Source organism: Cytobacillus gottheilii, assembly GCF_001636345.1.
Classification (GTDB): Bacteria; Bacillota; Bacilli; order Bacillales; family Cytobacillaceae; genus Cytobacillus; species Cytobacillus gottheilii.
In genome coordinates this window covers 412,026-469,696 of sequence record NZ_KV440945.1, presented here as the reverse complement: position 1 = coordinate 469,696, position 57,671 = coordinate 412,026, and the positions used below count along the sequence as shown (strand labels likewise).

Genomic DNA, 57,671 nt, shown 5'->3' with positions numbered 1-57,671 from the left:
CGATCGGTATATTCCTTTTGTTGCGATTTGTGCTAATAGCCAAGATGATGCAGGAGAAACGCTTGAGGCTCTTGCAGATGTCTGCATATCGCTAAAGCTGACAAAAGGACTTCTGCCGGATGATGTTGGGAACCGTTTTGGTTATCCATCCGCTATTGCTGCTTTATTTGCCTATCATGGCATTAAATTTACTTTAGATGAAATCATGGCGGATTATTAATTTATTCCTTTTATTAGAGAAAAAAGCGGAGAAAACACAATGTTTTCTCCGCTTTTTAATATTATTCACCTTGTTTAAGTGACGCACCTATAAAGTCGCGGAATAGCGGCTGCGGGCGTGTTGGTCTTGAAATGAATTCTGGGTGGAATTGTGAAGCAACAAACCAAGGGTGATCTTTTACTTCAATGATTTCTACAAGTCTTCCGTCTGGACTAGTACCAGAGAAGACAAATCCTGCCTTTTCCATATCTTGACGATAATGATTGTTAAATTCATAACGGTGGCGATGACGCTCATAAACAACTTCATCCTGATATGCATCAAAAGCAAGCGTATCTTCCACAAGCTTACATGCCTGCAGACCAAGACGCAGTGTACCGCCAAGATCTTCAATATCTTTCTGTTCTGGCAATAAATCAATAATTGGGTGTTTCGTATCTGGGTTAATCTCAGCAGAATGAGCTCCATCAAGTCCTAAGACGTTACGGGCAAACTCAATAGATGCCAGCTGCATGCCAAGACAAATGCCTAAGAATGGTTTCTTTTGTTCACGGGCATATTGAATCGCAAGAATCTTCCCTTCAATTCCCCGATCTCCAAATCCGCCTGGCACCAAAATACCGTCAGCATCACTTAAAAGCTCAGAAACATTTTCAGCTGTTACATTCTCTGAGTTAATCCACTTTACATCAATATCTGCATCATGAGCGTAACCTGCATGCTTTAATGCTTCAACAACGGAAATATACGCATCCTGCAGTTCAACATACTTTCCAACAAGTGCAATCTTTGTTTTCTTCGATAAATGCAGAACTTTATCAACCAATTGCTTCCATTCAGTCATATCTGCTTCCTTGCAGTCAAGCTTAAGGTGCTGACAGGCGATTTGGTCAAGATTTTGTTCTTGCAATGCCAGCGGTACTGAATATAATGTTTCCGCATCCTGGCACTCAATAACTGCCTCTTTATCAATATCACAGAATAATGCAAGCTTGTCCTTCATTTCTTGGGAAATTGGCATTTCTGTTCTGACAACTACTACATTCGGCTGAATGCCAAGGCTTCTTAGTTCCTTAACACTATGCTGTGTAGGTTTTGTTTTCATTTCACCAGCAGCTTTAATATAAGGAACAAGCGTACAGTGAATATACATCACGTTATCACGGCCGATATCGCTCTTAATTTGGCGAATCGCTTCAAGGAAAGGAAGAGACTCAATATCTCCTACCGTTCCGCCGATTTCAGTGATCACTACATCTGAATTTGTTTCATGACCAGCGCGGAACACTTTATCCTTAATTTCATTTGTAATGTGCGGAATTACCTGTACAGTGCCGCCATTGTAATCTCCACGTCTCTCTTTTCTTATTACAGTGGAATAAATTTTCCCTGTAGTAACAGAGCTGTACTTTGTTAAATTGATATCTACAAAACGCTCATAGTGTCCTAAATCCAGATCTGTTTCCGCTCCATCACCTGTTACATATACTTCTCCGTGCTGATATGGACTCATCGTTCCCGGGTCAACATTAATGTATGGATCAAACTTTTGAATGGTAACGCTCATGCCCCTATTTTTTAATAGACGGCCAAGTGAAGCAGCTACAATTCCCTTTCCTAATGACGATACAACACCGCCTGTAACAAAAATATATTTTGTCATTTACTATTCCCCCTTCAATACAGTTTGTGCAATTTTTTCTTTCTTTAAGGCTGTTTTTGTAAACTTTGTTGCTTTTAGAGGGAGATGACTTTTATAGATTTTACTGCCCCGATCTGCATGTGTTTACGCGTGGTCATGTACCTCACTCATCTCCAGCCATACCTTAAAAATGAATTGGACACTTCCGCAGAAAAAACAAAAAGCGCTCCACTTACTATTTTTCAAGTAAGGGAGCGCTGTAAGCGTATCATTTATCGTTCCTTTTTTAAGGAGCCCAAAAATGATTCTACAAGCCTTATATAAAAAAGTCAAGATTATAAATCCTCTTCGTCCTCATCTTCATCCAGGTCTTCGTCGAGGTCATCTTCATCGTCTTCTTCATCAATATCTTCGATTAGATCGTCGTCTTCTTCTTCAAACTCATCAAGATCATCATCAAGAAGATCATCGTCTTCATCGTCATCTTCATCAATATCATCGTAATCTTCAATGTCGTCGTAATCGATTTCTTCTTCATCAAGCTCGTCATAATCTTCCAGTTCAAGATCATCATCAGCCGTTTTCTTCGCCTTTTTCTTTTTAGGCTTAATGACTGTAACAACTTCCTCTTCATACTGATCAACAGGATACCATGTACGAAGTCCCCAGCGATTATCTCCAAGGCCAATAAAGCGGCCATCGATATTCATATCCGTATAAAATTGTGAGATTTTCGCTCTCACTTGCTCATCCGTCATTTCTAAAAGATCCTTCACTTCATTCATAATATCATTGAATGCAGCAGGTTCTTTCTTTCCTTTTAAAATTTCATATGCGATTTCAATTAAAGACATTTCCTGCAAATCTTCTTTTGTGAATCCCTGTAAAGCCATCTTCGCACGTCCTTTCACTATGTAAGGCTTTATGCAAGCCGATTAATCATATCAGTAAACCCTTTTATCCACTGCATTTATAGGCAGTGAAGGCATATTCTTCATTATAAACAAATTTTAAGGGTTTATGCTAGTTATATCTTTTAGGATTATTCTTTTTTTAGACGACAAAAAAACACAAATCAGCCAAAAGCTTTACTTTAGCAGCGGCCAATTTGCATATGAAAAACAGATTCTGCAATAAGAGTACTTTCAAGTTTTGGCCTGCTGACCATTCGGCAGATTTACAGCGCATGAAAACATAAGACAGGGCAGGATAGGATTCATCTATTTCCGCCTGTCTCTTTCATTTGTTTATAGGCAAGCCGGCTAAAGTAGATCGCTAACATAAAAAATGGAATGGCGCCAAGCTGCCATCGATATAATAGATAAAAAAATATGATAAAACATGAAATCGCGCTAAACCAAATAATCCGTCTCAATTACTCACATCCTGAATATCAATATCTGTGAAGTTCAAGCCAGAATACAATCAAATTTATTATAAAGGATTTTGTATGCCATTGTATAATATTAATGTCAGAAAAGTCACTACTAAGTAGAAAAGGTCTGCGTTAGACTAGCGCAGACCTTTTGAATTTTTATAATATTTAAGTTCGTATGATACTGCCATTACTTGTGTGACTCAGGTATCTGGCTGAAACTCCACAGCCGCGGCACTTCCTTGGATCCCCTGAAAAAGCAGATCGGTCTGCAGCTGTATATATTGTTCTAAGCTATACATTTTTTGCAGTGTCCAACGGCGGAAAGCCCACATTTGTCCTTGAACGAAAATATTATGAGCGATCATTTTTACTTCTTCCATGGACAGCTCCAGTTCCCCATTCTCCACACAGAGCGTAACCACATGCTCAAACATAGCAACCATCTCAAGCTCTTTTTTCAAAACATATGGCAAGGCATCTTTAGATAAGGACTTTACTTCCTGATACATGACAAGTACTTCATCCTGCATTTCATCTACCACTTTGAAATAATCAGAAATTCCCTGCTTTAAACTTTCAATTGTCCCTTTTTTGGTATCCAGTCCTTCATACAGCCTCTCTCGCACTTGATCATATATGCTGTCGCAGACAAGATAGAGGACATCCTCTTTTGTGCGGATGTATTCATATAAAGTGCCAATGCTAAACCCAGCCGCTTTCGCAATTTCCCGTGTTGTTGTCCGATGAAATCCTTTCTGGATAAAAAGAGTAACCGCCCCTTTAATCATCTGATCACGCCGTTTTTTAACGAGACGCTCATCTTTAACAGAAGCCTGCACTTGTCTTTTTTTCATTTTATCAACACCTTTTATTTCATCCATTGCTAATTAATTGTGCAGGATAAAATCTTGGCTGTACCACTACTTTTGTTGAATCTTAATAAAACCTGTTTCATAAGTTTATCAGGATTGGGTGAGCATTCTTGAGATGACGAGTCGCTGGATCTCTTGAGTGCCTTCGTAGATTTGGGTGATTTTGGCGTCGCGCATGTAGCGTTCTGCTGGATAGTCTTTGATGTAGCCGTAGCCACCGAAGATCTGGACAGCATCTGTAGTCACTTTCATGGCCGTGTCTCCTGCAAACAGTTTGGACATCGCAGATTCTTTGCCATATGGGAGACCAGCGGATTCTAGCCATGCCGCCTGGTAGGTCAGCAGTCTAGCTGCCTCAATGCCTGTTGCCATATCAGCCAGCTTAAAGCCGATGCCTTGCTGGGACGCAATTGGCTTCCCGAATTGCTGGCGTTCCTTGGCGTAATCACTAGCCGCATCGAGCGCACCTTGAGCAATGCCAACCGCTTGTGCTGCTATGCCATTTCTTCCTCCGTCGAGGGTTTTCATCGCAATCTTAAAGCCTTCTCCCACATTTCCTAACACATTTTCAATAGGCACTTTGCAGTCCTCAAACATAATTTCAGTTGTCGGTGATGAGCGTATGCCTAATTTCTTCTCTTTTTTGCCCACAGAAAAGCCTTCAAAGCCAGCTTCTACAATGAATGCGGTTGTTCCTCTTTGTTTTTCCTCAGGGCTGGTTAGTGCAAACACCACATAAATATCAGCAATTCCGCCATTCGTAATAAAGATCTTTGAACCATTTAGAACATAATGATCGCCTTCTAAACGGGCCGTCGTTTTCATGCCGCCTGCATCTGATCCGCTGCCAGGCTCTGTTAATCCGTAGGCGCCGATTTTTTCCCCAAGCGCCATAGGCTTTAAGTACTTTTGCTTTTGTTCTTCATTTCCAAATGTATAAATTGGCCAGCCCGCAAGCGACGTGTGCGCGGACAGTGTCACGCCGGTAGAGGCACATACTCGAGATAATTCCTCGACTGCAATACAGTAGGCTAAATAATCACTGCCAATGCCGCCATACTCTTCAGGCCAAGGAATTCCTGTTAATCCAAGCTCAGCCATCTTATCGAACAGCTCGCGATCAAAGCGCTCCTCTTCATCACGCTCAGCAGCGGTAGGAGCCACTTCATTGCGGGCAAAATCACGGACCATTTTCCGAATCATCTCATGCTCTTCTGATAATTTGAAATTCATTTTCTCCCCTGCCTTCTCCATTCACTAAAGGTTTTTGCTGATCACAATCCGCTGAATCTCACTAGTACCTTCATATATTTCTGTTATCTTGGCATCCCGGAAATAACGCTCGACAGGATAGTCCTCTGTATAGCCATAGCCTCCGAAAACTTGGATGGCCTCTGTAGTCACTTCCATCGCTGTTTTTGATGAAAACAGCTTTGCCATGGACGCTTCTTTCCCGCATTTCTCTCCATGCTGGCGCATCTGTGCAGCACGATAGATTAATAGTTTAGATGCTTCAACACTCGTTGACATATCGGCGAGCTTGAAACCAATTCCCTGCTGTGCTGCAATGGTTTTGCCGAATTGCTGGCGTTCAGCGGCATATGCTATGGCAGCTTCTAAGGCTGCTTCTGCAATACCAAGCGATTGCGCAGCAATTCCAATACGGCCAGCATCGAGGTTGGCAAGAGCGATCTTAAATCCTTCTCCTTCTTGCCCGAGCAGATTTTCCACTGGCACTTTCATATCTTCAAAGCTTATTTGAACAGTCCTTGAACCATGAAGCCCCATCTTTTTCTCATCTTTGCCAATCACAAAGCCAGGAGTATTTTTTTCAACAATAAAAGCCGAAATGCCCTTACTGCCGAGTGCAGGGTTAGTAGAAGCAAAAACAATATAAACATCCGCTTCGCCGCCGTTTGTTATAAAAACTTTCGAACCATTTACGATATAATGATCTCCGTTTCTAATGGCTTTTGATTTTAATGCCGCAGCATCAGAGCCTGCGTTTGGCTCTGTCAGGCAGAACGCACCTAAATATTGTCCGGATGCAAGCTTGGTGACATATTTCTGCTTTTGCTCTTCTGTTCCAAAATAAAGGATCGGGTTCGTTCCTACAGAAGTGTGGACAGATAGAATCACTCCTACCGTTGCACTCACCTTAGAAATTTCATGAATCGCAGTAATGTATGAAACAAAATCCATTCCTGATCCGCCGTATTCTTCAGGAATAGGGATGCCCATTAGGCCTAACTCACCCATTTTATTAAGGATATCGCGAGGAAAGAAACCGCTCTCCATTTGCTCAACAAAAGGGGCGATTTCCTTTTGCGCAAAGTCACGTACCATCACCCTCATCATTTCCTGCTCTTCAGAGAATCTTAAATCCATCATTCGTTCCTCCCAGATGCTCACATTGAATTAATTGTATTCATAAAAGCCGCGGCCCGTTTTTTTGCCGAGCCAGCCTGCCTTCACATATTTTCTCAGCAGCGGACATGGCCGGTATTTGTCATCCCCAAAGCCTTCATGAAGCGTTTCCATAATATACAGGCAAGTATCTAAGCCGATAAAATCAGCAAGTGTGAGCGGTCCCATCGGATGATTCATGCCAAGCTTCATCACCTCATCAATGGCTTCTTTTTCAGCGACTCCCTCATACAGTGTAAAAATGGCTTCATTAATCATCGGCATAAGCACACGATTTGAGACGAACCCAGGAAAGTCATTGACTTCAACCGGCACTTTTTTCAGCCTGTGTGTTACAGCTTCAATCTCTTCATATACATCGTCCGCTGTCGCCAATCCGCGGATAATTTCAACCAGCTTCATGACCGGTACGGGATTCATAAAATGCATGCCAATGACCTTTTCCGGGCGATTTGTACTGGCTGCAATTTCTGTAATCGGCAAAGAGGATGTATTGCTTGCTAATATGGCATGTGATGGTGCCCATTCGTCCAGCTGTTTAAAAATTCGCGATTTAATCTCCATATTTTCAACAGCCGCTTCAATAATCAGGTCACATTCCTTGGCATCTGCAATATCCGTAGATACGGTAAGTTTGTTTAAAATGGTGTTCAATTCTTCTTCGGCCAGTTTTCCTTTGCTGACCTGACGAGATAAGTTCTTTTGTATTCCTGTCATGCCGCGGTCAAGGTGATCGTCGGTTAAATCATTTAAAATGACCTCGTAGCCAGCTGCAGCGCACACCTGTGCAATACCTGAGCCCATTTGCCCTGCACCAATGACCATAATTTTTTCAATCTTCATCATTACTCCCCCATCTTTTACGATTTTGGAACTTCAATCATGATGGCATCTCCTTGGCCGCCGCCGCTGCAAATGGCTGCGATTCCGATGCCGCCGCCCCTTCTCTGCAGTTCATGCAAAAGTGTTAAAATAATTCTCGTCCCGCTCGCACCAATCGGATGTCCAAGTGCAACTGCTCCGCCGTTAACATTGACTTTATTTTCATCCAAACCTGCGATCTTCTTGCTCGCCAAGGCTACAGCTGCAAAGGCTTCGTTAATTTCAAACAGATCAATATCTTCCAGACTATGACCTGTCTTTTGAAGCAATTGATTGATTACAAGACCTGGTGTTTGCGGAAAATCCTTTGCTTCAACAGCCAATGCTGTATGTCCAAGAATGTATGCGCCGATTTTTTTTCCTTCTTTTTGTGCTCTTTCCTCGCTCATGAGCACTAAAGCGGCTGCTCCGTCATTGACTCCCGGTGCATTTCCAGCAGTAATCGTGCCTCCGTGACCAAACGCAGATCCAAGCTTAGATAGCCGTTCAAGCGAAGTATCCTTTCGCGGCGATTCATCCTCTGACATCATAACTGGTTCGCCTTTACGCTGCGGAACCTCGACCGATATGATTTCCTCGCCAAGTTTTCCGGAAGCTATGGCTTCAATTGCCCGTTCGTGGCTTCTTAATGCCCACTGATCCTGCTCTTCACGGCTGATTTCCAATTCTTCCGCTGTACTATTTCCATACGTGCCCATATGTGCACCTGTAAAACTGCAGCTAAGTCCATCACTGATCATCGAATCCTGAACAGTTCCATCCCCCATTCGTAAACCCCATCTCGCTTTTGGCAGGAGATATGGCGCATTGCTCATGGACTCCATTCCGCCAGCTACAATGACCTCTTCATCTCCAGCACGAATGATCTGGTCGCCGAGTGTCACACTTCTCATACCTGATGCACACACCTTGTTAATCGTTTCCGTCTTTACATCCCAAGGCAATCCGGCTTTTCTGGCAGCCTGGCGGGAAGGAATCTGCCCCTGTCCTCCTTGAAGCACCGTTCCAAGAATCACCTCACCGACATCCGCTGGACTCACATCTGCCCGTATCAAAGCCTCCCTGATCGCAACGCCCCCTAAATCTGATGCTGTTAAACTGCTTAAACCTCCAGCAAACTTTCCAAAAGGTGTTCTGACTCCTGCTAAAATAACGGTTTTCCCCATGTTTGTTCGCTCCTTTTTTTATTTGATTTTGGCTGATTCATCGGAATCCACATAATGACTGAACGCTCACTCAATTTATAGCTGTAAAAAGGCTTCTGATAAAAAGGATGTTTATTGCCTTTTTGGGATGTTGATAGCCTACATTTTGAAAGCGCTTTAATTTTATTCTATTTTACCTTAAAAGTTATTAGAATTGAAATACTTTACTTAATTTTCTTGAAAATTATTAGTTTACTATCATCAGCTGATATAAAGAGTATTTTCGCTCTTGTTGTTAAAACCTCAATCTGCTAATAGCTATCATAAGTTCCTTAAAAGTTGCTTGTACCAGGCATCTAATATTATGCGTTATTGTTTTTACCTAGCTTCTCAGTTCTTTGTTAGTAAATGAAGAAAGCACGCCATGACGGCGTGCCAAGAAAACTTGCTGCTTTTGTCCAAGATTCGAAGGTTAATGCAAAAACCAAACTTTCACTACTAATTATCAAGAGCAGTTGCGTACTACTAACTGGCCGTTTCCAATATTAGTTGTGGTAGCACTAAATGAGAAGTTAGTTGCGGTAATTGTTACCGATATACTCATGTCATCTACTAGAGTCAGCGTAAAAGTTGCAGGCACAGGCTGAGTAGGGTCATTAAATGTAATTTCCCCTGTACCAGTTATTACTACACTTCCACCAGGACAACTAGGGATATCATTAAAGTTGGTTGCTTCAAATACAAATGGAACAGACAATCCTGGAGATCCACTATACGTTAAAGTAAATTCATTGTCATCCCTACATCCTTCACATGTATGACCATTATAATTGATCCTACCATGTCTATTTCTTGGTAAAGTGGTTCCATTAACCATTATCGTTGTGAAGTTGGCACCATTACCTCTTGTAATATTAAAATTCATACCCGATTGGCGAGATGTTCTACAACCGCAATCCCCTGGTGTCGGTGGCGGCGGAATTGGCACCACTTTGCTTAGTCCGCAAATGCAGTCACAGTCTAGGAAAAGCTCGTTCAATTCAAATCCTGAACCTGCCGGCAGCCAATAATAAAACAAAGCACAGCCATTTTTGTCGATAACGCCTGAGAACCAGAATTCCTGATTTAGCCCAACAGTCAGGAACTCGTCCCCTTTTAGAAGAATACGGTACCAGCCTGGTCCTGATTTTGCTAAGAGCTTGCAAGCACAGTCTTTACAATGATCTTTTGGGTTTAACCAATTGCATAAACACATAATATTCACCTCCTTGATGACATAATATTCCACCAAGAAGGTAACGATAGGGTGCTTGTACTATCAGATATAAAATAGGCTTGAATTTGTGTTCCTGTATAAAATTAAAGTTAGATCCAGCAAAGAGAAATTTATCTTAGCTGGATCTCAGTATCTATTTCTTTAAGAAGCAAGCTCCTCTTTTTCACCGATCACAGCCTTCTCCAAAATCTCTGCCACATCATATGTGTGTACCTGTTCTTCTACTTCCTTCGCTTTTGTTCCGTCAGACAGCATCGTCAGGCAATACGGACACCCCGAGCTGATGACTGAAGGGTTCACGGCCAGTGCTTGTTCGGTACGAGCAACGTTGACGCGATGGCCTGTTTCTTCTTCCATCCACATCAAACCTCCTCCTGCACCGCAGCACATGCCAGTATCACGATTTCTTTCCATTTCAATGAGCTTAACACCGGGGATTGCCTTTAAGATCTCACGCGGCGGATCGTATACCTCGTTATAACGTCCTAAGTAACAGGAATCATGGAAGGTAATGGTCTCATTCACCTCGAAGATTGGCTGCAGCCTTCCCTCTTCCACAAGTTTTGCCAGCAGTTCTGTATGGTGATAAACCTCTGCCTGTAAACCGAAATCTGGATATTCATTTTTAAAAATGTTATAGGCATGCGGATCAATTGTAACTATTTTTTTCACTTCGTTTTTCTCAAATTCCTCTATATTTTTTACAGCCATCTCTTGGAATAGAAATTCATTTCCAAGTCTTCTTGGTGTATCTCCAGAGTTCTTTTCCTTGTTGCCGAGAATGGCAAATTTGACGCCTGCTTCGTTTAAAAGCTTCGCAAATGATAGCGCAATTTTTTGACTGCGGTTGTCATAAGAACCCATGGATCCAACCCAGAATAAATACTCAAACTCTTCGCCTGCTTTTTTCATTTCCTTGACTGTTGGCACATGTACATCCTCACGTGCTTCTCTCCAGTCTTCTTTTTCCTTGCGGTTCAGTCCCCAAGGATTGCCCTGACGTTCGATATTCGTCATGGCCCGCTGTGCATCTGCGTCCATTTTTCCTTCAGTTAATACTAAATAACGTCTTAAATCGATGATCTTATCCACGTGCTCATTCATTACCGGACATTGATCCTCACAGTTGCGGCATGTTGTACACGCCCAGATTTCTTCCTCTGTAATAACCTCGCCAATTAGGCTCGGGCTATATGCAAGGCCGGCAGCCGCTTCTTCTGCTCCTTGTCCTGCAGCAGCAAGTGCAAGCTGATTTCCTTTCGTATTCGAAAATGCGAATGTTGGCACCCATGGCTGCTTCTGTGTAACCGCTGCACCGTGATTTGTCAGATGATCACGCAGCTTCAAAATGAGATCCATCGGTGACAGCATTTTCCCTGTTCCTGTGGCCGGACACATATTCGTACAGCGTCCGCATTCTACACATGCATAGAAGTCAATCATCTGATGCTGTGTAAAGTCTTCAATTTTCCCAACACCAAAGCTCTCTTGTGATTCATCTTCAAAATCAATCTTCTGCAGCTTGCCAGGGTTTTCAAGACGGTTAAAATAAACATTGACAGGACCAGCAATTAAATGAGCATGCTTTGATTGCGGCACATATACAAGGAATGCGAGCAAGAATAACAAATGCATCCACCAGGCAGCATAGAAAACTGCAATGGAAGCTGTCTCACCTATCCATGAGAATGCGATGGCAAATAGAGATGCGATTGGTTCTGTCCATACTGGATCATGTCCATGCCAGATTAAACTCATCCCATTTCCCAATAGCACTGAAAGCATTAATCCGCCTATAAAAATTAATACTAAACCAGATTTTAATCCTCTTTTTAAACGAACGAGTTTTTCAATGTATCTGCGGTAAAATGCCCATACAACCGCAATGAGGATCATGAATGTCACGATTTCCTGGAAAAACGTAAAACCTGGATATAGCGGTCCAAGCGGCAAATGTGCACCAGGTTTAATTCCTTTTATAATGAAATCAATGGCTCCGAATTGGACAAGAATAAATCCATAGAAAAACATGACATGGATGATGCCGCTTTTCTTATCCTTCAGTAATTTCTTCTGACCAAACACATTGACCCAAATTTTGTTCATTCGCTCTTTAATATTGTTGTCAAACTCCACCTTTTTCCCAAGCTTGATATACTGTATCCTTGTTCTAATGACATACACAAACAACCCTATTGCGTAAGCGGTTACAAAAACAAATGCAATCAGATTGAGCCAAAGCAAACCGTTCATGATAATCTCCTTCCTATTTTCAGTTAAATATCTAATTTTCTGAATTTATACTTAGTCCTATCATATATAATGAATGAGCATTCAGTCAATAAATAAATGCAATTTTCTCGATAATAATTCCTCTATGATAGAAATGTTATTTGCGGAGATACTATAGAGAAACGCTTAAGGAGCTGATGCTATTGACTATACTTCAAACGATTTTATTGGTTTGCCTAGTTTTAATCGTCTGGATCGTTATTGATTTTCAGCTCGGTAAAAAAGCACATAAAAAAAAGACGGAGATGTTCGATCCAATTACACGTGAAAGCGAAATTCAATTATTTACATCAGGTCTTGAACTCTACACGGATCTTTTTACTGGAATGCGAACAGCGAAACAACATATTCATGTGATGTTTTATATTGTAAAAGATGATGAAATCAGCAAGGAGTTTTTTGGCATTTTATGTGACAAAGCGAGAGAAGGAGTAGAAATTAGGGTGTTACTCGATTGGGTCGGCAGCTTTCCTCTTCGCAAGAACGTCGTTCCAATGCTGAAGAGCCAAGGAATACAATTTTCATATGCTAACGCGCCAAAGCCTCCTTTTTTATTTTACTCCTCTCAAACACGCAACCATCGTAAAATTACCGTTATCGATGGAAAAACAGGCTATATCGGCGGATTTAATATTGGCAAGGAATACATGAACAACGATCCAAAGCTCTCACCTTGGCGTGATTATCATTTAAAAATCACAAATGAAGGTGTACAGGATCTGCAGCAAGGCTTTCTAAAGGATTGGCATAAAGCAACGAAAACAAATTTATTAAGTAATTCGATCTATTATCCGCAATTGTCTAAGGGACCAATCCACCATCAGATCCTGCCGACAGATGGCGTTTATTTAGAAGGAAGTTTTTCTGCTTTAATCAGAAAGGCTCAATCTTCAATCATCATCGGCACACCTTATTTTATTCCAAGCAAAAGACTGATGGATGATCTTTGCCATGCTTTGAAGAGGGGCGTAGATATTCACATACTTGTGCCTAAAAAAACAGACCATCTGCTTGTTAAGGAAGCTTCTTTTCAGCACCTGCGAAAACTGATTAAAGAAGGTGCATATGTTTACGAGTATTTACATGGTTTTTACCATGCAAAAGTCATGGTCGTTGACGAGAGCATATGCGATATTGGAACAGCCAACCTGGACAAAAGAAGCTTATTTTTAAACGAAGAAATCAATTGCTATATTTTTGATGAAGCATTTATTAAAATGGTTAAGGATGTTTTGAAGAAGGATATCTCGAACTCAAAACGGGTAACGTTAAAAGAACTAAATACGCTCAATCCAGCTACCCTATTTAAAGAAACAATCGCACGCAGTGTTGCCAGTTTCCTTTAAAGGAAGCGGAAGCCATGGTACACATGGCATAAGGTGTATAGAAAAAGCAGGTGTTTTACATGAAAATTAGATTTGGCTATGTATCAACAGCGATTAGCCTATGGGACTCCTCCCCTTCAAAGGCATTAACCTTTGCCCGCTATTCACAGCTCGGCAAGGAAGAACGAAAGGAAAAATTACTTTCCGTTACGGCAGCCAATTTAGCCAATACGAAACGGATGCTGCATTATAATATTGCTCATCAGCTGGAAATATACCGAATGTCCAGTTCGATTGTTCCGCTGGCTACACATCCTGAGGTAATGTGGGATTTTACCACGCCTTTTCGGGACAGCTGGTTAGAAATCGGACAGCTTGTCAAGGATCATCAATTGCGGGTCAGCTTTCACCCCAATCAGTTTACGCTTTTTACTTCTCCGCGCGAAGAAGTAACAGCCAATGCGGTCAAGGACATGGAATATCATTATCGGATGTTTGAAGCAATGGGACTGGCACAGCAGAGCTATATCAATATTCATATTGGCGGTTCTTATGGTGACAAAGAAAAAACGATTGATCGCTTTTATGAAAATCTGAAAGAGCTGCCGCTGCACATTAAGAAGCAGATGACGCTGGAAAACGATGATAAAACGTATAATACGGACGAAACTTTGCTAACCTGTGAAAGAGAAAGCGTTCCGTTTGTCTTTGATTATCATCATCACATGGCCAACCTTGGAGAATTGACGCTAGAAGAGTTCCTGCCGCGCACCTTTGCAACTTGGGAATATACCGGACAGCCTCCCAAAATCCATATTTCCTCCCCTAAAAATGAAAAAGCCTTCCGCTCCCATGCGGACTTTGTTGATGTTGAATTTTTAAAACCGCTGCTGAACGTTCTTCATGATTTGAATGTGGATGTTGATTTTATGATTGAAGCGAAAGCAAAAGATCAGGCTGTATTAAAGCTGATTGAGGATATCAGTAAAATTAGAGGGGTAAAAAGAACATCTGGCGGAGCAGTAGAATGGAAATAAAAGCGGCCCCCGGCCGCTTTTTCTATTTCATTAATTCCTGAAACCATGGCGCAATCACTTCAAACGCTTTAAAGCCTAAATAAATACCCACTATCCCCATAACCCCCGGTAAAGCCGGCGGTGCTGGAATCGGCAACTTTAATAGCGCAAAAAGAAATCCTACTAAAAAACCGGTAAGTGTAGCTAAAATGACAATTTTCATCGTAATCCTCCTCTAGTAACATCCATTTTTGATAGTATTTCCCTTAATGAAAATAATATATGGAGAGAATTTAGACAAGAGGAGTTGAAGGTGACTTTGCGTAGTCACACGGTTGGTTGTAAAGAATTAAAACTAATTGCCACCTTAGATATCAGTTGGGATTTCGGCGATTTTATTCTGGACTTTTTGTTTCTCGACATTAAGTGGGCTGTTACCGCTTAAATCTGCTGCCTTATTCATTAATTGGACATGCTTTCGATCATTCCCCAAAGTTTTTCGGCCAATTTGGTTTGCTTTTCGGTCTTTTTGAACCAGTTTTCAGTCATTTACGCCGTTTTTTCGATCAATCCCCGGATTTTAGTGATTACAGAAGTTACTCCCTTTTAGCCTGGATCGTGTTCCTATCAAAAATAAGTACTTTCCTATCAAATTTAAGCAATTTCCTATCAAATTCTCCAGCTTTCCTATCAAAAATAATGGTTTTGCTATCAAACTGAACGGCTTTCCTATCAAACGCTATTTTAGCAAGCATATAAAAAATCCCCCTGCTCTTTCGCAGGGGGGACAAACTGTACTTACATTTTTTCCGGTGCAGAAACACCGATTAATGCAAGTGCATTTTTTAATGTGGTTTGGACTGCTTTAATAAGTGCCAGTCTAGCTTTTGTTCTTTCCGGCTGTTCAGCATCCAGTACTTTTTCAGCATTATAGAAGCTGTGGAAAGTAGAAGCTAGGTCAAAAATATAGTTGGTGATTCTGTGCGGTGTGCGTCTTAACGCTGCCTCGGAAACGGCTTGCGGGAATTCACCGATCTTTTTCAATACGTCCATTTCTTTTTCGGCTTCAATTAATGAAAAGTCAGCTTGGTGATCGAATTCGAAACCTTGCTCACTGCCTTGACGCAGAATGCTTGAAATCCGTGCGTGAGCATATTGCGCATAGTACACTGGATTTTCATTTGATTGTGAAACAGCAAGATCCAAATCAAAATCAAGGTGCGTATCAGCACTTCTCATCGCAAAGAAGTAACGAGTTGCATCTAATCCAACTTCTTCTACCAGATCACGCATGGTAACAGCTTTACCTGTACGTTTGCTCATTTTCATTTTTTCGCCGTTTTTGTATAAATGAACAAGCTGAATGATTTCTACTTCCAGAGCATCTTTGTCATAGCCTAATGCCTGAATCGCTGCTTTCATACGAGGGATATAGCCATGGTGGTCTGCTCCCCAAATATTAATCAGCTTTTCAAAACCGCGCTCGAGCTTGTCTTTGTGATAAGCAATATCTGGTGTTAAATACGTATAAGAGCCGTCATTTTTAATTAAAACGCGGTCTTTATCATCACCAAAAGTGGTAGAGCGGAACCATGTCGCACCGTCTTCTTCATAAATATGACCGTTCTGTTTTAGCGCATCAAGAGCAACATCAATTTTCCCATTATGGTATAAGGATGTTTCTGAATACCAGACATCAAATGGAACACGGAAATCTTCCAGGTCATTTTTTAACTTTTCCATTTCATATTTCAAGCCGTATGTGCGGAAGAAGTCAAAACGCTCTTTCTCATCTGCCTCAACATATTTGTGGCCATATTCTTCAGCAAGCTTTTTCCCAATGCCAACGATGTCTTCGCCGTGATATCCATCCGCCGGCATTTCTTTTTCTAAGCCTAGAGCCTGGAAATAACGTGCTTCAACAGATAGTGCCAGGTTGTTGATTTGGTTGCCGGCATCATTAATATAATACTCTCTTGATACTTCATAGCCTGCTTTTTGCAGGATGTTGCTTAGAGAGTCACCTACTGCTGCACCGCGGGCATGTCCAAGATGCAGATCTCCTGTCGGGTTTGCAGAAACGAACTCGACTTGAACCTTCTGGCCATTGCCTGTTGCTGTTTTCCCATAGCTGCTTCCAGCTTCCAAAACTGTTGGAATGAGGTTCGTTAGATAACTATTGTCCATGTAAAAATTGATAAAACCTGGGCCCGCAATCTCCATCTTTTTAATAGAAGCCTTCGATTGATCAAAGCTTTTGATTAGTTCTTCAGCGATCACACGCGGTGCTTTTTTGGCCAAACGCGCAAGCTGCATTGCCATATTTGTGGAGTAATCCCCATGAGCTTTTTCCTTTGGTGTTTCTAAAACAACAGCGGGAATCTGCTCTTTTTCTGCCAGACCTGCTTTCACAACCGCCGCTTCAATTTCTTCTTTTAACTTACTTTGAACTTGTTCGACTATATTCACTTTGCATCCTCCTCAAACGTAATCTTTAGATGATAAGTGCCTGTATTCGCACCTTGTGTTTTCAACTCATATAGAAGCTCAATCGAGCCTTGTTTTGTTGTTTCATTATATGTATGGTCAAATCTCTTCGTTGTGGTTAACATCTCAAGAGTGCCATATGGCAGTTCATAGCTGCCTCTCATTTTCTTGTTAAGCCGAAATGGCAAGCGCATTTTGACAGCGCCGCTTCTTAAAATGACCCCATCTTGATCGCCCATTTTAATAATCGTTTTTGCCGTGCCAGCTTCCATGTTTTCATCATATTGCAAAAAGTGTGCTTCTCCTTTTTGATGAAAGCGGCCAAAGGCTGTCAGATCGAAGGTTTGCTTTTCGCCACGGTCTCGGATAACCGTCTTTACGTTTATTTTTACCAGCATTTGCTCTGCAGGAAGATTCGCCATTCTTACACTTCCTTTGCTTATATTTCTTGGATAACCTTTTTAGTATAGTACAAAAAAGGCTCGTTCACCACCTAGAATTGCTACTAATAATGCATTTTACCCTATTTTCACTTATTTCATTAGTTCTAGAATGCTGAATCCTTTAAAGTACAAAAAAACGGAGACCATCGCCTCCGTTCATTTCTTATTTCTGAATCCACCCAAGAATCATCTCACGCAGAAGTTTGCTTGCTGTATTTGCTGTTTGTTCTGAGTGATCGTAAATCGGAGCTACTTCTACAAGGTCAGCGCCGACAACATTTACTTCAGAACGGGCAATTTCATGAATGGATGCGAGCAGTTCACGAGAGGTGATGCCGCCTGCATCAACTGTTCCTGTTCCAGGAGCATGAGCTGGATCAAGCACGTCAATATCGATTGTTACGTATACCGGACGGCCAGCCAGCTTAGGCAGAATTTCTTTTAAAGGCTCAAGCACTTCGAATTTTGAAATGTGCATGCCAGCTTCCTTTGCCCATTGAAATTCCTCTTTCATTCCGGAACGGATGCCAAAGGAGTATACATTTTGAGGGCCGATTAACTGTGCTGCCTTTTTGATCGGTGTTGAGTGAGATAAAGGCTCGCCTTCATAATCATCGCGAAGGTCAGTATGAGCGTCCATGTGAATAATCGCCAGGTCAGGATACTTTTTATACATTGCCTTAATAACAGGCCATGAAACGAGATGCTCACCGCCGATGCCAAGTGGAAACTTGCCGTCTTTTAAAAGTCCATCGACATATTCCTCGATCATCTCAATGCTTTTTTGCGGATTTCCGAATGGAAGCGGAATATCGCCTGCATCAAAGTATTTTACTTCCTCTAGTTCACGGTCAAGGTATGCACTATATTCTTCAAGTCCAATTGATACCTCGCGTATGCGCGCTGGGCCAAAGCGTGAACCTGGGCGATAGCTGACTGTCCAATCCATCGGCATTCCGTATAATACCGCTTCGCTTTCCTCGTAATTCGGGTGACTTTTAATAAACACATTACCAGAATAAGCTTCATCAAAACGCATGTCTTTAATCCCTCGCTTTATGTATAAAAGCAGGCATGAGCCTGCTTCCTTCTATTATTTCACTAGATCTTGTACAAATTTAGGCAATACGAATGCAGCTTTATGAAGCTCCTTCGTGTAATATTTCGTTTCAATCTCATGGAAGCGCTCTTCGCTTACTTCTAATGGATCATGCTTTTTAGAACCGACTGTAAATGCCCACATTCCGCTTGGATATGTTGGAATGTTTGCTGTGTAAAGGCGTGTGATTGGGAAAATTTCTTTAACATCCTTTTGAACGTCGCGGATTAAATCTGCTTTGAACCAAGGATTATCTGATTGTGCAACAAAAATTCCGTCTTCTTTTAATGCCTTTGAAATACCTGCATAGAAGCCTTTTGTAAATAAGTTAACAGCTGGGCCAACAGGCTCAGTTGAATCAACCATGATGACATCATACTCATTTTCGCTATTGGCAATATGCATAAAGCCATCATCGACTTGAACATCCACACGAGGATCATCAAGCATGCCTGCAATTTCCGGCAGATACTTTTTAGAGTATTCGATTACTTTTCCATCGATATCAACAAGTGTAGCTTTTTTCACGCTTGGATGCTTAAGCACTTCACGAATAACGCCGCCGTCACCGCCGCCTACTACAAGAATGTTTTCAGGATTTGGATGTGTGAATAATGGAACATGCGCAACCATCTCATGGTAAACGAATTCATCTTTCACAGAAGTCATGACCATATCATCAAGTAAAAGCATGTTGCCCCATTCTTCTGTCTCTACCATATCTAGCTTTTGAAAATCTGTCTGTTCTGTATGTAAAGTGCGCTTAACTTTCATTGTAATACCAAAATGATCTGTTTGTTTCTCAGTAAACCAAAGACCCATTTTATTCAACCCTTTCTTATTAAAAAAGTATTTTCCTTCTAGTAGAAAACAAAGATTCAACCTTTATAGTTCCCTAAAGGCATAAATACAAACATCAGAAAAAGTATAGTTGATTCTAGCGAAAATGCAAGAGAAAAAAATCTTATGAGTGACTGTCCAGGAATAAGCATTATTTTTAACACATTCATGTTTAAAATAACAAAGTTATTTAAATACTAGTAGAAGTGGAAATTTATACAAAGATGAAAGCGGGGTGGCTTGAATGGAGATTATGACGGATCAGCGGTTTCGGAAAACGTTTAAATATTTGCGTGCCTTATTTTTTGCGGCGCTCATTATGCTCGGGATTTCAATCCTTTTGGTGATCGGTATTTTAGTCTACGCAAAGGTACTCGGGCCGCCGCCGCTGACAGTGCCTCAATCTTCTTTAATTATGGCTGATGATGGGACAGTCATCGGCGAAAGTCATAATGGAGAGAAGCGATATTGGGCAAGGCTGGAGGACATGAGCCCAGAGCTGATCAGTGCCACCATTGCCATTGAGGATAAAAGTTTTTATGAACATAACGGATTTGATTATAAAAGAATTGCCGGTGCAGCTCTTGCTGATCTTAAAGCAATGGCAAAGGTTCAAGGAGCAAGCACCATCACTCAGCAATATGCCCGCAATCTCTTTCTCGCTCATGAAAAAACATGGAAACGAAAGCTGAGAGAAGCGTTTTATACGATTCGCCTGGAAATGAATTATACAAAAGATGAAATATTAGAAGGCTATTTAAACACCATTTATTACGGAAATGGAGCGTATGGTGCACAGGCAGCAAGCCAGTTTTATTTTGGGAAGGACACTGGTGAGCTTACACTTGCAGAGGCCTCCATGCTGGCAGGCATTCCGAAAGGGCCTAGCATTTATTCGCCCATATCCTCTCTTGAAAAAGCAAAATCGAGACAAAAGATTATTTTAACGACCATGCATGAGGATGGTTACATTCAAAAAGCTGATATTGAAACAGCACTTAATGAACAGATTACTATTATTGGCGAGCACCCTCACAACCAGACGGAGACCGCACCGTACTTTCAGGATGCCGTCCGCTCAGCATTAAAGAATCAGCTGAAGCTGGATGAACGCACCATTGAAACAGGTGGATTAAAGGTTTATACGACACTTGATCTAAAACAGCAAAAAATGGCCGAAGATACCGTGGAAAAGAACCTATCTTCTGAGAGTGATATCCAAACGGGACTAGTTGCGATGGATCCAAAAACGGGCCATGTAAAAGCATTGGTTGGCGGCCGGGATTATGAAAAAAGTTCTTTTAACAGAGCCATACAAGCGGTAAGGCAGCCTGGTTCTACCATTAAGCCGCTTCTCTATTATGCAGCTCTAGAAAATGGTTTTACTCCTGCTACGATGGTTCGCAGTGAGCCAACCACCTTCCGTTTTGATGATGGGAGAGCCGAATATTCTCCGCATAATTTTAATAGCAAATATGCGGATGGCGAGATTACGATGATGCAGGCACTCGCTCTCTCGGACAATATATATGCAGTTAAAACTCACTTATTTTTAGGAGAAGATACGCTTGTAGACACCGTGAAAAAATTCGGCATCTCATCTGAAATGGCTGAGGTTCCATCCCTTGCCCTTGGAACCTCGGGCATTCGGGTAATTGAGCTTGCCGGCGCCTATAGCATGCTTGCAAACGGCGGCAAAGATGTCTCGCCTGTTTTAATCACCAAGGTTGAAAACCATAAGGGCGAAATCATCTATGAAAATAAAAACAGGACAGAGCAAATATTAAAGCCAGATCTGGCTTTTGTTACCGCCCATATGATGACAGGCATATTTGATAGAAGATTAAATGGGTATACCAGTGTAACCGGCAGCACCTTGAGTGATGAACTGACCCGACCTTATGCCGGCAAATCAGGGTCAACAGAAACAGACAGCTGGATGGCTGGATTTTCACCCCAGCTTGTGACAGCCGTGTGGACAGGCTATGATCAGGGGCAGAAAATAGAGCTTGCGGCCGATAAAGTCTATGCAAAAGATATTTGGGCTGAATTTATGGAGGAAGCGCATAAAGGATTGCCAGTAAAAGGATTCAAATCGCCAAAAGGCACAGTTGGCGTTTATATTGAGCCAGAATCAGGCCTGCTGGCTACACAGAATTGTCCTGTAAAACGGCTCACCTACTTTGTATCAGGGACCGAGCCGACTGAATATTGCTCTTCCCACCTGCCTCAATATGAAGAATCTGAACAGAAACCAGATGATCACAAGGAAGAGAGATCAGAGGAAGATGTACCGTGGTTCCGAAAATTTTTCCGCTGGTAGAAGTATACATGTGATAAAAATGTGAAAAACCTCAAGGAAATAATCCTTGAGGTTTTTCGTGTCCTAGTTCTATACCGTGCATCTGCACTGTAAATTAGTTTACTTTTTTTATTTCCATTGAGCAAGTGTTTCGAAAAGTACGTCAACAAACTGTCACAATTTAGACAAATTTATGGACTTTTTTACCTTTTACCCTTGCAAATCTTTTTTTAGCTGATCTGAAGATCTTTCCCACATAGACTCATCATGTTTTTTTAAGAATTGAGCTAAAATCTCTTTCGATTTCGCATCCATATGATCGACGATGATATGATGTTTCATTGATTTATCCATTCTGTTTACATGCTCCGGCAGTGACTTATAGCCTCTGCGAATGGAACGGTCAACCGTCATTTCACAGGCAGTAACACCTGCAAAATAAGGACCATCTTCTTTTCTGTCAATCGTCACCCAGATCAGCCAGTATGGCTTTCCGTTTGGCACTTCTTCTTTTGTTTTCAAAAATTTAATGCCGCGCTCCACTGCGCTTCTTGCATGCATCGCCCCAATTTCAATGGAAGCTTCCCCTGCATCAACATCAATGATCACCGGTGAAACATTATCCAAACTGAAGCTTCCCGCTCCAAAGCCGCCATGCCCTTCCGTTGGATCGTTTTTAATAATGTTAAATTCTAAGCTTTTCTTTTTCTCAGACATTTTCCAAACCTCCGTATTAAGTCATTAATAACCGATAAAAGAACTCATCTAATCCTTGACTAAGGAAAGGTAAAACTGTTCTAAAAATCGGCTGAATCGTATAATTGCCTAAAGGCGTAATCACGAGAATAATAAAAATGAGTGACCCATACACTTCAAATTGTGTCATTTTCGCTCTAATATTTGCTGGAGCTAAGTCTTCTATTATTCGATAGCCATCTAATGGCGGCAGAGGCAGCAAATTAAAAACAAACAGCAACAGATTTAAATGAATGAACGTATTTAAAAATTCATTAACAAACATAGGTGTTGATGTCCATAATCCAAGCCCGCCAAGCCCATACCAGATGATAAAAGCCAAAATGGCCATTAATAGATTGCTCAATGGTCCGGCTATGGATACCGTTACACCGGCTAATTTCGGGTTCTTAAAATGATAACGATTGACAGGCACCGGTCTCGCCCAACCAAAACCAGCGATTAGAATTAAAATGGTTCCGATTGGATCCAAATGCTGGATGGGGTTTAATGTGACTCTGCCCTGATTTTTTGCCGTTGGATCTCCAAACTTATAAGCTGTGTAAGCATGGGCAAACTCATGCACCGTAAAAGCAATCATCAATGTAATGATAACAAATGGGAGTTGACTGAGAGGAAACGCCAACACACTCTCCAAAAAATCCAAAGCTCCAGCTCCTCACTGAATATATTCGATCATTCTTTTATATGTATGGAATCATCTAGTAAAATTATACATGATCTACTCCCTAAAGTGAAAAGATCACGGCAGAAACAGCGCTTGCATATAAGGCGATTTTATGAAAAACTACTTTTAGAATGCAAATTATTTCAAGAGGAGGATTCCATATGCCTTATGTAACAGTTAAAATGCTGGGCGGCCGTACCGAAGATCAAAAGAAAGCACTAGTAGAAAAAGTAACAGATGCGGTCAGTGAAACAACTGGAGCTCCAAAAGAAAATGTAGTTGTGTTTATTGAAGAAATGCAAAAAAACCACTATGGTGTAGCAGGCGTGCGTTTAAGCGACAAGGAATAACCAATGAAAGCCGGACTTTATATAAGTCCGGCTTTCCATTTGCTTGCTCATTGCACTCTAGCTTTATTTTTAAGAGACTCTATATACGCATAAGCCTCTTCGATTTCCTCATCCGTATAACGCTGCTTGCTTTTGAGAGTAAAAACTTTTTCCGATACCTCTTCTTTAGGGAGGTTATCAAAATATAAAACCGTCGAAACAAGCTCAAGAAATCTAGCATTCTGCTCGTTCATATCTTTTAAACATTCCTGCAAATAAGGCATATTCGTTTCATGCAAGCCCAAAAATTCACGGCCGCTTTCCGTCAATGTATAGCGGTATTGATAATAGCCGCCTTTTTTCTCTTTCACTTCATTTACAAATCCCATATTGCACAGCTCTTCCACCCTTAAAGTCAGTTCTTCTGAATAAGGTCCATAAAAATGAAATTGAAACCGCTCTTGAAATGGAAAATCTATTTTCCTCGCAATATAGATCATTTTCTGCAACTTTTTGCGTCCAATAATTTCATCGGCATCAGCAATGGCCTGCATTAGCTTTGCGTGGTCTTTCAACAAGGCAAGTCATCTCCTACTTCAATTAGTACTGTGTCTATTACATATCTGGGCCAGATTACATTCGTTCACTTATTTCCAAAAGCTCTCGAATCTGCTTTTTGATTTTGGGGTTCGTGCTATTGTCTCTTAATACATCAACAGGATAATAAAGCTTATGATCTGTTCTTCTTTTTCCTGATACAGCTTCCACAATAGAAGACTCACGCGACAGTTCACGGATATCCCCATTTTTCATCTGTAAATTGATTGGCAGCCGCTCTTCTTCTTCGCCTGGACGGTAAAAATCGTAAGGCAAATCAGACGACGAGTCGACAACTAAGTAATATTCAGGGTCAAGACCCACTTTTTCAAACAGCCTTGACAGCTCAGCCAGCTTTTTATATTCCTTGGCAGGATCAAATTCGGCATACTTAAATAGATTGCGATCCATAAATCTGCAGCAGAGATCTCTGAGGATCGAATCTTCCTCTTCCTGCCACATTTGAAAGTAATAAAGAACAATCGATTCGTCGAGCTTAACATAATCTTCAACTGTTACTTCGCCTTTAAAGAAGGAATAAAAGTGAGTAGGCTCCAGCTTAAATGCATACTTTTGCTGAAATAAATCCTTTGCACGGTGCAGGATTTTGGTGAGGATAACCTCTGCACTGCGGGTAACAGGATGGAAATACACCTGCCAATACATTTGATAACGGCTCATGATATAGTCTTCAATTGCGTGCATGCCGCTATGCTTAATCACGACCTGATCTTCCTGCGGCCGCATAACGCGCAGAATTCTCTCCATATCAAAGTGACCATAGCTTACACCGGTAAAATAAGCATCACGCTGCAAGTAATCCATCCGGTCTGCATCAATCTGACTGGAAATAAGACTAATGACGAGCTTATTTTTTGAGGTTTTAGCAATGACTTCCTGCACTTTCTTCGGAAAATCTTCTCCAGCTCTGCGAAGCACTTTATTCACTTCGGTATCTCCTAAAATGATCGCCTGTGTAAAATATTCATGATCTAAATCAAACACCTTTTCAAAGGAATGAGAAAAAGGTCCATGCCCTAAATCATGAAGCAAGGCAGCACATAAAGATAAGAGGCGATTTTCGTCGTTCCACTCCGGTCTCCCTCTAAACACATCGTCAGAAATTCTTCGTACAATTTCATACACCCCAAGGGAATGGTTGAAACGGCTGTGTTCTGCTCCATGGAAGGTTAAATAGGTGGTGCCGAGCTGTTTAATTCTTCTAAGTCTCTGGAATTCCCTCGTGCCAATTAAATCCCAAATCAGCCTGTCTCTCACATGAACATACCTGTGCACGGGATCTTTAAATACTTTTTCTTCGCTTAATTTTTCCGACGAATAAGCCATTCTTTCCCTCCGTCAACTTGAAGATCAGTTCTAATGGCTGTGATTGAGACAGCCACTCTAATTTATGTGTTTCGTCCATTATAGCTAAAATTAAGTATCCGTTCACGCGGCATTTTCCCGATAAAATAGGAAAAACTGCTTCATGACAAGGCTTCTGCACAGCAAAAAAATTTTTCGACTTTTTCCATTTACCCATAACAGGGAATCTACTAACTAGCAGCTGTCTCCTAAATACCTAATCTATAATCGAATTAAAAAAATCACCTAAAGACGAGTGGTCAGGAGGCGATTTATTTTTTTAGCTTGTTATTGATTTTTTCCATTAATTCTTCTTCCGTCAGTGCTGCAAGCGGACGATTATTAACAAAGGCAAATGTTTTCTTCCTGCCTGGACCGCAATAGGATTGACAGCCAATATCAATCTTTGCCTCTCCATCAATCTCCTTCAGCTTCGGAATCAGCGTCTTTAAATTCACTGCCTGACAATCGTCGCAAACCCGAAATTCGTTTGCCATCTTTACAACCCTCTCTTCGTCATAAAACGACATAAGCTAAAGGGTATTTTACAATTTTTCAAAACTGAATGCAAGCTGCAGAGATTAGCATGAAAGACGTATTTAACCAGATTAATGGATAGTAAAGCCGATGATGACAGGATTTTTCTTCTTTTACTGACGTAAGGTTGTTTTTTGTCCTTTTTGTGAAATTTCTATTCGGATGTGAGAAAACATACCTATCTATTGAAAAACTCTACTATCCTGTTAAACATCGATGTATAAATACTTTCAATGTTGTCAATCCTTTAGATAGAGCTTCAGAAAAAGTGAAAAGATATATGGGAGTTGAGGATATGAAAATACGTCAAGATGCATGGACTGATGAAAATGACTTATTGCTCGCAGAAACAGTATTAAGACATGTTCGTGAAGGCAGCACACAATTAAATGCGTTTGAAGAGGTTGGAGATAAACTGAATCGGACGTCGGCAGCTTGCGGTTTCCGCTGGAATGCAGTGGTTAGACATCGCTATGAAAAAGCTTTACAGCTTGCCAAAAAACAAAGAAAGCAGCGCCAGAGAATGCTAGGCAAAGAACAAGCCGGCAAAAAGAAACTGCTCTATTCACCGCCAGTGCCAAGTATGCAAGAAATTGAATCTATTATTCCACCAGCAGAAGAAGAAACCTTTGAATTTGAAATGCCGGCACTAGAAGGCACTGCAGAGCTTACAGAGGAAGCAGAAGGCATGGAGCTGGAGGAAGAAGCAGTTTACAATGTTCCTAGCTATTCTTCTATTCCGCAGCCAAGCACTCGGTCTGGAATTGAATTAGACGATGTAATAGCTTACTTGAAAACTTTAAATCACACGGATATTCAAACAGATATATTAAAATCGGAGAATCAAAGACTCAAACACGAAAATGCCGATTTAAGGTCACAGAACCAAGAGCTGGAAGCCAAAATCAGCAAACTTGAACAAAACACCGTCACTATTCAAGAGGACTACGAAACACTCATGAACATTATGAACAGAGCCCGAAAACTCGCCATCCTCGACGAAGACGAACGCCCAGCCACCAAATTCAAAATGGACCGGAATGGCAATCTAGAAAAAGTCGCTGAGTGACCCGAAAAGCGGAGGCGGCTCGTTCAGCTGCGACAAGCATAAGACGAGCTGGCATAAAGGTTGTTCTTTAACCTTTAGGACAGATTGGCTTATGACCTCGAGCAGCTAGCCGCCGGAGCTAGACATCTCGAAAAGTGGAGGGCGCTTGCTCAGGGGCGACAAGCATAAGGCAAGCCGGCCGGAAGGTTGTTCTTTAACCTTCTGGGTGGATTGACTTATGACCTCGAGCCCCTAGCGCCCGGAACTAGACATCAAGAAAAGCGGAGGCGGCTCGTTCAGCCCCGACAAGCATAAGACGAGCTGGCAAAATATTTCTTTGACTGCATCAAATTTTATAAAATAGATAGCCTTAATGGAGAAGTTGGCAGCAGCACCAATTAAAGAGCCGTGAGCAGGTTTGCTCACGGCTTTTGAATGGTCAGATATTAAATAATGTCTGCCATAATCTTGGCGTTTCGTTCAACGACTCTTTTTAAGTAGCCTTCATATAACGCCGTTTCCTCCGGAGACATTCCTGCTGAATACAGATGCTCGCTTCTGTTTTTAATAGCATTTAGAATGCGGAACATTAGATCGTTAACTGTCAGCTCTTTATTTAGCAGCTCTGAAAGGGAAGCCATAACACCCGGTTCAATGTCCGGATATACGAGCTTTGTGACAGCATCCTTTTTTGCTCTTCCATAAAACTCTTTAATTAGTGCGGCACGTTCGCTTCCGCTTTTGTTTACGCAAAGATAGATTTGAACGGCAATGCCTCCCCGCAGCCTGCGCTGAGATATCCCGGCAAATTTCTTGCCGTCAATACTCAAATCATAGCTGCCAGGGCAATAAGAGCCAACAATTTCCCGCGCTTCTATCTCTTTATGAAAATCAGAAAACATTTCCTTAATAAGCTGCCACATGGCTTCATATCCGCGATTAATGTCAATGCTTTTTTCATGCTCGGAAAATAGCAATGATAGATTCAATACACCTTCATCCAAAACAACAGCAAGACCGCCCGAATTCCGGACAATTACGTCATAACCTTGATCCTTTAAAAATGCCACTCCCTCTTTTAAGTAAGGCAGCTTTGTATCCTGAATGCCAAGAACGACTGTATTCCCGTGCACCCAGCTCCTCGCTGTCGGAGGTGATATTCCAGCGCCAATGGAAGCGCATAAGCTATCATCCATTCCAAAAGAATGCAAGGCACTCAAGTGAAGTCCTGTTACGGATTCATCGATAATTCTCCATTGTTTTTGCTGCAATAAATCTTGAACAGCACTCATATTATAAATCCCCTTTTCGGAAAAACATTTCTAGTAAACAAGAGTATTATAGCAAGAATGAAGCCAATAGTGAAAGACTGTACAAAGGGAATGCTAAGAGGGAAATGCAGGGTGAATACCTTTTTCAGGCACAAAAAGTAGAATGAGGTCACAACCTTGGTCCATTTTAATCAAAACGAGCCATTTTACGGTTTGGATTATCCTAAATATAAGAAAAACCAACTCTAAAATACCCAAGAATTACGGATATCACCCGTGCAGAAAATTTATCCGCCGTAAAAGCCAACTTATCCGCCGTTATTTTAATATATCCGCCGTTAAATTTTTTTAACCGCCAAAAACACGCATTTATCCGCCAAACTCAAACTCCCCGCCCCACCTCATGCTTCACCCCCATAAAAAAATGGCCAGGCCCAATTGGGCCTGACCAGAATCCATTTTATTGATTTAAAGCCTGTGCTGCTGTAATGAGGGCAAGTTTATAAACATCTTCTGCATTGCAGCCGCGGGAAAGGTCATTTACTGGGCGGTTCAATCCTTGTAAAATTGGACCAACCGCTTCAAAGTTGCCTAAACGCTGAGCAATTTTGTAGCCAATGTTGCCTGCTTCAAGGCTTGGGAATACAAATACATTTGCATCACCCTGAAGCGGAGAGTTTGGTGCTTTCTTTTCAGCAACAGATGGAACAAATGCTGCGTCAAATTGAAATTCTCCGTCTAAGATTAATAAAGGATCGCGTTTTTGTGCTTCTTGAACAGCAGCTGCAACCTTTTCTGTTTCAGGAGATTTTGCAGAACCTTTTGTTGAGAAGCTTAACATCGCAACGCGTGGTTCAATATCAAACATTTTTGCCGTTTTTGCACTTTCAATCGCGATCTCAGCAAGGTCATTGCTGTCTGGTGCGATATTGATGGCACAATCCGCGAATACATATTTTTCTTCATCGCGTACCATGATGAATACGCCAGACGTTTTGCCTACGCCTTCTTTTGTTTTAATGATTTGCAATGCCGGTCTTACCGTATCAGCTGTTGAATGAGCTGCTCCGCTGACAAGACCGTCTGCTTTATTCAAGTATACAAGCATAGTTCCGAAGTAATTCTCATCCAGAAGGATTTTGCGTGCATCCTCTTCTGTTGCTTTTCCTTTACGTCTTTCAACAAAAGCAGCTACAAGCTCGTCCATCATCGCAAAGTTGTTTGGATCATAGATTTCAGCTGATTCTAAAGAGACATTTAAATCTTTCGCTTTTGCTTCAATTTCTGAAATGTTTCCGATTAAAATCGGTGTAATAGACTTCTCTGCAGCAAGACGGCCTGCTGCTGTTAAAATTCTTTCGTCAAGACCTTCAGGAAAGACAATTTTTAAATTGTTACCTGTTACTTTTTCTTTTAACCCTGAGAATAAGTCACTCATATTATTCAATTCCTCCAAGCAATTAAAATTTATGTATATACCCTAAACACACAAATCGAAATGATCTACATTTTCTAGCATACCCCACACATAATAAATTTCAAGGATTTCACAATTTTGTTATCGCTTACACCTAAAATGTCTTTCTTTTCTGTCATTTATTGTTCACAATACCCGTTTCTTACGTTAATATTTCATTTCTTGGTTGAAAATATCCATTGAATTATTGCAGCCTCTTTTCTCTTTTCTAAGATCCATTATCAATGTGTTTTCTTCAAGTTTTATTCACATGATATATGGCCAAACTATGTTATAGTTATTTTGTGATAAGTACATATATAGGAGTGATTTTCATGAGTGAAGCAGCCAAGACACTAGACGGCTGGTATGTGTTGCATGATTTTCGTACTGTAGACTGGACTACTTGGAAGATGCTTTCAAGCGAAGAGCGCCAGGAAGCCATCCATGAATTTTTGTCGTTAGTGGAAAAATGGAATAAGACGCAGGCAGAGAAAAAAGGAAGCCATGCGTTATATACGGTTGTTGGTCAAAAAGCAGACTTTATGATGATGCTTCTTCGTCCTACAATGGAAGAACTGAATGAACTTGAAACTGAATTCAATAAAACAAAGTTTGCGGAATTTACAATGCCTGCTCACTCTTATGTTTCAGTAGTAGAGCTGAGCAATTATCTGCCATCTGATCAGGATCCTTATCAAAGCCCTGAAATCCTGGCACGCTTGTATCCTATTCTTCCAAAGGCAAAATATGTTTGCTTTTACCCAATGGACAAGCGCCGCCAAGGAGAAGATAACTGGTACATGCTTCCGATGGAAGATCGTCGCAGCATGATGAGAAGCCACGGCATGATTGGCCGTCAATATGCAGGAAAAGTAAAACAAATCATTTCCGGTTCTGTAGGTTTTGATGATTACGAATGGGGCGTTACCTTATTCTCAGATGATGTCCTTCAATTTAAGAAACTTGTTTATGAAATGAGATTTGATGAAGTAAGTGCCCGCTATGGCGAATTTGGTTCTTTCTTTGTTGGCAATCTGCTTGAAGAAGACAAGGTCAGCCACTTTTTACATGTAAATTAAGCTAAATTAAACTCCCCAGGCAAAAAGCCTGGGGAGTTTTTTATCTTCATTACATTTCGCATTATGATTTTGTAGGCATAAAAAAACAAGCTCCATCATAGGAATGAAATAGTGAGTTGATTTATTTTGATAGCCCAAGTTTTATATTTCACCAATCAGCCAGAAAACCATCTTAGGGGGTGAATGGATGGGTGTTATCGCGTACAACGAAGATGATGTCAGACTGTTGGCAAGATTGATGAGAGCAGAAGCAGAGGGAGATGGAAATCTTGGCATGCTGATGGTTGGCAATGTTGGCGTGAACCGGGTGCGGGCAGACTGCCTTGATTTTCGTGATATCCGATCTATTAGGCAAATGGTTTTTCAAAATCCAGGCGGCTTTGAAGCAACTCAAAAAGGTTATTTTTATCAGAGAGCCAGACAGGGCGAAATTGATCTAGCCCGAAGAACCATTAAAGGGGAGCGAAGCCATCCTGCCAGTAATTCTTTATGGTTTTTCCGTCCTGCAGGTAATTGCCCGGCTCAGTGGTATAACCAATGGAATTCCGGCCGGTTTAAGGCACATTGCTTTTATCAGCCGACGCAGCAGGATTGTCCAACTGTTTTTTAGCATGTTGAAATTATAGGAATCATTAGGAGGGGAAAAGAAGTGAGTCAATCGAATTTTAATCAATATCCTTATTATGGTTACCAGCAGCAGCAACAACAGCCTTACACAGCAGCACCGAAAGCAAATGCTTATCCTGTTCAGCAGCCTGTTGCCTATCCGCCGCAAATCCCTACTGGAGCTATGCTTCCGGCCACTGGCGGTCAAGCGCCAACTCAAGCGCCGCAAGTTCCTGGCATGCTGCCAATTGAGCAATCGTATATTGAGAACATTCTTCGCTTAAATAAAGGAAAGCTGGCAACAGTTTACGCTACATTTGAGAACAATACAGAATGGAATGCGCGCGTTTTTAAAGGTCTAATTGAAGCAGCTGGAAGAGATCATCTCATCTTGAGTGATCCGGAAACTGGTTTACGATACTTAATCCCAATGATCTACTTAGATTATGTAACATTTGATGAAGAAATTGAGTATGATTATCCAGCATTCGGCGGCGTGCAGGGGTTAACTCAATATACACCTAGATAAAAATACATCCATACAAAAAGCGTGAAAGGATCTTCTTTCACGCTTTTCTCATGGACGATTATTGAAAAACTTCAGGATATACGGTTTCTGCCACCAATTGCACAGCTTCTCCGATTCGCGGTCCTGGTCTTGATGTAATATCACTGTCAAGCTGGTACACAGCATCGCCAGAAATAGCAGCAATTTGATCCCAGCCTGTACGGCCCTTTACTTCTTCAATTGGATTATCAACATAGTTAACAGTAGTTGCAATCACTTCTGGATTACGGCTGATGATGTCTTCTTCTGATACTTTAATCCATCCTTCTTGATCTCCAAACACATTACCAACATGTGCAGCCTTTAGAATTTCCTGCTGGAATGTATTGCTTCCTGTTGTATAAATGTCTGGGGCAGGACTAATTTCTAAATAAAGCTGTTTTTCCTCTTCCACTCCTGCCAGCTTTTCACCAACTGAAGCGATTTGGTCCTGAATGCTTTGAACAAGCTCTTCGCCTTTCTCCCCTACACCCATTACATCAGCGATTTGCTGAATATCACCATATACGTCTTCAAATGTTAAAGCAGACTGAATGACAAAAACAGGGATACCGGAATCAATAATCGGCTGCAGCTGTTCTTCCGCACCAACTGTATAAGCGATCACGACATCAGGGTTCAGCTCAATGACCTTTTCAGCATTAACGGTCATCGAATCGGAAACCTTTTCGATTTCCTGAACTTCTTCAGGATAATTATCTACATCTGTTACACCGACGACTTTTTCTCCGGCATCTAAAGCAAAAAGAATTTCTGTATTACTTGGCTGCAGTGAAACAACGGTTTCTGGCACTTCTTCAAACGTTACTTCTGTTCCCATATCATCTGTTACAGTATAAGCAGCAGATTCTTCTTCCTGCGGCTGTTCTGTTTGATCATTATTTTCCGTGTTTTCTTCTGCTGTGTTACACGCAGCTAAGAAAAGAACCAGCATGAAGGATGCGAACCATCCTGCGAATTTTTTGTTTTTCATTTTTATTCTCCTATCTGACTTTATATGATTTGCTTGTAAATTTTATTTCTTGTACGCCGCTCATCTTATTTACATACACTGCCATCACAAATAACACATTGGCCAGCAAATGCGTATAATCAAACAAGATTTCTGGCACATTTCTTTCCAGGCTGACTTTATGTAAGGCTCGAACTGATTTCTTTGCTTCACTCCGGCAAACATGTAAAACACATGCTGCTTGCGTTCCTTGAGGAAGGAGAAAAGTTTTAATCTCTTCTTTCACTTCCTCTACGTATTCATCATAAAGACTGCTGAGTGCCTGTACATCTTCCTCTGAAATCGCCAGTTTTCCGCGAACTGAACCATTCAGATGATACGCCATCGGCAGCAGTCCCATCAAATCCTGATGGACTTTTGGAATATCTGCAGTTAAAGAAGCAGCTTCCCCAATTCTTGTTGTCATTGAATCTGTGCGAATTTCATAATCAACCGTAGAAGCCGCTTCACGCATAAACGGATAGCATAAAAAGCGATTATCTTTTCTCTCCATTTTCATCCACCTCCCTTTTTTAAAAAATGCAAATGCTTTCGATGCTACTGGGCAGACTGGCTTTTAAATTTAGCCAAGACATCCAGCCTAAAAAAAAGTGAATGTTCTTTTACTCCATATAAAGAAGCCGCCCAAAAAATTGGCCGGCTATTTATCCATATTTGATTACACACCAAATACAATCAAACTAACACCGTACAATTCTCTTAACTTCCGAAGAGTAAAATACTTGCAGAACTGGCAGATATCCTGGCTTGTGCTTCATCCTAGTTTAAGACCTTCCCATTTGTGAAAAACAAACAGTGGTTTTCTTCTTATTTCGTCAGCACTTACAGTTGCGGAGACAGCTTCGGTTTTGCACCGAATTCCCTATTAAGCTGATTGCTCAGCACCAATTCCTTCGTTTCTATTCACTTACAATCAGTTTACCATATTTCAAACAGCACATATGGTTTCTTTCAGAAAGACTCTACCATTATAAATATTTCACTGCTGCAATAATCAGCAATACCCATGCAGCTAAAAAGGACAAACCGCCAAGCGGGGTAATCGCTCCAAGCACACTAATTTTCGTGAGTGTTAACACGTATAAGCTTCCCGAGAATAATATTATTCCGCCAACCATCAGCCATCCCGCAGTTGATAAAAGAGAACTTGCCGGCAATTTCCCAAGCAATACTCCAATAATAAGCAGGCCAGTAGCATGGAACATTTGATAGGTAACACCTGTCTTCCATGTTTCCAAATATTTAGGCTCTACTCTGCCTTCTAAACCATGCGCACCAAATGCACCTAGTGCCACAGATAAAAAGGCATTCACTGCTCCAAGAATAATAAACAATTTCATCCCAATTCCCCATTTCGTTTCTATATGATTAAAGCTCCTATACATATTAAAGAGATTTACTGATTGGCAGCCTGTCAGGCGTAGCCAAAGGCTTCTCAGCACTTATACTTTATTCTTAATTAGCTGCTGCACCTTTTTTTAGTTATTAAAAATCAAACAGCGAATCTCCGTTTGCTTCATCTTCCATCTCTAAGCGTTTTGCCGGCTGAATGGCTGGCGCAGGATTCTGCGGCAGGATCTGGGGCATTGGCTGCGGCTGTGATACTGGCACTGAATAAGAAACAGGCATAGAACTTAGCTGCTGAGTTTTTTCTCCGCCATTTTCCAGAATCAGCTCACAAATTGATTTTATAGCATGTACTCTTTCTCTTACTAAAGAGCTTTGAGAAAGACCCTTTGCTTCCTTTAGTTCTTTTTCCATTTTCCCTAAAAGCTGCTGAATAGATATACTCAAGTTTTTCACCTCTGATCATCATTAATATAAATTTTATCAATTTTTCTTTTCAAAACGCAAACATCGCTGTCCTGAAGCTCTATATACGTCAAGCGAAGGCAGGCGGCTCGTCTTAAATTCAAAAGCCCTGCAGCCTTTTGGATAGCGCTGATCCCAAGTAATATAGAAGAATTTACACTTAAAACAATCTACTCTCTTGTTGTCCATCCTGCTTTCAGCCTTTCGCAAATTTTGTCTGTTTCACATGAAACATACGAGATTTTGTCAAATATCGTTTATTTTCCAGTCGATTTCCTGTTGTCCTTGTGCTCTTAAAAAGGCATTCACCTTCGAGAAAGGCCTGCTTCCAAAAAAGCCTCTTCTTGCCGAGAGCGGACTTGGATGTGGAGACGTAATTACTTGATGTTTTTCCAGATTTAACAGTTTCATCTTCTCTTGAGCTGGCTTGCCCCAAAGAATAAAGATAACGGGTTCTTCCCGCTCATTCAACTTTTTAATGATCTCATCGGTAAATTGCTCCCATCCTTTTCCGCGATGAGAATAAGCTTCTCCTTCCCTAACAGTTAACACGGTATTTAACATTAATACACCTTGCTTTGCCCATTTGACTAGGTACCCATTATTTGCGGGCGGGATGCCTAAGTCATTCTCGAGCTCTTTGTACATATTCCGTAGAGATGGGGGAATTTTCACCCCAGGCTTTACCGAAAAGCTCAATCCATGAGCCTGCCCTGGTCCATGGTATGGGTCCTGACCTAATAAAACCACTTTCGTTTCGGCATAATCTGTATCATGTAGACTATTAAAAATATCCTGTTTAGGAGGATATACAGTTTCCTTTTCATATTCTTTCTCAATAAACTCAATCAGCTGCTGAAAATATGGCTTTTCCATCTCTTTTTTCAAGATCTCCTGCCAGTCATTATGCAATAACATGCACATATCTCCTCCTCTCTCATTCTAGTTATTACGTTCCCTTCATTCATCTAGTATAAAGCAGAAATAAAAATAATAGGTTTTAAAATTTTCATAGCGGATAAATATATACTAGCAGGGACAAGCTCCCGACTATCATAAAAACAATTGAATGGAAGGTGCTAAATATGTATAAAGTTGAAGTTGTAGAAAATGGTGTGCAAGCTACAAACACAATCGATATGTTAAATAACCAAGGTTATTCAAAAGAGCATATTTATATTTTCGCTCACGACAAAGATCGTTCTGAGAATCTAACAGATGCAACAGATACTGGCTCTGTCGGCATGAAGGAGCAAGGATTATTTGATTCTGTTGGTAATGTCTTTAAAAAGCGCGGAGATGAGCTTCGCACAAAATTTGAATCACTTGGTCTAACAACTACTGAAGCTGAGCAATATGAAGAAGTTCTTGACCAAGGCAAATTAGTCATTGTAGGATCTGACTCTGCGGAGAAATAAAATTCACATATTAAAGCCCGAATCTGCTGATTCGGGCTTTTGTCTGTTCGTTAGTGAATACCGTATTGAATAATCCCAGTGACCGCTCCTACTGCAAGACCAATCAAGATGACTAGAGCCGGATGCAATTTCACTTTCTCCATTAAGATATAACTGCCCACCACAAGGATCAATGTATAAAGCGTTCCCGTACTAACAATAGAATCCTTAACAAACTGATACGTCAGCACACCAAGCAAAATGGCGATGACAGGTCTGACATTGTTCGAAATGTTTTTCACCTGCGGGGTATCTTTATATTTTAATAGAATTGCCATTAATAGGAGCATTAGCAGAATAGATGGTGCTACTGTGGCAAATAGCGCAACTAAACTGCCGATGATCCCGCCTTCAGTGTACCCAATATAGGCTGCCATTTTTGTTGCAATTGGTCCAGGCAGAGCGTTCCCAGCTGCAAGCACTTCACTGAACTCTCTTGAGGTCATCCAGCCATATTGGCCAACCACCTCATTTTCTACAAGCGGAATGCTAGATGGTCCCCCGCCATAGCCAAGGATACCAGGAATAAAAAAGGCCAAAAAAAGCTGCCAATAAATCATGAGGTGCCCTCCTCCCTTTTACGTTCCGGGATAAAAGCAATCAGAATCATCAGGACAATTAAAATGCCCGGATGAATATTTAAAAATTCCATAATGACAAGAGATCCTGCCAAAAACGCAATGGCCTTCTTCCATCCGAGGGAACTGCCGGATTTTTTGATAAAGTCCCAAGTCATGACGGCTAGCATCACTGCAACAACCGGTACAACGGATGCGGACATATGCTGTACCCAAGGTATATCTTTAAAAGCCTGCAGGAGCTGAAGCAGAAAAATCATCATTAGAGCAGTCGGTGCAACGGTTGCCAGCAGGGCAATAATACCGCCTAGGATACCGCCTACGCGATAGCCAATATAACCTGCCATCTTCGTAGCGATTGGTCCTGGCATTGTGTTGGCAAGAGCAAGTGTATCACTGAACTCTTCTTCATCCATCCACTTATATTTTTTGACCACTTCTTGGTGTACTAGCGGAATAGCGGACGGGCCTCCGCCAAAGCCGAGTATGCCGGACCGAAAGAATGCAATCATTAAATGCAGATGTGTTTTGCTGTTTTTGCCTGGACTTGGCAGTGGAGCTTCAGGCTGTGTGTTTACAACTGGATTTACCAAGCTGCGATCGATCCATCTGTTCGTGATTCTGTTCCGCCCATTAGTACACCCGTTTGCTCATTCCGCCAAATGATTTGTCCGCGCCCAAAACTTCCTCCATCTGCTGTTACATGGATCTGATGACCTTTTCGAGCCAGTGCCTGCACCAGATAATTTGGAAACTCGGGTTCTACATGCACTGATTTGCCTTTCATCCATTGCCACCTTGGCATGTCTAATGCTGCTTGTGGATTCAGCAAATAATCAACCGTATTTGTTACGACTTGAAAATGACCCTGCGGCTGCATATAGCCGCCCATAACCCCAAATGGGCCCACGGCTTTTCCGTCTTTTGTTAAGAAGCCCGGGATAATTGTATGATAGGTTCTTTTGCCGGGCTGAAGAACATTCGGATGATCGCTTTCGAGCGAAAAGTCATGACCGCGATTCTGCAGGCTTATCCCTGTTCCAGGAATGACAATCCCTGATCCAAAGCCCATATAATTACTTTGAATATAAGAGATCATATTGCCTTCTTCATCCGCTGCAGCCAGATAAACGGTTCCTCCCTTTGGAAGCTCATAAGGCTTCGGATCGGATGCTTCTTCGCCAATTACCCTGATTCTATCTTTTGCGTACGCCTCTGATAATAGCTCTTCCGCTGAAATCGGCATATGTTCCGGTTCCGTTATAAATGCCTGACCATCTGTAAAAGCCAGCTTCATTGCCTCAATTTGCTCGTGCAGAGTTTCGGCATTTTGCCATAAAGGACCTGGAGATTTCTGCGCATATACATTCAACGCCATTAAAGCCACCATTCCCTGGCCATTCGGCGGAATTTCCCAGACATCATATCCTCTATAATTTGCAGATATAGGCTTAACCCATTCCGGTTTATATGCAGCAAGGTCTTCTTTTGTTAAAAATCCATTATGTTTTTTCATAAAATCATCGATCTGATCCGCTAAGTCCCCTTCATAAAAGGACCTTGCCTTTGTTTCTCCGATCGATTTTAAAGTTGATGCATGCCCCTTAGAGCTCCACATTTCGCCAATTTCCGGTGCTCTGCCATTCGGCGCAAACGTTTCAAACCATGAGGCATATTCTTCAGCGGTAAAATCCTTTTTAAAACGGTTATAAGCCATTTTCCAATACTTCCCTAAGATTGGTGTGAGCGGATATCCTTCTTCCGCATATCGAATGGCAGGCTTTAATGCTTCTGCAAGAGAAAGCTTTCCGAATCGCTCTGATAAAGCTGCCCAAGCAGCAGGTACACCAGGTACTGTCACAGGAACAGTCCCGAATACAGGCATTTTTTCATGGCCAAGCTCTTTCACTTTTTCTGCTGATATGGATTGTGGAGCGGGACCTGAAGCATTTAATCCATGAAGCTCATCTTTTACCCAAACAAGAGCAAATGCGTCACCGCCAATTCCGTTCGATGTTGGCTCAACAACTGTTAAAGCGGCAGCTGTGGCAATCGCTGCATCAATGGCATTCCCGCCTTTTTGCAGAATTTCAAGTCCTGCCTGAGCCGCAAGCGGCTGTGATGTAGCAACCATCCCTTTTTTAGCAAAAACCGTATTCCTTTTTGATGGAAATGGGTGATGTAAGTAATCCATATGTATTCCTCCTCGGCAAAGTATATTGATTTTTTAAAAACAAAACGAACACTTGTTAACCATTTTTTTATTTTTAATTACCAAATGATCACTAAACATAATATGATTATAAAACATAAATATTCAGAAATCTATGTTTTTTTCTGATTTTAAAATAGAAAACCGAAAGACTTATTTTAAATGGGATGACTCTTTCTTGCAGAGCAATTCTGAAAAAACAAAGCTTTTTTCCAATCGCTACATAAAGTCAACTCCTTTTTCCATTAAAAGCTTCAAATTTCTTGACCCGCTTTAATAATATAACCCCTCGCCCCTCTCTACTTTCCTCCCTATAAGATCACTAGTTTAACCCTAAGTAAAAATTTTTCATAAATTCACAGCAGACAACGAACAGACAAAAAGAAAGTTAAATAGTAATTTTTCGATCATTTGTTAATTTAATCAACCATAAATATTTGTTATAAAAAGGAAACAGAAGATGCGAAAAAAGGGGGAAAAGAGAAAAGAATGCAGAATAATAGGGAGTGATTGGGAGAATGGACATATTTTATAGCTAAGAATGACAGCGTGAAGAGGGGAAGAAGATCAGATCATAACAGCTGCTAAGAGGAAGCAAAAAAAGCGGCATAAAAAATAGCTCTAAGCTAAGGCTAAGGGGCTGCTTAGAACTATTTATTTCTAGCTATACTAATCGCTTATCCAAGGATACGCTGATATACCGATTTAGCATGAGTAATATCCTTTGTGCCATGGATCAGTGCTCTGCCATCCTGAAAAAGAACCATACGCTGCTCCGCCATTTCAATAGAGAGCAGATAGGGATTTCCTTTAATCTCATAACCTAATGATTTTAGTTGCTTCGAAAGAGTTGCAAGGCTAATGACCGTGTCGTGCGGCGGTCTAATTTGGACTGTATCTCTGCCGCATAGAACAGCGGTTTTGGTTCGATTTTCACTTTGAAGATACGGGTATGTTCGGGTGGTGCCACAAGAGAGGCAGCCCTCATCCTTTGCTTTTGAAATTTTAATATTTGTGTACTGATTGTTCCAAAGGTCGAAGCTGACAAAAGTTTGCCTTATATGCTCCCAATCTTCCACTAAAATTTTCAGAGCTTCAGCAGATTGATGGGCAATGACCATTTGTACAGCCGGACCAATGATTCCACCGGTATCACAAGTCATTCCCTGAAGCGGAATCTTCTTTAGTAGACAATTTAAGCAAGGTGTTTTTCCAGGAATGATCGTAAGGCTCATGCCATAACTGCTGACACATGCTCCATAAATCCAAGGAACCCCATGCTTTTGAGAAGCATCATTTATGAGCATCCGTGTTTCAAAGTTATCGGTGCAATCAAGGATTAAATCCACTTCCCTGCACAAATCCTCAATCACTTCAGGTGTTGCATCGCCAATAACAGCCTTTATGTTTAGTTCATGGTTGATTTCTAGTAATCTCTTTTTGGCTGCTGCTGCTTTTGGAAGCTTTTCAATGACATCCTGTTCCGTATAAAGCTGCTGCCGCTGGAGATTGCTTTCTTCGACATAATCACGGTCAATGATGGTGAGTTTGCCAACACCTGCTCTTGCAAGCACTTCGGCATTCCCAGATCCAAGCGCTCCAGCACCAATTAGCAAAACGTGCTTTTGGCTGATCATCCTCTGGCCTTCAAACCCAATTGGTGCAAATAGTGTTTGTCGTGAATAGCGATCACTCATAGCAGCTTACCCTCCACTGACAGGCGGAATAAAGGCAATGATATCTCCCTTTTGGATCACTTCATCGTCTTCTGCAAATTCTTCATTAATGGCTGACATTGTACTATCCAGCTTTGTCAGGTTATATTTTTCTGCTATTAGCTCTTTAACATCTGCAACGGTTTTTCCCTCTGCCTGTAATTCAATATATTCAGCACCTGCTTCATCACGCAAGTGAGCAAAAAGCATAATTTTATTCATTTAGATCACTCTCCTCTGGTTTACCTGAAGGATAGGCTACCGTCTCAAGCTGATTGCCAATCCACTCTTCTCCATCCTCCCAATGTTCTTTCTTCCAAATAGGAACGATCTCCTTTATGCGCTCAATGGCATAGCGATTCGCTTCATAAGCATCGTTGCGGTGAGGAGTGGAAACAGCAATGACAACAGCGATATCCGTAATATCAAGTTTTCCGACACGATGAGTAATGGCAACTTCAGCACCAGCCCATTTGTCTTTTATTTCATTCCCAATCTGCTCGAGTTTCTTCACAGCCATTGGTTCATACGCTTCATAAACTAAAAATAATGTTTTCTTCCCATGCGTCAGCTCTCTGACGGTGCCAATAAAGGTTGTGATGGCACCAGCCTCACGCTGAACAACTTTATCGATCACAGCTTGTGTGTTAATTGGTTCTTTTGAAATTTCAAAGTTCATTGCTGGTCACCTCTTATTAGTCTTTAGACCTTTTAAAAGAATAAAGGTTCAAGTTCTTGCACGAGAGAATAGCCGCCAATTTGTTCAACAGCCTGCTTAAAGTCATGAGATTGAATGACTTTAATAAGTGTCTGTCCCTGTTCACTTTCGAAAAAGCTTTTTGTCATAAGCAGATCGTAATGTTCATCTGCCACTGGGATAAAATCGAGTTTCATCACCTTAGCAGCAGAGTAAATGCCAAGACCAACTCCATCAGGGTTTCCTTTCACCTCTGCAGCAACACTTAAGTGTGAAAACATTTCACGTTCATATCCAGTGATCTGCTGAAGACTAACCCCTTCTTCTCTCATCAACATATCAAAAAGAACTCTTGTGCCTGCACCTTTTTGCCGATTGGCATACTGTGCCTGTTTTTCAACGATATCAAGCAGCGATTGTATGTTAAGTGGGTTGCCTTGTGGCAATAGCCAGCCTTGTTTTCTTCTTAAGAAAGGATATAAAACAACTTCCGTTCCCTGCAAGAATCTTTTTATATAGGAAGTGTTATATTCTTTTGTTTCAGGGTCAAGCAGATGCACTGCAGCTAAATGTGCTTCCCCTTTTTTAATGGCCATCATACCGGCCATGCTGCCTGTATGTGAAGCCTGTATACTGAATGATCGATTTTCTGCTTTTAGTTTTGATGATAAAAGGTCGATTGTCAGATCGTGACTGCCGCTGAACACAATGGCATTTTCAATTTCATGCTTTGGTTTATAAAGTTCTGCTTCCGCGTATTCTCCTTGCTCATACCCTAAAATATCAGGAGGAATGACAAGCAGGCCGTCTGCACGTACAAGCGACATGGTCACTCCAGCAGCTCTTGATAAGGGGTTTGCCACATACTCCCCATTAATATACCCTATACTCACTCGAATAAAATCTTCAGCACCCATTGACCCGACCATTCGCCGGCCAATTTTCACTTTCAGCTTTTGCCGTTCGGGCTCATTTACACCTAAGTACTCACAAATAAGCAGACGCACAAACCATTCTAAGCTTAAATAGGCTGACACAGGGTATCCTGGAATGCCAACAACGATTGTGCTATTCACCTTGCCGATAATGACAGGTTTACCAGGTCTTGTTGCAATTCCATGCGTATACACGGTGCCTATCTCCTGTAAAATATGAACAGTGTAATCCTTTGATCCTGCCGATGATCCAGCATTGATAACTACAATATCTGAGGTATTTGCTGCTTCCAGCAATGCGGCTTTTATTTTCTCCGGATCATCCTTAACGACTGGTGTGAGAAGCGGATCTCCTCCCCACTCTCTTATATAATTGACAAAGGCACTTCCATTAAACTCAATAAGCTGTCCAACTGAAGCAGCATCTTCTGCGGAAACTAGCTCATTGCCAGTGGGAATGACCGTTACAGCTGGTTTTTTAATGACTGGAATGGTTAGAGTTCGAGCGGCAACTAATGCCCCAATATCAACTGGTCTGATTTCATGGCCTTGCGGGAATAGCATTTCCTCTTGTACAATATCCTCCCCAATCGGACGGATATGCTGCCAAGGAGCTGCTGGTTCAATGATTTCCACGCTATCTTCATCCCGCTCTTCTACGTTTTCAATCATGATTACCGCATTAAATGGAGGAGGCACTTCATTTCCAGTATCCACATGAATAAAATCTTCATTTCTCCTTAGCAGCAGCGGGTTTTGTTCATGAGCAGAAAAGGTCTCTTCTGCCACAATCGCTATGCCATCCATCGCTGAAGCATGAAAATGAGGCATCGAGCTCTGTGCAAAAATAGGTTCTGCTGTAATTCGCCCAAGAGCAGACACACTTGGTATCCACTCCACTTTCCTCTTCGGCTGAAAGTTTGCGAGCATTTCATGCCGTGCCTCTTGGCGGGGTTTATTCTCTAAATATATTTTTCGTTTGTATGGTGACATGTTAACACTCCTTAATACCAGGGCGCTTTATCGATCTATAGATAGGGACGATAAGCGCTGGAGCTGTTAATGCTTCTTAAAGAAATAATTTAACAGTGACAAGTTCTCCTTTTTGCACCCCTTCACTGCGGGCCGGAATTTCAATCAGCCCATCACTATTGACCAGGGTTGAAATAAGTCCCGATTTTCCGAAAATAGGTTCAGCAAGCCATTGTTCCCCCTCCTGAAAGAGACGAGTTCTCACATAATCTGTTCGTCCCGCAGCAGAAGGGATATTTCTAGTGGTTTTTGCAAATGTAAACGGAGAGTCTAAGCCTTCATATCCTTGCAGTTGATTCAAGATTTTTTTGGCGAAAACATGGAAAATAACCATAGCTGAAGCTGGATGGCCGGGAAGTGCAATCACAGGTTTTCCTTCTGCACTTGCCATAATTGTTGGTTTTCCAGGTTTAATCGAAATGCCATGTACAAACACACCTGGTTTTCCCAGTGAGTTCATTACATCAGATGAATAGTCCATAATACCAACAGAACTTCCCCCTGAGATAAACAAACAGTCTGCTTCAGCAAGCATTTGCTGCATTTTTCTTTTTAAATCATCAAAATCATCATTTACAATACCGCCGTATTTAAATTCATATCCCCATTCCTTTACAAGGGCTCCAATTGTCATACCGTTCATATCACGAACCTGGCCGGGCAATAGCTCTTTCGTTTCGAGTGCTTTCACTTCATTTCCCGTTGATAAGTAAGCAATAATGGGTTTGCGTACAACTGGGACTTCTGCTATTCCTTGTGAGGCAAGTGCACCGAGTTCCTGGGCCCGAAGCAAGGTTCCTTTTTTCAGCAAGAGGCTTCCCTGCCGAAGATCTTCATCTGCTTCAATCACATTTTCTCCAGGCATGACATGTTTATATAAATTTAGAAGACCATCTAAATCTTCACAATGCTCAATCATAACTACCGCATTACTATGCTCTGGAATCATTCCGCCAGTAGGGACATACATGGCCTCCCCGCTAAAAAGAGGCTTTGAGGGCTGCTCCCCCATTTTCACTTCACCTGTGACATTTAAATAAGCAGGAAGGTTTTCAGAGGCCCCGAATGTATCCGCCGCTAGGACAGCATAGCCATCAACAGCCGACCGGCGGAAGCCAGGCACATTTTCTGCTGCATGTATATCCTTTGCAAGGATGTGCTGTACAGCCTCTTCAAGCGGCACCATCTTCCATTCCTGAATGGGAGAATAATATTCTTTTATTAGCTGGAATGTTTCCTCTACTGTTTTTACATTAAAAAATTTCATAGCTGCTCTTTGCCTTCCGAAGAGATCTGTGCTGCTTTTTTATACTCTTCCGGGTGATTCATATTAAAAAGGGTTGACTCATTGATAGGTATTTTTAAAGATTCAACTCTTATATACACTGTCTGAATATAGTTTAGCATATTGCGAATAGCCAGCTTTTCTTCCTTTAAGAACATTTCCGCACAATTTCTTGCTTCCCTTCTATAGGCAGCAAATAGAGGGTGTTTTTGGCCGTCCCGCTCTGGAACGGCAGCTTGGTAATCATCCAGCTTGCTTAGTAAATAACTTCCGAGCGATGCAGATATAAAGGGCATATCGCAGGCAACAATTAAATTTTTTTCCGTTGCTGATAAAGACAGCCCTGCTTCAATTCCAGCAAGCGGCCCTTTTCCTATATAACGGTCTGCAATCATCGGCAATTGCAGAAATGCATAATCATCAGGCGTATTCGTTACGACAATGACATGGTCGACAATGGTTGCAAGCTCTTCTGCAATCCGTTCAATGACCGTTTTTCCGTCTATTTGCAGCAGTGCCTTGTTGGTACCCATCCGGCTTGATTTCCCGCCTGCTAAAATAATGCCTGTTGTCTCCACTTCTATCACCAGCCAATCTTAATGGTATTTGCCATCCTCAGCCGTGCCAAAACCGTTTTCTTGCGCAATATAGTCCAGGTGAATTGTTTTTATATCCATGAGCGCAGGTGTTTCCTTCTTCAGCAGCTTTCTCATATCAATCACCTTTGTATACCCTTTGCATGTTTGACAGCCGTGAATTTCCGCTCCTTCTTCACCATCCACCTTCATAACAATCATTTGGGTATGATCTTCTGTGCCGCAATGTGCACAGCACAGCTTTTTTTCTTCCCTGCTATGCAGACAGCGCGGGCATGTGAGCTCCTTTTTCCCCTTTTTCCCTACAACAGCAAAACGCGCAGGCTCACCGCATGCCGGGCAGCATGGGTCATGCTGAAATTTAGTCAGGACGGTCTCCAGCTCTGCTGCAGCCTTTTGTAAGAAAGGGCGGGCAGCCTGTTCTGCTGCAAACAGCGGGAGCCATTCCGGAACCTGATATTGTTCTGCAACTGCATGAAAGTAGTATCGATTTACAGTAATCACTTCTTTAAACCACTTACTCACTATGTCAATGGTTAAATTCTCTTTTAAGATATCACAATACTCATGATTTTCCGGCTGCCTTTCAGCTAAAAAATCAAACAGTTCAATTATAAAAAGATGATATTGATTCATATCCGCTTCAAGGTCAAGCTGTGGAATAAGTGGTGAGGAGATAAGTTCAAACGAAGATTCTTTCACTACAGCTGTTTCATTTATAGACTTGCGCCACCCTTTTATTAATTCTTCTATTTCCGCCTGCAGCTTCTCATAGCTTTCTTCTACTACATTCGTGTTCGACATAAGGATCCCTTCTTCCAATGTGCTTTTTTAAAAAAACGGGAAGAGCTACCCAATAATGGGTAGCTTCTTCATCTAATTAGGTTTGTTTGCCATTAAGCCCGCTTCTGCTCTTGTTCCTGTTCTTTTTCCTGTTCCTTAAGCTTGTCATACCAGCGGCCGTGATGGTTACGGGCATACTCTTCTGGAATATCTCCTTTTGTCATTCCTCTAAAAGAAGCACGGGAGCCGGGATGGCCAACCGATAAATAAATATGACCGACTACAACGGCCGTGGATAACCCAAGTCCGATATTATGGAGCGGATAGGCCCACATCACAAGCCCTTGCGGAAAGTACTGCGGAAACCACATAACAAGACCGGAACCAATGAGCATAACAGCTGTCAGGATCGTCAGCAGAGAATTTAACTTTTCACCTGCATTGTAAAAATCCTGCTTTGGAATCTTCGCGTGACCGCCGAAAAACTCTTTTGGAAAATGTAAAAAGAATTGGAAGTCATGTTTTTTCCAGGAAAAAATCTGCTTCATCCAGTGAATAAAGCTCTTTGGATCCGCAAACAAAATATAGACAACAGGCAGGATGAAAAACACAGCTGCCACTCTATGAACAAGACGTGCACCTGCCGGGCTTCCAAATACAACATAAAGCCAGTCAAAAAATTCTGTATAAAGCGGCAGACCGGTCAAGTACAGAACAAAGAATGCCAAAGCATTTAACCAGTGTGCAAATATGACATGCTTTGAGAATCGCTTAACCATCTTTGGTTCTTTTTTATTCATGGTCATGATCCCCTTCCGGTCGGTCTTTTCTGACAGCATTTGATATAGCAGCACCAATAACAGCCATGGTTGTAGCTCCAAGCATCATTTTGCCAAGCGGCTGAGCATAGTCCTTCCAAACCACTTGGGATAAAGCCACTTTTGGATTCTCAGGCAATCCATAAACAGATGGTTTGTCAGCGAGGAGATAAATGGTATTGGTGCCTTCAATTCCTTGCGGGTTATAAATATTTGCATTCGGAAAACGTTCCTTTACTTCCCCTAGGCGCTTGTTTGCCTCAGCTAAGACAAGATCCTTTTCTTCATAGATTAAGCAGTCTGTATGGCAGGCAACCACACAGGCCGGCTGCAGGCCTTGCTCAAGCCGGTCTGTGCAAAGAGTACATTTTTGTGCCTTTCGATATTCACTGCCATTTTTATCTTTATAGGTGGCAAGCTGCACAACACCAAAGGAACAGTTCTGAACACAATAGCCGCAGCCTACACATTTTTCCGCATCAATGACGACGGAATTGAATTTTGTATAGCTGATCGCACTCTCTGGACAAGCCTTTTCACAGGCAGCCTGATTACAGTGCAGACAGGACATATGACGGAAAAGCCATTCAAAGTTTCCATCTGATGTTTCATGTTCATTAAACGTAATGACATTCCATGTATTTGCCGTTAAATCTCTGTGTGACTGTATACTTCCATTAAAGTCCTCCGGCTCTGCCGGCAGGTCGTTCCAATTTTTACAGGCAACCATACATGCCCGGCAGCCATCACATTTCGTTACATCCACAAATTTAATATAATCTGCCATTATTTCGCCCTCCTAACATCACATAGGAACGCTTTATACTCAGGAATTGTCGTATTTGCATCTCCAATATGAGGGGTCAAGCGGTTAGCTGTTGCACCTGTTGCGATCCCCTTATAGCCAAAATGCCATGGCATGCCAATTTGGTGAATGGTTTTATCCTTTAATTTGTACGGTTTAAAGCGTTTGGTAATCATGGCAAAAGCCTCTATTTCCCCACGGGCCGTTTTTACGATCACCCGATCCTTGCTTGATATTCCCTTTTCCTGTGCCAGCTCTTCACTTATTTCAATGTACATATGCGGCATCAGCTCAGCCAGCCAAGGGATATTCCGTGTCATCGCACCAGACTGCCAGTGCTCTGACACGCGATAGGTTGTCGCAACAATCGGATATTCTGACACATCTCCTTGTGCATTCATTTCCTTCTCGCCAAACTTCACAGCCGGATTCAGCTGAATACTGGAAAATGCATTTGAAATGGGGTTTTCATAAGGCTCGTAATGCTCTGGGAATGGCCCTTCATTAACGCCGCCAGAAAACAAAGCTCCTTTTCCGCCCGCCATCATAATGAATGGGTCATTAAATGTAGGATCATCCGGACCTTTCGCGGCAACAAAGTCTGGAACATCAAAACCGCTCCATTTTTTCTCTGCTGCATTCCACTGTATTCCGATACGATCCTTGCTCCATGCCTTTCCATTCAAATCAGCACTTGCACGGTTATAAAGAATTCTCCTATTTGCCGGCCATGCAAAAGACCAGTTTAAGAAGTTACTCATACCTTCATTTGTATTATCTCTTCGTTTTGATAGGTTCTCAGATTCTGGGTAAAATCCGCTATATATCCAGTTGCCGCTGCATGTAGAACCATCATCCTTCAAATCTCCAAAACCTTTAATCTGCTGTTTTGTTTTCATATCATAGCCGTTAATTTCACGGCAGACCATATCGATATCAGGGTGATCCGATTCTCCATAATCCCATGTTAAAGCCTTCATCGGCATATCCTGCTGCTTTGGACTATTTTCATATAATCCTTTCAGCTTTCTAGCAAGCATATGAACGATTTCCAGGTCAGCTCTTGATTCACCCTTTGGTTTAATCGCTTGCCAGCGGTATTGCATCCAGCGTCCTGAGTTTGTAACAGAGCCTTCTTTTTCAAAAGATCCGCAGGCAGGCAGGAAAATCACCTCTGTTTGGATCGCAGCCGGGTCTGCACCAGCTTCCTTTTGCCAAAAAGCTGATGTCTCTGTTTCAAATAGGTCAACTGCAACCATCCACTTTAGGTTGCTCAATGCCTCTTTTTCTTTCCCTGCATTTGGACCCCCTACAACAGGATTTGTTCCAAACATAATTAGCCCTTCAAGCTCTCCGCGGTACATCGCATCAAATAAGCGCATATGTGAATAATCCTTGCCTGGCGTCAGTTTTGGCATCAGATGATAGCCAAATTCATTTTGCTTAGTTGCAGAATTGCCGTAGTAAGCTTTCAACATGCTTGTGTAAAACTTCGGCTTGTTAGAGAAATACCCGGATTCAGGTGTAATCCGCTCCAGAAATCCTTTATACTTTGAGTCTTGATCCGATCCTGTAGGTACTTCCATATAACCATTGACATTATGATAAAGAAGTCCGAAATCGGTTGATCCTTGTACATTTGACTCTCCGCGCAGGGCATTGACACCACCGCCGGCAATGCCAATATTTCCGAGTAAAAGCTGTAAGATCGCATATGCGCGAATATTTTGGGTACCTACCGTATGCTGTGTACCGCCCATAGCATATAGGATAGTACCTGCTTTGCCTGTTTCACTAGTACCTGTGAATGTTTGGCAGATTTCGAGATACGTATCTTTATCTGTGCCTGTAACACCTGTTACTGTGTCAACATCATAGCGTGCATAATGTTTTTTCATTAGCTGAAAAACGCAGCGGGGATCCTTTAAGGCTGGATCCTTAACAATCTCGCCATTTTCATCCTTTTTAAAGGCCCATTTTGTTTTATCATAATTCCTTGTTGTTTCATCGTAGTCGTTAAAAATGCCATCTTCAAAGGAGTATTGTTCATCTACGATAAATGACGCATTTGTGTAGGCTGCTACATATTCTTTATGATACATGTCATTTTCAAGCGCATAATGAATCATGCCGCCAATAAAAGCAATATCTGTTCCTGAACGAAGCTGACCGTAGATATTAGCCATCTGCGACGTTCTTGTATATCTTGGATCCACTGAAATGAGCTTTGCTCCCTTTTGCTTTGCTTTTGAGATCCATCTAAAGCTGATTGGATGATTTTCAGCAGGATTTGCTCCTATGACCATTAGGGCATCCGCATATTGCAAATCATTCCAATGATTTGTCATTGCTCCTCTTCCATACGTAGGTGCCAGACCGGCAACCGTAGAACTATGTCATATTCGGGCCTGATGCTCGATATACGTTAAGCCCAGTCCTGCACGGAAAAGCTTAGAAAGCAAATACGTTTCTTCATTATCGAGTGCCGCTCCACCCATATAAGCAATCGCCTCTGTCTTGTTGACCGTATAGCCATTTTCCTTTTGGACAAATGTGCGATCGCGGGTATCTTTAATATTTTTCGCTACTTTATCGAGAGCAAAATCCCAATCGACTTCTTCCCATTTTCCGCTTCCTGGTGCTCGGTATAATGGGTTTGTGATACGCTTTTCTGTTGTGTATACTTGCCTTACGGTTGTACCTTTACTGCAGAGCGATCCTTCATTGATCGGATGATCCGGATCACCTTCTGTGTATACAACATCTTTTCCGTTTGAATACACTAAAATCCCACAGCCCACAGAGCAATAAGGGCAGATGGTTGGTGTTGGTTTTAACTCTGAAATTTTTAATTCCTTTGCTTTTGCTCTGGCTGTTTTATCATCAAAACCAAGCTCCACCACTGCTAAAGTAGCAGCTACAGCACCTGATATCTTCAGAAACTTCCTTCGTGTTACATTTAGTTCCACTTTTTCTCCCCCCAATTCCAAGATTGAACTTTAGCTTGTTCATTTCCAGTGAAGTTCATTGTCTAGTTCCGACGGTTAGCTCCTCGAGGTTATAAGCGAATCAACCATGAGCCTAGTGAACAGCCCTCGTCCAATTCGTCTTATGATTGTTGAAGCTCCAAGCACCATCCACTTTTCTATTTTTCTCTAACACTTTCAAACGGCCGATTTTCTAGATCATTGATAACTCTGCCAGCAGAAGTGTATGGAATGGCCATTTTCCCTCGCAAATAACCAATTACTTCTATGTTTAGAAATTTGGCAAGCTGAACTGCCTGCTTTGTTGCTGCCGTTCTTGACCCGATCACAGGAAACCCGAATTTTGCTGCTTTAGAAAGCATTTCATAAGATACTCTTCCTGTTGTCAGGAGCAGCAAATTTGAAGGCTCTAATCTATTGCGCAACGCAAAACCAATCACTTTATCAACAGCATTATGCCTGCCAATATCTTCTCGCACTGTAATTTCTCCCGACACATGAACAATGCATGCCCCGTGCATACCGCCTGTCTTTAGATACAATGGGGAATTCTTTGCAAACTCACTTCTTTTTTTCAAAAGAAAACTCATTGTGAACGTTCTCATACTGTTAATCTTGGGAAACGCTTTCACATCTGTCATTGAGAAGAATGTGACCCCTCTTCCACAGCCAGCGGTGTAATGCTTTTTCTTTGTGAACATCCATTCAGGCTGAAAGTCATTATCCAGCTCTACATAAATTGTGTTGGAATCCTCCACAAATCGAAAGGTGCGAATGTCTTCTGCCTTTTCAATTAAGCCTTCAGAATACAAATATCCATAAGCCCAATCCTCTAAGTCCTCGTTCGTCAGCTGAAACACCGCAATCTCAAACCCATTAATAAGCAATGTAATAGGGAATTCTTCAGGACTGCCTTTGTAATTCATGGCTTTTCCCCCTTTTAAAAGCACACACAAGTTGTATATAGTTCTATCCTACACATCATCTCCAGAAGCAAATGTAACTTTTATCACTTTCGAAAGGAGAAAATGAAGATTATCGCCATAGGTCACAAAAAATTCATAATTTCTTCTTTAAATCGACAATTTTTTACGAAATATGTAAATGTTATAACTTGAAGATATATATGATCTAAAACAAAGCTATATATTTGCTTATTATGGTTTGTCGTTTTTCCGAGAACTTACACTTTATTACGTTAATCGAAATTGATATACTGAAAAGAATGAAATGATATATTCAGGGAGGAAAGACAGATGACAATGAAAAAAGTATTAACAATAGCAGGTTCTGATACGAGCGGCGGTGCAGGAATCCAAGCTGATATTAAAACCTTCCAAGAGCATGGCGTATATGGGATGACTGCTCTGACAACAATCGTTACAATGGATCCTAAAAACGACTGGCACCATAACGTCTTCCCTATCGATATAGAAACACTTCAAACACAATTAGAAACCATTCTTTCTGTTGGCGTAGACGCGATGAAAACGGGAATGCTTGGTTCGGTAGATATCATCAAGCTTGCTGCTAAAACAATTACTGAAAATGATATTAAGCATGTTGTAATTGATCCTGTTATGGTCTGCAAGGGAGAAGATGAAGTCCTTCACCCTGAAACAGCAGATGCATTGAGAGAGATATTAACGCCGCTTGCAACAGTAGTTACACCTAACCTTTTCGAGGCATCTCAGCTTGCTAAAACAGCTCCGCTTAAAACGATTGAAGATATGAAAGAAGCAGCTGTTAAAATCCATGAGCTTGGACCGAAATACGTTTTAATCAAAGGCGGCAGCAAGCTTCAGCATGAAAAAGCAGTTGATGTTTTGTATGATGGCTCTGATTTCACAGTACTTGAAGGTGAAAGAATTCAGACAACCTATACACATGGAGCAGGATGCACTTATTCATCTGCCATTACAGCTCAGCTTGCAAAAGGAAAATCAGTTATTGAAGCTGTTACTGCTGCTAAAGAATTTATTTCAGATGCCATTAATCATGGTTTTAAACTGAATGAATATGTAGGACCGACTAGACAAGGTGCTAGCCGACATTTAAAAGCAGAAGAAAAATAAGCTAATTGAAACAGAGCCGGAGACGGTTCTGTTTTTTTAAGCTTTTTTCTGAGCGATTATTGTCCTTTGTAATCACTGTAAGAGCTGATTTTTTGATGAAGGAACCAGTGAAATAAGCGGAGATTTTACCCTTATTTCTAAAATTGAGCTATTTTGGGGCAAAATAAGCGGAGATTTTCCGGTTATCTTGAATAAAATCGCCCATTTACATGTTTTTCGGTCTGTTAGAGGGAATTTCTCCGTTTATTTAAGCCTATTTTTGGTGATTTTACGATTTAAGCGGAATTTCTCCCCTTATTTATGAGAGTTCTCATTTTGCGTTTTTGGAAGGCGATTTAGTCCCAGACTATCAGAAGGTATATATGAACAGCTCAGAAGAAGACTCAACACAGTGGCTCATTTTAAGATTGCAGCATAAAAGCTACTCAGCCTCTGTCTGGGTCCTAATAGGACTTGCCAATCGGCAAGTTTTCTTTATTCCTTAATCTCATTTTTAGCTTTTCCTCGGATTTTTTAGTAAAATAGGGTTTGATTTACTCAAGGTAACAACACTTTATATAGATATGAATCTTTATGATAAGGGGGTGTAGCAGATGATGGAACCAGTGATAACCCAAGATGTGCAAACAGAGCTGGACCGACATGCGAAAAAGCCGGTTTATATTCATCTTGAAACAACCAATGGAGCGTATGCTTCCCATTTTGATGAAACGTTCTTTTCATCAGGAGCATATATACGAAATGCACAGCTTGAATATGAGCATGGAAAGATAACAGGCAACGGGCCTTTTCGAGTAGGGCTGAAGACAGCGATTGGGTGGGTATATGCGGAAGGAATCACTCATTTTGAAAAAGATGGAACTGGGAGACTTTTGCTTGCCGGCCATGACTTCAGCGGAAAACTTGCTGTTGCCCTGCAAATAAGCGAGACACCTTTTGAATAGATGAAAATAAATTATATTGGAAACGAAAGGAGGAGCTTATCGTGGAAAAAGAAAGACATGTTTTAGTTATTTTTCCTCATCCTGACGATGAGGCATTTGGTGTTTCCGGAACGATTGCGACTCATGTACAAAACGGCACTCCTGTTACATATGCCTGTCTGACATTAGGAGAAATGGGACGCAATATGGGGAATCCTCCATTTGCTAACCGAGAAACATTATCAAAAATCCGCAAAAAAGAGCTCCAGGATGCTGCGGAAGTAATGGGCATTCAGGACTTACGCATGCTTGGATACCGCGACAAGACCATCGAGTTCGAAGATGATGATAAGCTTACAAATGAACTTGCTGCAATTATCGATGAAGTTCAACCGTCCTTAATCATTACCTTTTATCCTGGCTATTCTGTTCACCCAGATCATGATGCAACAGGGGCTGCAGTTGTCAGAGCTGTGAGAAATATGCCGGCAAACGATAGACCAAAGCTGCAATGTGTTGCCTTTTCGCGTAATTGTGAAGAGGAAATTGGGCAGGCTGATATCGTTAATGAGGTTAGTGCTGTCGCACATATTAAAATTGCTGCAATCAAAGCACATCTTTCTCAAACACAGCTAATGGCAAAGGAAATGGAAGAACAGCTGAAAAAGCAAGATCCGCAAGTGATGGCAAGAGTTCATAATGAAAGATTCTGGACTTATCCGCTTTAACGGAACAACTAAAGATGGTGAAGACCATAAGAATGACCATCTTATAACAACAAGAAACCCGAACCACTAGTGCTGATGGTTCGGGTTTCTTATTAATCAAATTTACTCTTCTTCTTTTTCACTCTTGTCCTGCTCAAACATTTCTTTTAAGTAGACAAGCTGATTGCCGTCTTCCCGTTTGATCATTTTTACTAAGATAGGCTTTGTTAATCTCATTTTTAATCCTGTTGTCGTAATTGTAGCCTCAAGGTCAACTTGAGTACCTTCTTCGACGGGATGAAAATGGTATTGATATTCCGTAATCAGGCCGTTTGAATTGGTTTTTGTAGCGAAAGACCGGTTCTCTGTATACTCCGTCATTTCGACCTCTGCCTGAATATTTCTTCCGCTAATTAGCCTTGTTTCTAAAAATATGGTGCCAGCTTTAAGCGGCCCCTCCGTCTGTTTCTCCATTTTCACTACATTTGGCATGAGCTCGTGCACATTTTCCATGCTCACGACATAATGAAATACTTCTTCTACCGGCTTATGAATAACTACGCTAGAACGAAAATCTGCCATCTATCTGCACCTCAATTAGTCTCAGTATTATATGCTTAGTATATAACAAAATACTGATCTTTTCATAAAACGTTATAGAGGGACACTGTATAGCTGGTCATCGTTTTCACCTGGTGTGCCGCGGCCGTCTGTATTATTGCTGATAAAGTAGAGCTGTCCGTTAATAATATACACATCGCGAATTCTGCCAAGGTTGGAAATCTGTTCATCATTTTCGCCCGTTTCCAGATCAAAACGCAATACGGCTTCTCCCCTTAATCCAGCAACGAATAGCTGATTTTCATAGTATGCCATCCCTGACGGTGCCCATGTCTGGTTATCACCAGAAGTGAAAATTGGAGATTCCATTCCATCCTTGCTTTCATTCCCTGTTATTTCCGGCCAGCCGTAATTTGAGCCAGCTGTGATCCTATTGATCTCATCATTCGCAGATGGACCGTGTTCACTTGCATACATCGTACCGTCCTCTGCCCATGTGAGCCCTTGCGGATTCCGATGGCCATAACTGTATACATACGAGTCTTTAAAAGGATTATCATCCGGGATTGAACCATCTAAATTTACCCTTAAAATTTTCCCTGCCAGTGAATTTAGATCTTGTGCCAGTTCTGGATTGGAAGCATCTCCTGTAGTAGCGTATAGCTTTTCATCCGGACCAAACGCAAGCCTCCCGCCATGATGAAAACTGCCGCTTGGTATTCCATCTATAAGTACCTTCGTTTCACTCCATTGGTCATTTTGGAGCTCCAGAACGGCGATCGCGTTAAATGGCTGCCCATCTTCTTCATATGTGTAATACGCATACGCCTCATTTGTTTCATTAAAATCAGGTACAAGCACAAAACCGAGCAGACCTGCTTCTGCAGCAGAAGAAAGCGGTCTTTGCAGTTCAACAGATTGCCGAATGCTTTCTCCATTTTCCACTTTTGTAATTGTGCCTGTTCGTTCAGACAAGTAAAAATCACCATCTAGATGGTTAATTTGCCAAGGTGTGTTCAGCTTTGCTGCTAAAGATTCCTCATTCTCTACTGTTGCAGTTGTGACTTCCTGATCTTCCTGCTGCCTGTTATTTTCATCAGTACATCCAGCCAGAATCAATAGTATAGAAACAAGTGCAGCTGCTTTTTTCATCCCATCACCTCTTGTTTATAATACTTCTAGAATCGCCTTTCCTACACCGCTCTCTTCATTTGTGAGGGTCACCATGTGGCATTGCGACTTAATGTAATCATCTGCATTGCCCATAGCAACCGCTCTTCCTACAACGTTAAACATCGAAAGGTCATTATAATTATCGCCAAGTGCCATCGTTTCTTCTAAAGAAATCCCTTTTTCTCTGACAAACGCTTCTAGCGCAACACCCTTTTGTGCACTTTTGCTCGTAAGCTCCAAGTTCCCATGCCCGGATGAACTGATGATTAAACCTTCGAAGTCCTGCAATGCTTCCTTCGCTTCTTCCATACGCTCTGGATCAAACGTAAAGGCTAAAAGCTTATATATTTGATGATCTTCACTTTCAAAAAGGACATCATAGCTGTCCACTTTATGTACGAGGCCTTTTTCAAACCTTTCTTCAGCCGCTTTCAAAACCTTTTTAACATCTGCTTCCTCATTGCCGCTAAGAAAAATGTCGGCCATAATGGTAATGCCTCTTTTTTCATCTACTGTATATGTACCTTGATTGGTGTATACCTCATAATAAACTTCCAGTTCTGTTAAAGCCTTTGCTGTGCGCGTAGCCAATTCTTTATCAAGCGGGCTGTTAGACACAATTTCCCCTTGTGCTGAACGGACTTCTGCTCCATTTGCACAAATGATCGGACACTCTAATCCTGCCTCCTCTAAGACAAAGATCGCTTCCTGATAGGATCTGCCTGTAGCTACAACCACTTCTATTCCCTTTTCCTGCGCTTTTTTTATCGCTGCAATATTTTCATCAGTGATCGTTTGAGTTGCGGTTAATAATGTACCATCCATATCACTTGCAATACACTTAATCATCCAATTCACCTCATAATTTAGTAACCTGTTATCTTGTCATTTTATCATGTTCCTGACATGAACCAAAATAATACACAAAGCATGAATCATATTCTATCTGTATAGTTTTAACTATATTTCTAAAAAACATAAGGCTTCCATTAGCAAAAATAGCTTACCAATAACAAGAATATTCATAGTTATGGTTTGCGAGTTTACACAAGCCCGTTCTTTGCGCTGCGGACCCTCGCTTTCCGTGGGGAGGAAGCTGAGCCTCCTCGTCGCTGGCGCTCCTGCGGGGTCTCACCCTTTCCTCTATTGCCCACAGGAGTCGAGGGTCCTCCGCTCCATTTCACTCATGTTAAAAAAAGATAAATTTTTAAAATAACAAATAAAAAACCGAATGTTTAGAAAGAAAAACTTCCTAAGCATTCAGTTCTATTGTAGTGTGTTCCAACTCATTTACTGATGGAGACTTAAAATCCGCCTCCGCCATTATTATTATCTTTTATTTGGTCCATATATGATTCTGCATAAGCTCGTTCTGATGGTGACACATGTTTTGCATTTTCTTCAGGATCATAGTTGGTAAGACCCTTTCTCTTAGCTGCCCAGTCTACTAAAAAACCGATTCCAAGTAATGCTGCACATAGGATTAATATCCACATTTATATCACCCCTCTTTATCATACCAGATTTTTACCATTGCTGCCATTTTTATTCTTTTTTTTGCTATACACTAATCATATACG

The 57,671-nt window shown here is 41.5% G+C and carries 60 protein-coding genes and 1 riboswitch (1 of these 61 only partly in view); of the genes, 14 read left to right on the top strand and 46 right to left on the bottom strand.

Translation table 11 applies throughout. The features are described from left to right. Nucleotides 1–220 carry the 3' end of a DUF2529 family protein gene (locus tag A6754_RS02285; protein WP_306806937.1) on the top strand. 302 nt of this gene lie to the left of the window's left edge, so the window shows 220 of its 522 coding nt (coding positions 303–522); the start codon falls outside the window, past its left edge; it ends in the stop codon at nt 218–220. A gap of 61 nt (nt 221–281) precedes the next feature. Here A6754_RS02285 and pyrG read toward each other — a convergent pair whose 3' ends face one another. The 10 genes from pyrG to A6754_RS02235 all read right to left on the bottom strand — a co-directional run bounded on the left by pyrG (nt 282) and on the right by A6754_RS02235 (nt 12,095). Continuing rightward, on the bottom strand, nt 282–1,883 hold the full coding sequence (gene pyrG, locus A6754_RS02280) for a CTP synthase (RefSeq protein WP_066442292.1): 1,602 nt from the start codon (nt 1,881–1,883) through the stop codon (nt 282–284). 314 nt (nt 1,884–2,197) lie between these two features. Continuing rightward, nucleotides 2,198–2,755 (bottom strand): DNA-directed RNA polymerase subunit delta, encoded by a 558-nt coding sequence (gene rpoE / locus A6754_RS02270; RefSeq protein WP_066442288.1) that lies wholly within the window; start codon nt 2,753–2,755, stop codon nt 2,198–2,200. 323 nt (nt 2,756–3,078) lie between these two features. Beyond that, the gene (locus A6754_RS22640) at nt 3,079–3,237 is read right to left on the bottom strand and encodes a hypothetical protein (protein ID WP_156495665.1); all 159 of its coding nucleotides are present in this window, start codon (nt 3,235–3,237) and stop codon (nt 3,079–3,081) included. Nucleotides 3,238–3,440: 203 nt separating this feature from the next. Beyond that, nucleotides 3,441–4,094: a TetR/AcrR family transcriptional regulator gene (locus A6754_RS02265; RefSeq protein WP_066442287.1), complete on the bottom strand. Its 654-nt coding sequence runs from the start codon at nt 4,092–4,094 to the stop codon at nt 3,441–3,443. Between the two features lie 108 nt (nt 4,095–4,202). Then, entirely contained in the window at nt 4,203–5,345 is a 1,143-nt protein-coding gene (locus tag A6754_RS02260; RefSeq protein WP_066442285.1) for an acyl-CoA dehydrogenase, read from the bottom strand. A 24-nt stretch (nt 5,346–5,369) separates the two neighbouring features. Then, on the bottom strand, nt 5,370–6,500 hold the full coding sequence (locus tag A6754_RS02255; RefSeq protein WP_066442283.1) for an acyl-CoA dehydrogenase: 1,131 nt from the start codon (nt 6,498–6,500) through the stop codon (nt 5,370–5,372). A 30-nt stretch (nt 6,501–6,530) separates the two neighbouring features. Next, complete coding sequence (locus A6754_RS02250; protein WP_066442282.1) at nt 6,531–7,382, bottom strand: 3-hydroxybutyryl-CoA dehydrogenase; 852 nt, start codon at nt 7,380–7,382, stop codon at nt 6,531–6,533. A gap of 17 nt (nt 7,383–7,399) precedes the next feature. Further along, nucleotides 7,400–8,587: an acetyl-CoA C-acetyltransferase gene (locus A6754_RS02245; protein ID WP_066442280.1), complete on the bottom strand. Its 1,188-nt coding sequence runs from the start codon at nt 8,585–8,587 to the stop codon at nt 7,400–7,402. A gap of 484 nt (nt 8,588–9,071) precedes the next feature. Next, nucleotides 9,072–9,821 (bottom strand): hypothetical protein, encoded by a 750-nt coding sequence (locus tag A6754_RS02240; RefSeq protein ID WP_066442279.1) that lies wholly within the window; start codon nt 9,819–9,821, stop codon nt 9,072–9,074. Nucleotides 9,822–9,983: 162 nt separating this feature from the next. Continuing rightward, entirely contained in the window at nt 9,984–12,095 is a 2,112-nt protein-coding gene (locus A6754_RS02235) for a 4Fe-4S dicluster domain-containing protein (protein WP_066442277.1), read from the bottom strand. A gap of 176 nt (nt 12,096–12,271) precedes the next feature. Between A6754_RS02235 and cls the strand changes: the two genes are divergently transcribed. Beyond that, nucleotides 12,272–13,480: a cardiolipin synthase gene (gene cls / locus A6754_RS02230; RefSeq protein ID WP_066442276.1), complete on the top strand. Its 1,209-nt coding sequence runs from the start codon at nt 12,272–12,274 to the stop codon at nt 13,478–13,480. 59 nt (nt 13,481–13,539) lie between these two features. After that, on the top strand, nt 13,540–14,496 hold the full coding sequence (gene uvsE, locus A6754_RS02225; RefSeq protein ID WP_066442274.1) for a UV DNA damage repair endonuclease UvsE: 957 nt from the start codon (nt 13,540–13,542) through the stop codon (nt 14,494–14,496). A 22-nt stretch (nt 14,497–14,518) separates the two neighbouring features. Here the strand turns inward: uvsE and A6754_RS02220 are convergent, their stop codons facing one another. From A6754_RS02220 to speE, 6 genes are all read right to left on the bottom strand, one after another. Then, nucleotides 14,519–14,698, bottom strand: coding sequence for a XapX domain-containing protein (locus A6754_RS02220; protein ID WP_066442272.1), 180 nt, complete (start codon nt 14,696–14,698; stop codon nt 14,519–14,521). A 373-nt stretch (nt 14,699–15,071) separates the two neighbouring features. Beyond that, nucleotides 15,072–15,230 (bottom strand): hypothetical protein, encoded by a 159-nt coding sequence (locus A6754_RS22635; RefSeq protein WP_156495663.1) that lies wholly within the window; start codon nt 15,228–15,230, stop codon nt 15,072–15,074. Nucleotides 15,231–15,273: 43 nt separating this feature from the next. Then, the gene (gene argS, locus A6754_RS02215; RefSeq protein ID WP_066442270.1) at nt 15,274–16,944 is read right to left on the bottom strand and encodes an arginine--tRNA ligase; all 1,671 of its coding nucleotides are present in this window, start codon (nt 16,942–16,944) and stop codon (nt 15,274–15,276) included. After that, entirely contained in the window at nt 16,941–17,384 is a 444-nt protein-coding gene (locus A6754_RS02210; protein WP_066442265.1) for a YwiB family protein, read from the bottom strand. Before A6754_RS02210 ends, argS begins: the two co-directional genes overlap by 4 nt. A gap of 184 nt (nt 17,385–17,568) precedes the next feature. Next, a complete protein-coding gene (gene speB, locus A6754_RS02205) occupies nt 17,569–18,444 on the bottom strand; it encodes an agmatinase (RefSeq protein WP_066442264.1) in 876 nt (291 codons plus the stop codon). A gap of 54 nt (nt 18,445–18,498) precedes the next feature. After that, on the bottom strand, nt 18,499–19,326 hold the full coding sequence (gene speE / locus A6754_RS02200) for a spermidine synthase (protein WP_066442262.1): 828 nt from the start codon (nt 19,324–19,326) through the stop codon (nt 18,499–18,501). A gap of 262 nt (nt 19,327–19,588) precedes the next feature. Here speE and A6754_RS02195 point away from each other — a divergent pair, with 262 nt between their 5' ends. Continuing rightward, nucleotides 19,589–21,667: a transglycosylase domain-containing protein gene (locus A6754_RS02195; protein WP_066442260.1), complete on the top strand. Its 2,079-nt coding sequence runs from the start codon at nt 19,589–19,591 to the stop codon at nt 21,665–21,667. A gap of 189 nt (nt 21,668–21,856) precedes the next feature. Here the strand turns inward: A6754_RS02195 and A6754_RS02190 are convergent, their stop codons facing one another. Together A6754_RS02190 and A6754_RS02185 are read right to left on the bottom strand one after the other, a co-directional pair. Next, complete coding sequence (locus A6754_RS02190) at nt 21,857–22,363, bottom strand: YwhD family protein (protein ID WP_066442258.1); 507 nt, start codon at nt 22,361–22,363, stop codon at nt 21,857–21,859. A gap of 16 nt (nt 22,364–22,379) precedes the next feature. Next, a complete protein-coding gene (locus A6754_RS02185; protein WP_066451282.1) occupies nt 22,380–23,039 on the bottom strand; it encodes a site-2 protease family protein in 660 nt (219 codons plus the stop codon). A gap of 191 nt (nt 23,040–23,230) precedes the next feature. Here A6754_RS02185 and thmT point away from each other — a divergent pair, with 191 nt between their 5' ends. Next, on the top strand, nt 23,231–23,419 hold the full coding sequence (gene thmT, locus A6754_RS02180; RefSeq protein ID WP_066442257.1) for a 2-hydroxymuconate tautomerase: 189 nt from the start codon (nt 23,231–23,233) through the stop codon (nt 23,417–23,419). 47 nt (nt 23,420–23,466) lie between these two features. Here thmT and A6754_RS02175 read toward each other — a convergent pair whose 3' ends face one another. The 3 genes from A6754_RS02175 to A6754_RS02165 form a co-directional block, all read right to left on the bottom strand. Then, nucleotides 23,467–23,976, bottom strand: a complete 510-nt coding sequence (locus A6754_RS02175) for a YwgA family protein (RefSeq protein ID WP_066442256.1) — start codon at nt 23,974–23,976, stop codon at nt 23,467–23,469. Nucleotides 23,977–24,031: 55 nt separating this feature from the next. After that, complete coding sequence (locus tag A6754_RS02170; protein ID WP_066442254.1) at nt 24,032–25,342, bottom strand: HD domain-containing protein; 1,311 nt, start codon at nt 25,340–25,342, stop codon at nt 24,032–24,034. 290 nt (nt 25,343–25,632) lie between these two features. Then, the gene (locus A6754_RS02165) at nt 25,633–25,857 is read right to left on the bottom strand and encodes a YuzB family protein (RefSeq protein ID WP_066442253.1); all 225 of its coding nucleotides are present in this window, start codon (nt 25,855–25,857) and stop codon (nt 25,633–25,635) included. A 335-nt stretch (nt 25,858–26,192) separates the two neighbouring features. Between A6754_RS02165 and A6754_RS02160 the strand changes: the two genes are divergently transcribed. Beyond that, on the top strand, nt 26,193–26,966 hold the full coding sequence (locus A6754_RS02160) for an RsfA family transcriptional regulator (RefSeq protein ID WP_066442251.1): 774 nt from the start codon (nt 26,193–26,195) through the stop codon (nt 26,964–26,966). A gap of 425 nt (nt 26,967–27,391) precedes the next feature. On the opposite strand, the gene lipL is transcribed toward A6754_RS02160, so the two are convergent. After that, nucleotides 27,392–28,237 carry an octanoyl-[GcvH]:protein N-octanoyltransferase gene (lipL, locus tag A6754_RS02155; protein ID WP_066442249.1) on the bottom strand — a complete coding sequence of 282 codons (846 nt, stop codon included), beginning with the start codon at nt 28,235–28,237 and terminating at the stop codon, nt 27,392–27,394. A 439-nt stretch (nt 28,238–28,676) separates the two neighbouring features. Continuing rightward, a complete protein-coding gene (pta, locus tag A6754_RS02150; protein WP_066442247.1) occupies nt 28,677–29,654 on the bottom strand; it encodes a phosphate acetyltransferase in 978 nt (325 codons plus the stop codon). A 353-nt stretch (nt 29,655–30,007) separates the two neighbouring features. Between pta and hemQ the strand changes: the two genes are divergently transcribed. The 3 genes from hemQ (at nt 30,008) to gerQ (ending at nt 31,889) form a co-directional block, all read left to right on the top strand. Further along, nucleotides 30,008–30,754 (top strand): hydrogen peroxide-dependent heme synthase, encoded by a 747-nt coding sequence (gene hemQ, locus A6754_RS02145; RefSeq protein WP_066442245.1) that lies wholly within the window; start codon nt 30,008–30,010, stop codon nt 30,752–30,754. Nucleotides 30,755–30,941: 187 nt separating this feature from the next. Further along, nucleotides 30,942–31,364: a cell wall hydrolase gene (locus A6754_RS02140; RefSeq protein ID WP_066442242.1), complete on the top strand. Its 423-nt coding sequence runs from the start codon at nt 30,942–30,944 to the stop codon at nt 31,362–31,364. 39 nt (nt 31,365–31,403) lie between these two features. Beyond that, a complete protein-coding gene (gerQ, locus tag A6754_RS02135; protein ID WP_066442240.1) occupies nt 31,404–31,889 on the top strand; it encodes a spore coat protein GerQ in 486 nt (161 codons plus the stop codon). Nucleotides 31,890–31,947: 58 nt separating this feature from the next. Here the strand turns inward: gerQ and A6754_RS02130 are convergent, their stop codons facing one another. From A6754_RS02130 to A6754_RS02110, 5 genes are all read right to left on the bottom strand, one after another. Further along, complete coding sequence (locus tag A6754_RS02130; protein WP_066442238.1) at nt 31,948–32,901, bottom strand: ABC transporter substrate-binding protein; 954 nt, start codon at nt 32,899–32,901, stop codon at nt 31,948–31,950. Nucleotides 32,902–32,911: 10 nt separating this feature from the next. Continuing rightward, nucleotides 32,912–33,439 carry a cobalamin adenosyltransferase family protein gene (locus tag A6754_RS02125; protein WP_066442233.1) on the bottom strand — a complete coding sequence of 176 codons (528 nt, stop codon included), beginning with the start codon at nt 33,437–33,439 and terminating at the stop codon, nt 32,912–32,914. Nucleotides 33,440–33,655: 216 nt separating this feature from the next. Then, nucleotides 33,656–33,844: riboswitch (cobalamin riboswitch) on the bottom strand. A 64-nt stretch (nt 33,845–33,908) separates the two neighbouring features. Next, a complete protein-coding gene (locus A6754_RS02120; RefSeq protein WP_066442228.1) occupies nt 33,909–34,280 on the bottom strand; it encodes a DUF423 domain-containing protein in 372 nt (123 codons plus the stop codon). A 145-nt stretch (nt 34,281–34,425) separates the two neighbouring features. After that, entirely contained in the window at nt 34,426–34,743 is a 318-nt protein-coding gene (locus A6754_RS02115) for a YwdI family protein (protein ID WP_257297384.1), read from the bottom strand. A 255-nt stretch (nt 34,744–34,998) separates the two neighbouring features. Beyond that, nucleotides 34,999–35,676: a uracil-DNA glycosylase gene (locus tag A6754_RS02110; RefSeq protein WP_066442224.1), complete on the bottom strand. Its 678-nt coding sequence runs from the start codon at nt 35,674–35,676 to the stop codon at nt 34,999–35,001. A 161-nt stretch (nt 35,677–35,837) separates the two neighbouring features. On the opposite strand from A6754_RS02110, the gene A6754_RS02105 reads away from it, so the two are divergent. Beyond that, nucleotides 35,838–36,170 (top strand): YflT domain-containing protein, encoded by a 333-nt coding sequence (locus A6754_RS02105; RefSeq protein ID WP_066442223.1) that lies wholly within the window; start codon nt 35,838–35,840, stop codon nt 36,168–36,170. A gap of 50 nt (nt 36,171–36,220) precedes the next feature. Here A6754_RS02105 and A6754_RS02100 read toward each other — a convergent pair whose 3' ends face one another. The 14 genes from A6754_RS02100 to fdhD all read right to left on the bottom strand — a co-directional run bounded on the left by A6754_RS02100 (nt 36,221) and on the right by fdhD (nt 51,578). Continuing rightward, a complete protein-coding gene (locus A6754_RS02100) occupies nt 36,221–36,769 on the bottom strand; it encodes a chromate transporter (protein WP_066442220.1) in 549 nt (182 codons plus the stop codon). Next, nucleotides 36,766–37,299 (bottom strand): chromate transporter, encoded by a 534-nt coding sequence (locus tag A6754_RS02095; RefSeq protein ID WP_066451281.1) that lies wholly within the window; start codon nt 37,297–37,299, stop codon nt 36,766–36,768. Before A6754_RS02095 ends, A6754_RS02100 begins: the two co-directional genes overlap by 4 nt. A gap of 74 nt (nt 37,300–37,373) precedes the next feature. Next, a complete protein-coding gene (locus A6754_RS02090; protein ID WP_066442218.1) occupies nt 37,374–38,981 on the bottom strand; it encodes a gamma-glutamyltransferase family protein in 1,608 nt (535 codons plus the stop codon). Between the two features lie 695 nt (nt 38,982–39,676). Further along, a complete protein-coding gene (locus A6754_RS02085) occupies nt 39,677–40,696 on the bottom strand; it encodes a MoeB/ThiF family adenylyltransferase (protein WP_066442217.1) in 1,020 nt (339 codons plus the stop codon). Between the two features lie 6 nt (nt 40,697–40,702). Beyond that, nucleotides 40,703–40,936, bottom strand: a complete 234-nt coding sequence (gene moaD, locus A6754_RS02080; protein WP_066442215.1) for a molybdopterin converting factor subunit 1 — start codon at nt 40,934–40,936, stop codon at nt 40,703–40,705. Next, entirely contained in the window at nt 40,929–41,393 is a 465-nt protein-coding gene (locus tag A6754_RS02075) for a molybdenum cofactor biosynthesis protein MoaE (RefSeq protein ID WP_066442213.1), read from the bottom strand. The genes moaD and A6754_RS02075 overlap by 8 nt, the downstream gene beginning before the upstream one ends. Nucleotides 41,394–41,425: 32 nt before the next feature. Beyond that, a complete protein-coding gene (locus A6754_RS02070; RefSeq protein ID WP_066442211.1) occupies nt 41,426–43,339 on the bottom strand; it encodes a molybdopterin biosynthesis protein in 1,914 nt (637 codons plus the stop codon). Nucleotides 43,340–43,415: 76 nt separating this feature from the next. Then, on the bottom strand, nt 43,416–44,645 hold the full coding sequence (locus A6754_RS02065; RefSeq protein WP_066442209.1) for a molybdopterin molybdotransferase MoeA: 1,230 nt from the start codon (nt 44,643–44,645) through the stop codon (nt 43,416–43,418). After that, on the bottom strand, nt 44,642–45,241 hold the full coding sequence (gene mobA, locus A6754_RS02060) for a molybdenum cofactor guanylyltransferase (RefSeq protein WP_066442207.1): 600 nt from the start codon (nt 45,239–45,241) through the stop codon (nt 44,642–44,644). The genes A6754_RS02065 and mobA overlap by 4 nt, the downstream gene beginning before the upstream one ends. 18 nt (nt 45,242–45,259) lie before the next feature. Next, nucleotides 45,260–46,063 carry a formate dehydrogenase accessory protein FdhE gene (locus A6754_RS02055; RefSeq protein ID WP_066442205.1) on the bottom strand — a complete coding sequence of 268 codons (804 nt, stop codon included), beginning with the start codon at nt 46,061–46,063 and terminating at the stop codon, nt 45,260–45,262. Nucleotides 46,064–46,155: 92 nt separating this feature from the next. Next, entirely contained in the window at nt 46,156–46,842 is a 687-nt protein-coding gene (locus A6754_RS02050) for a formate dehydrogenase subunit gamma (RefSeq protein ID WP_066442203.1), read from the bottom strand. Further along, on the bottom strand, nt 46,835–47,647 hold the full coding sequence (locus tag A6754_RS02045; protein WP_066442202.1) for a 4Fe-4S dicluster domain-containing protein: 813 nt from the start codon (nt 47,645–47,647) through the stop codon (nt 46,835–46,837). Before A6754_RS02045 ends, A6754_RS02050 begins: the two co-directional genes overlap by 8 nt. Continuing rightward, nucleotides 47,647–50,634, bottom strand: coding sequence for a formate dehydrogenase-N subunit alpha (gene fdnG, locus A6754_RS02040; protein ID WP_156495661.1), 2,988 nt, complete (start codon nt 50,632–50,634; stop codon nt 47,647–47,649). The genes A6754_RS02045 and fdnG overlap by 1 nt, the downstream gene beginning before the upstream one ends. 176 nt (nt 50,635–50,810) lie before the next feature. Next, entirely contained in the window at nt 50,811–51,578 is a 768-nt protein-coding gene (gene fdhD, locus A6754_RS02030; RefSeq protein ID WP_066442197.1) for a formate dehydrogenase accessory sulfurtransferase FdhD, read from the bottom strand. Nucleotides 51,579–51,908: 330 nt separating this feature from the next. On the opposite strand from fdhD, the gene pdxK reads away from it, so the two are divergent. The 4 genes from pdxK to bshB2 all read left to right on the top strand — a co-directional run bounded on the left by pdxK (nt 51,909) and on the right by bshB2 (nt 54,378). After that, nucleotides 51,909–52,727 (top strand): pyridoxine/pyridoxal/pyridoxamine kinase, encoded by an 819-nt coding sequence (gene pdxK / locus A6754_RS02025; RefSeq protein ID WP_066442195.1) that lies wholly within the window; start codon nt 51,909–51,911, stop codon nt 52,725–52,727. Between the two features lie 362 nt (nt 52,728–53,089). Further along, complete coding sequence (locus A6754_RS23105) at nt 53,090–53,212, top strand: hypothetical protein (protein WP_257297383.1); 123 nt, start codon at nt 53,090–53,092, stop codon at nt 53,210–53,212. A gap of 111 nt (nt 53,213–53,323) precedes the next feature. Beyond that, nucleotides 53,324–53,671, top strand: coding sequence for a YojF family protein (locus tag A6754_RS02020; RefSeq protein ID WP_066451278.1), 348 nt, complete (start codon nt 53,324–53,326; stop codon nt 53,669–53,671). 41 nt (nt 53,672–53,712) lie between these two features. Continuing rightward, a complete protein-coding gene (gene bshB2, locus A6754_RS02015; protein WP_066442193.1) occupies nt 53,713–54,378 on the top strand; it encodes a bacillithiol biosynthesis deacetylase BshB2 in 666 nt (221 codons plus the stop codon). A gap of 102 nt (nt 54,379–54,480) precedes the next feature. On the opposite strand, the gene A6754_RS02010 is transcribed toward bshB2, so the two are convergent. The 4 genes from A6754_RS02010 to A6754_RS01995 form a co-directional block, all read right to left on the bottom strand. Further along, a complete protein-coding gene (locus A6754_RS02010) occupies nt 54,481–54,939 on the bottom strand; it encodes an SRPBCC family protein (protein ID WP_066442191.1) in 459 nt (152 codons plus the stop codon). Nucleotides 54,940–55,011: 72 nt separating this feature from the next. Further along, a complete protein-coding gene (locus tag A6754_RS02005; protein WP_066442188.1) occupies nt 55,012–56,070 on the bottom strand; it encodes a PQQ-dependent sugar dehydrogenase in 1,059 nt (352 codons plus the stop codon). 15 nt (nt 56,071–56,085) lie between these two features. After that, the gene (locus tag A6754_RS02000) at nt 56,086–56,940 is read right to left on the bottom strand and encodes a Cof-type HAD-IIB family hydrolase (RefSeq protein WP_066442186.1); all 855 of its coding nucleotides are present in this window, start codon (nt 56,938–56,940) and stop codon (nt 56,086–56,088) included. A 455-nt stretch (nt 56,941–57,395) separates the two neighbouring features. Beyond that, nucleotides 57,396–57,587: a hypothetical protein gene (locus A6754_RS01995; RefSeq protein WP_066442185.1), complete on the bottom strand. Its 192-nt coding sequence runs from the start codon at nt 57,585–57,587 to the stop codon at nt 57,396–57,398. Nucleotides 57,588–57,671: the final 84 nt, after the last annotated feature.

Excerpts from the sequence above, each read along its gene's own strand:
- A6754_RS02240 (WP_066442279.1), bottom strand. The coding sequence starts at position 9,821 with ATGTGTTTATGCAATTGGTTAAACCCAAAAGATCATTGTAAAGACTGT.
- A6754_RS02265 (WP_066442287.1), bottom strand. The coding sequence starts at position 4,094 with ATGAAAAAAAGACAAGTGCAGGCTTCTGTTAAAGATGAGCGTCTCGTT.
- thmT (WP_066442257.1), top strand. The coding sequence starts at position 23,231 with ATGCCTTATGTAACAGTTAAAATGCTGGGCGGCCGTACCGAAGATCAA.
- cls (WP_066442276.1), top strand. The coding sequence starts at position 12,272 with ATGCTATTGACTATACTTCAAACGATTTTATTGGTTTGCCTAGTTTTA.
- A6754_RS02195 (WP_066442260.1), top strand. The coding sequence starts at position 19,589 with ATGGAGATTATGACGGATCAGCGGTTTCGGAAAACGTTTAAATATTTG.
- hemQ (WP_066442245.1), top strand. The coding sequence starts at position 30,008 with ATGAGTGAAGCAGCCAAGACACTAGACGGCTGGTATGTGTTGCATGAT.
- A6754_RS02170 (WP_066442254.1), bottom strand. The coding sequence starts at position 25,342 with ATGGCTTATTCGTCGGAAAAATTAAGCGAAGAAAAAGTATTTAAAGAT.
- A6754_RS02070 (WP_066442211.1), bottom strand. The coding sequence starts at position 43,339 with ATGTCACCATACAAACGAAAAATATATTTAGAGAATAAACCCCGCCAA.
- uvsE (WP_066442274.1), top strand. The coding sequence starts at position 13,540 with ATGAAAATTAGATTTGGCTATGTATCAACAGCGATTAGCCTATGGGAC.
- moaD (WP_066442215.1), bottom strand. The coding sequence starts at position 40,936 with ATGAATAAAATTATGCTTTTTGCTCACTTGCGTGATGAAGCAGGTGCT.
- pyrG (WP_066442292.1), bottom strand. The coding sequence starts at position 1,883 with ATGACAAAATATATTTTTGTTACAGGCGGTGTTGTATCGTCATTAGGA.
- A6754_RS02130 (WP_066442238.1), bottom strand. The coding sequence starts at position 32,901 with ATGAAAAACAAAAAATTCGCAGGATGGTTCGCATCCTTCATGCTGGTT.
- A6754_RS02045 (WP_066442202.1), bottom strand. The coding sequence starts at position 47,647 with ATGGCAGATTATATTAAATTTGTGGATGTAACGAAATGTGATGGCTGC.
- A6754_RS02210 (WP_066442265.1), bottom strand. The coding sequence starts at position 17,384 with ATGGCGAATCTTCCTGCAGAGCAAATGCTGGTAAAAATAAACGTAAAG.
- A6754_RS02125 (WP_066442233.1), bottom strand. The coding sequence starts at position 33,439 with ATGAAAATGGAGAGAAAAGATAATCGCTTTTTATGCTATCCGTTTATG.
- lipL (WP_066442249.1), bottom strand. The coding sequence starts at position 28,237 with ATGAGTGCTGTTCAAGATTTATTGCAGCAAAAACAATGGAGAATTATC.
- speE (WP_066442262.1), bottom strand. The coding sequence starts at position 19,326 with ATGGGTCTTTGGTTTACTGAGAAACAAACAGATCATTTTGGTATTACA.
- A6754_RS02020 (WP_066451278.1), top strand. The coding sequence starts at position 53,324 with ATGGAACCAGTGATAACCCAAGATGTGCAAACAGAGCTGGACCGACAT.
- A6754_RS01995 (WP_066442185.1), bottom strand. The coding sequence starts at position 57,587 with ATGTGGATATTAATCCTATGTGCAGCATTACTTGGAATCGGTTTTTTA.
- A6754_RS02160 (WP_066442251.1), top strand. The coding sequence starts at position 26,193 with ATGAAAATACGTCAAGATGCATGGACTGATGAAAATGACTTATTGCTC.
- A6754_RS02085 (WP_066442217.1), bottom strand. The coding sequence starts at position 40,696 with ATGAGTGATCGCTATTCACGACAAACACTATTTGCACCAATTGGGTTT.
- rpoE (WP_066442288.1), bottom strand. The coding sequence starts at position 2,755 with ATGGCTTTACAGGGATTCACAAAAGAAGATTTGCAGGAAATGTCTTTA.
- pdxK (WP_066442195.1), top strand. The coding sequence starts at position 51,909 with ATGACAATGAAAAAAGTATTAACAATAGCAGGTTCTGATACGAGCGGC.
- A6754_RS02255 (WP_066442283.1), bottom strand. The coding sequence starts at position 6,500 with ATGGATTTAAGATTCTCTGAAGAGCAGGAAATGATGAGGGTGATGGTA.
- A6754_RS02065 (WP_066442209.1), bottom strand. The coding sequence starts at position 44,645 with ATGAAATTTTTTAATGTAAAAACAGTAGAGGAAACATTCCAGCTAATA.
- A6754_RS02100 (WP_066442220.1), bottom strand. The coding sequence starts at position 36,769 with ATGATTTATTGGCAGCTTTTTTTGGCCTTTTTTATTCCTGGTATCCTT.
- A6754_RS02120 (WP_066442228.1), bottom strand. The coding sequence starts at position 34,280 with ATGAAATTGTTTATTATTCTTGGAGCAGTGAATGCCTTTTTATCTGTG.
- A6754_RS02005 (WP_066442188.1), bottom strand. The coding sequence starts at position 56,070 with ATGAAAAAAGCAGCTGCACTTGTTTCTATACTATTGATTCTGGCTGGA.
- A6754_RS02010 (WP_066442191.1), bottom strand. The coding sequence starts at position 54,939 with ATGGCAGATTTTCGTTCTAGCGTAGTTATTCATAAGCCGGTAGAAGAA.
- speB (WP_066442264.1), bottom strand. The coding sequence starts at position 18,444 with ATGCGTTTTGATGAAGCTTATTCTGGTAATGTGTTTATTAAAAGTCAC.
- pta (WP_066442247.1), bottom strand. The coding sequence starts at position 29,654 with ATGAGTGACTTATTCTCAGGGTTAAAAGAAAAAGTAACAGGTAACAAT.
- A6754_RS02110 (WP_066442224.1), bottom strand. The coding sequence starts at position 35,676 with ATGTGCATGTTATTGCATAATGACTGGCAGGAGATCTTGAAAAAAGAG.
- A6754_RS02245 (WP_066442280.1), bottom strand. The coding sequence starts at position 8,587 with ATGGGGAAAACCGTTATTTTAGCAGGAGTCAGAACACCTTTTGGAAAG.
- A6754_RS02105 (WP_066442223.1), top strand. The coding sequence starts at position 35,838 with ATGTATAAAGTTGAAGTTGTAGAAAATGGTGTGCAAGCTACAAACACA.
- A6754_RS02090 (WP_066442218.1), bottom strand. The coding sequence starts at position 38,981 with ATGGATTACTTACATCACCCATTTCCATCAAAAAGGAATACGGTTTTT.
- A6754_RS23105 (WP_257297383.1), top strand. The coding sequence starts at position 53,090 with ATGAACAGCTCAGAAGAAGACTCAACACAGTGGCTCATTTTAAGATTG.
- A6754_RS02140 (WP_066442242.1), top strand. The coding sequence starts at position 30,942 with ATGGGTGTTATCGCGTACAACGAAGATGATGTCAGACTGTTGGCAAGA.
- A6754_RS02220 (WP_066442272.1), bottom strand. The coding sequence starts at position 14,698 with ATGAAAATTGTCATTTTAGCTACACTTACCGGTTTTTTAGTAGGATTT.
- A6754_RS02260 (WP_066442285.1), bottom strand. The coding sequence starts at position 5,345 with ATGAATTTCAAATTATCAGAAGAGCATGAGATGATTCGGAAAATGGTC.
- A6754_RS02095 (WP_066451281.1), bottom strand. The coding sequence starts at position 37,299 with ATGATTGCATTCTTTCGGTCCGGCATACTCGGCTTTGGCGGAGGCCCG.
- A6754_RS02165 (WP_066442253.1), bottom strand. The coding sequence starts at position 25,857 with ATGGCAAACGAATTTCGGGTTTGCGACGATTGTCAGGCAGTGAATTTA.
- A6754_RS02050 (WP_066442203.1), bottom strand. The coding sequence starts at position 46,842 with ATGAATAAAAAAGAACCAAAGATGGTTAAGCGATTCTCAAAGCATGTC.
- A6754_RS02250 (WP_066442282.1), bottom strand. The coding sequence starts at position 7,382 with ATGAAGATTGAAAAAATTATGGTCATTGGTGCAGGGCAAATGGGCTCA.
- A6754_RS02235 (WP_066442277.1), bottom strand. The coding sequence starts at position 12,095 with ATGAACGGTTTGCTTTGGCTCAATCTGATTGCATTTGTTTTTGTAACC.
- A6754_RS02075 (WP_066442213.1), bottom strand. The coding sequence starts at position 41,393 with ATGAACTTTGAAATTTCAAAAGAACCAATTAACACACAAGCTGTGATC.
- A6754_RS02055 (WP_066442205.1), bottom strand. The coding sequence starts at position 46,063 with ATGTCGAACACGAATGTAGTAGAAGAAAGCTATGAGAAGCTGCAGGCG.
- A6754_RS22635 (WP_156495663.1), bottom strand. The coding sequence starts at position 15,230 with ATGCTTGCTAAAATAGCGTTTGATAGGAAAGCCGTTCAGTTTGATAGC.
- fdhD (WP_066442197.1), bottom strand. The coding sequence starts at position 51,578 with ATGAATTACAAAGGCAGTCCTGAAGAATTCCCTATTACATTGCTTATT.
- A6754_RS02000 (WP_066442186.1), bottom strand. The coding sequence starts at position 56,940 with ATGATTAAGTGTATTGCAAGTGATATGGATGGTACATTATTAACCGCA.
- A6754_RS02190 (WP_066442258.1), bottom strand. The coding sequence starts at position 22,363 with ATGTCTGAGAAAAAGAAAAGCTTAGAATTTAACATTATTAAAAACGAT.